This is a genomic window from Frankia sp. CcI156 (assembly GCF_001983015.1).
GTDB lineage: Bacteria > Actinomycetota > Actinomycetes > Frankiales > Frankiaceae > Frankia > Frankia casuarinae.
Genome location: NZ_MOMD01000012.1, coordinates 1 through 50,255, shown reverse-complemented (window position 1 = coordinate 50,255; position 50,255 = coordinate 1). Strand labels below are relative to the sequence as shown.

Sequence of the window (50,255 nt, the reverse complement as noted above, 5' to 3'; positions counted from 1 at the left end):
TCTGAGACGGCGCGCTCTGAGACGGCGCGCTCTGAGACGGCGCGCTCTGAGACGGCGCGCTCTGAGACGGCGCGGCATTCCGCGCCGCTGGGCTGGACAGAGCATTGAGCTTACGTGAAGCTTCGGATCGCGCTCATTCTGTCACGTCGCCTCAGAGGGACGATCGATATGATCCAAAAGCTGATGCCTCCCGTGTCCCGCCATCCGCTCACCCGCGCGCTCGTCACACGTACCCCCCTCGCCCGGGGGATCATCGATCGCTTCGTCGCCGGCCCGTCCGATACGGACGCGATCGCCGCGGTAGCCGGACTTGCCGACCTCGGCCTCCTGGCGACAGTGGATCTGCTCGGTGAGGACATCACCCGTGCGCAGGACGCGGCCGACACTCTGCTGGCCTACCTCGGGCTGCTCGACCTCGCCGACMGCGCGGGGATCGCCGCCGGTCTCGACGTCTCGGTGAAGCTGTCCGCGCTCGGTCAGGCCGTGCCCCGCGACGGCCGCAAGCTGTCATACGAGAACGCCGCCGAGCTCTGCGCGCGGGCAGCGGCGGCGAACGCGACGGTCACCCTGGACATGGAGGATCACACCACCACGGACTCGACGTTGGACACCCTGGTGGAGCTGCGTCGCGACTTCCCCTTCGTYGGCGCCGTCCTGCAGGCGCAGCTTCTGCGCACCGAGACGGACTGCCRTGACCTCGCCACCGCCGGGTCACGGGTGCGGCTGTGCAAGGGCGCCTACCGCGAACCGTCCGCCGTGGCCTACCAGGGACGTCCGGCCGTCGCCGCCGCGTACGCCCGCTGTCTGGGAATCCTGCTCACCGGATCGGGCTATCCCATGATTGCCACTCACGATCCCGCCCTCCTGAACCTCGCCGGCCGGTTCGCCGAGCACGTGGGACGCCTGCCCGCGACCTTCGAATACCAGTTGCTGTACGGGGTACGCCCGGGCGAGCAGCGGCGGTTGGCGTCGACCGGGGCCACGGTGCGGGTGTATGTGCCCTACGGGGCGGACTGCGTGCCGTACCTGACCCGGCGGCTGGTGGAGAGACCCACGAACCTGCTGCTTGCCGCCCGCGCGCTCCGGAGTCGGGCCTGAGACGCGGCGGGCCTGGGATTATGGGCGGGCCTGGGACGCGGCGGGCCTGGGACGCGGCGGGCCTGGGATTATGGGCGGGCCTGGGACGCGGGCTGGTTGGACGGGGGACGGAGCGTGCGACGGGACGAAGCAGAGCGCGTGGCGACCGGACCGGTGACGGTTCCGGTCGCGCGTAACGAACCGACCCGTTCCTACGCCCCGGGTAGCCCGGAACGTGCCAGTCTGYGGCGGGCCCTGCTCCGGCTGGGCGGTGAGCACATCGAGCTGACTAACACGATCGGGGGACACCAGCATCTCGGCGGCGGCCCGGCCCGCGACGTCGTGCAGCCTCATGCATACCGGCGGGTGCTCGGAACGCTGCGAGAGAGCACCCACGCGGACGCGGCCGCGGCGGTCGCCGCGGCGAAGAAGGCCGCCCCCGGCTGGCGGGATCTGGGTTTCGCGGGACGGGCCGCGGTGCTCCTGCGCGCCGCGGAGGCGCTCGCCGGCCCGTGGCGGGACACGCTGAACGCGGCCACCATGCTGGGCCAGTCGAAGACCTGCCAACAGGCGGAGATCGACGCCGCCTGCGAGCTGATCGACTTCTGGCGGTTCAACGTGATGTTCGYCGCCGAGTTGCTGGCCGACGTGCCGGCCAGCGGGATCGGGGAATGGAACCGGCTGGATCTGCGTCCACTGGAGGGATTCGTCTACGCGGTCAGTCCGTTCAACTTCACCGCCATCGCCGGGAACCTGGCGACCGCGCCGGCGTTGATGGGGAACACTGTCGTCTGGAAGCCGGCTCCCACGCAGGCGTTCGCCGCACATTTCCTGATGCGGCTGCTGGAATCGGCGGGGTTGCCGCCCGGCGTCATCAACCTCGTCGGCGGTTCGGGTGAACCGGTCAGCGACGTGGTGTTCTCCGACCCGGATCTGGCCGGCGTTCATTTCACCGGTTCTCCCGCCGTCTTCGCCCGGCTGTGGCGGGCGGTCGGCGAGAATCTGGACGGCTACCGTTCCTATCCGCGGATCGTCGGGGAGACCGGTGGCAAGGACTTCGTGGTGGCGCATCCCTCGGCCGACGTCGACGTGCTGCGTACCGCGCTGCTGCGGGGGTCCTTCGAGTACAGCGGCCAGAAATGCTCGGCGGCCTCCCGGGYGTACCTGCCCGCAAGCCTGTGGCGGCGCCTGGACGCCGAACTCGCCGCCGCGACCGAGGCACTGTCGGTGGGGGACGTCAGCGACTTCGACCATTTCACCGGTGCGGTCATCGACGCGCGCGCCTACGATCGCCTGGCCGCCGCGTGCACCCGCGCTGCCAGCGATTCGACCGTCACCGTTCTCGCCGGGGCACAGTGCGATGACGCTGTCGGCTGGTTCGTCCGGCCGACGGTGCTGCTCGGCACCGATCCCGGGCGGGAGTGGTTCACCCGCGAGCTGTTCGGCCCGATCCTGTCGGTTCACGTCTACGACGACAACCGGCCAGGTGCCTGGGACGACGTGCTGACACTGATCGATCGGACCTCGTCCTACGCGCTCACCGGTGCCGTCGTCGCGACCGACCGCTCGGCGATCRCTCGCGCCGAACACGTGCTGCGCTTCGCGGCCGGCAACTTCTACGTCAATGACAAGCCGACCGGGGCCGTGGTCGGCAGGCAGCCGTTCGGCGGCGCTCGCCGTTCCGGTACCAACGACAAGGCCGGTTCCGCGCAGAACCTGCTGCGCTGGGTCAGCCCACGGGTGATCAAGGAGAATCTCGCTCCGCCTGCCGACCACGTGTATCCCCACATGGGGCCCGGGGCCTTTGGCGCGTCCGGCGGTGGCGCGTCCGGCGGCGGTGGCGTGGGTGGGCTGCCGGACGACTCCGCCGGGGGTCCCCCGGCCCCTGACCGTGCCCCCTGACTGCGCCCCGTGTCCGTGCCCCCGGAATCCGGTAAACGCGCAGACGTTTCCCTGAGAGGATCTTAGACTGATATTCCTGATTGGTCCGCTACCCCGGGAGGCGACATGTCCGGATCTACTCATGGGCGTCACATTTTGACCTTCTGCGGAAAATGCAACTGTGGTTGCCCGGAGCTCTTCGTCGACCACGAAGCTCCGGCGGAGCGGCGCATCGTGCTGACCGACGACTTCGGCCAGCGGATCCAGATGAGCGTCGAACAGCTCCAGGCCATCATCGACGAGGCCCGTGCCGGCAGCATCACCGCACTGGTCGATGCCGAACTTGCCCTGGGCGTGAGCTGACGTGCGACGTGCCGTAACTGGACGGGAGCCCGCGGATCGGGGTGTCACCGGGTGGGGTCGGCGGGGGCCGTCGGATCGGTGACACACCACCACCCGGCAGCGGCGCACGCACTGGCCCCACCGCAGGCGGTGGCCGTCGTTGCCGCGGCCGTCTGCGCGTTGCTGGCGATGTTCCACGCCGGACGTCTTGCCGGCGCGCTTGCGCGAGCCCGGCGGAGGGCCGTGTACCCACCGGTCGAGATCGGGCACACGGTGGTGGCCGCGGGAATGGCCGTCATGTTCGTCGGCCCACGCTGGATGACGTCGTCGGTGGTGTTCGCCGTCGCCTATCTGGCGCTGGYCGGCGTCTTCTTCCTCCTTGTCCTGACGGACCCGACCTGCGAGCCGTCGCGGTGGTCCTGTTGCTCGATGCTCGTCATCGAGGGCTTGGCGATGGCGTGCATGGCCCGGGCGGGCAGGTGGCCGGTCGATGATTCGACCGGTCTGACGAATCTGACCGACTGGTTCGCGGTGATCTTCGCTGCGGCGGTGGTGGCTGCTGTCGGTGGCCCGCTGGTCCGCAGGGTCAGGCCGGGCTGGGTGACCCACCCGCCGCCGGCGACATCGGCCGCGTCCCGGCTGGTCATGGCCGGCGCGATGCTGCTGATGCTGCTCTGACGGACGGGTGCCGGTCCTGACGGGCGGCTGCCGGTCTACCCGCCTTATTCCCGTCGGTATTCCTACCGGTGTGGCCCGAACGGGTATGGATGGGCGTTGAATGGAGGCCATGAGCCAGCCACTCGCCACCTTCGCGGGGGGCCCCGCCGCGGGCCCCCCGTTCGCCCTGGAAGAGGGCGATCGCATGCTGCGGGTACGCCTCGACGGCGGCGAGATGTACGCCAAGCAGGGATCCATGGTGGCCTATCGCGGCCGCGTCGACTTCGCCTACAAGGGCCAGGGAGTCRGTGGATTCCTGCGGCGGGCGGTGACTGGTGAGGGCCAGGACCTGATGAGGGTGGCCGGCCACGGAACCGTCTGGTTCGCCGAGTCCGGAAGCCACATCTCGGTCTTCACGCTCGACAACGACAGCCTGACGGTCAACGGCCGCAGTCTGCTCGCGCTGGAGTCCGGCATCCGCTACAAGGTCACCACGACGTCCGGCGGCATCGGCGCCATGATCGCCGGTGGGATCTTCAACACCGAGGTTTCCGGCAGCGGCGGCGTCGCCGTGCTGTGCCTGGGCGCTCCCCTGGTGTTGTCGACGGACGAGCCGGTCTGCGTCGACCGGGATGCCGCGGTCGCCTGGACGGCGGGCGTGCGTACCCGGGTGGTCTCCTCGTTCAAGATAGGCAACCTCGTGGGGCGTAGTTCGGGGGAGCTCGCGCAGATCGAGTACTCCGGTCGGGGGGGATTCGTCGTCGTCCAATGTGGTGAGACGCCGGCCGCCGGGACCGGCACCGACCGGCACTGAACCGACTGCCGGCAGCGTGCCGGCAGGGGCTYGTCTGGTCGGGCGAAGTCGCTGCGGGGGAATAACGCCATGATTATGACGGTTCGTCGCACGCTGCCCGCACGCTTCCTCTGTGCGGGATTTCTATCCTACAGTAAAACTTACCTGCACTTACGTTCATGCGGATGTGAGGGGTCCGGGTTCAGGTTCGCTGCGAAATCCGTATCCGTGTGATGTGCTGTCCGCTGGAGGTTCCGCCCGTCGGCTCGCGCGGACCGTCGGAGGTCATCGCCGCTGGTTGAGGCGCCACGACGGGTCGATCAAGCGGCGTGGGACGGGGCACTCCCTCGGTGTGATGACGAACGACGTCCGGCCGGCGATGCCCGACGGGAGGTGGAGGTTATATGGTGACGCGTGGTGACGCGGAAATCATCGAACTTCTGAACAGCGTGCTGACGAACGAGCTCACGACCGTCAACCAGTATTTTCTGCACAGTCGTATGYAACGTAACTGGGGATATCGACGGATCGCCGAGCACTATTATCACGAGTCGATCGACGAGATGAAGCACGCGGATCAGCTCATCGAGCGGGTGCTGTATCTCGGCGGTCTGCCGAACTTGCAGCGTCTGCACACGCTGCGTATCGGGGAGACGGTGCCCGAGCAGCTCGAGGTGGACCGGTCCGGGGAGTTTGAGGCGGTTGACCTGCTGCGCCGGGGGGTCRCACTCTGCCGGGAGCGGGGCGAYGTCGGATCGGCCGTGCTCCTCGAGCGGATCCTCGTCTCCGAGGAGGAGCACATCGACTGGCTCGACGCCCAGCTGGAGCTGATCTCCCAGCTTGGTGCGGCCCATTACCTCGCCCAACAGATCCATGAGGAGTAGCGGAAGGTAGTGGATGGTGGCGATGAATGGCGGAGTAATCCCGTTTTCGTTTCCTCGTCGTTACGCACCGTTGTTGGCGATGTGAACGGGCCGATCCTTTGAGTGTCATGGTGTCGGGTCTCGCCATGCAGGACCCATCCGACTGGCGATAGTGTCCAGTCGGGGGGATCGCGCGGAGGATCGCAGCAGCGAAGCCGACCGTCCACAGGGTGCCGTTGAGGCGGTGCCGCGGGAGAGGGGAGGGGCGAGCCGATGAGCATCGCCAGGTTCTGTCCRCCTCCTCCGCCCCGGGTGGCCGCCGGCTCCACCGCACCGCCCATCTGACCTCCGAGAGCTCCACGCGGGGACTCCTCGGATGAATTCCTTATGAATGGAAAGGATCGTGCGCTAGTGGCGACGTACACGCTGCCGGACCTGAACTACGACTACGGTGCTCTGGAACCGTCCATTATCGGGCAGATAGTCGAACTGCACCACGACAAGCACCACGCGACCTACGTCAAGGGTGCCAATGACACCCTTGAGAAGATCGCCGAGGCGCGCGACAAGGGCGACTTCGGTGCCATCGTGGGCCTGGAGAAGACGCTCGCCTTCAACCTTTCCGGGCATATTCTCCACTCGATCTACTGGGAGAACCTCTCGCCGGACGGCGGGGACAAGCCGGACGGTGCGCTCGGTGAGGCCATCGCCGCCGACTTCGGTTCCTTCKACGCCTTCAAGGCGCAACTGAACGCGGTGACCACCACGGTGCAGGGTTCCGGGTGGGGCGTCCTGGCCTACGACGCCACCGCGCAACGTCTGCTCATCGAGCAGGTGTACGACCACCAGGGCAACGTCGGCGTGGGCAACACCCCGCTGCTCGTGTTCGACGCCTGGGAGCATGCCTGGTACCTGCAGTACAAGAACGTCAAGGTCGACTACGTGGCGGCCCTGTGGAACGTCGTCAACTGGGCCGACGTGGCCGCCCGTTTCGTGAAGGCCAAGGGCGCGGCGGCGGCCTGACCGTGCGGGCTGGTTCCCCGAGGCACAGGACCGTGCCCGGAGAGCCGAGATAGTTGATCATCAAACGTGCGCGAAAAATGTGTACGGATCATGACAAGGGCAGCGCCTCCGGCGGTGCCCTTGTCGTCGTTTTCCGGTGTTTCGGGGCGGGGGCCACGAGGTCCGGTCACCGGCTTCGCGGCCGGCTTCCCAGCTGACCTTGCCGCCGGTCCGGCCGACCGGACACCTTTCGGTCGACGTCACGTCAGCGTCTGGTCGGCGTGTCGTGGAGTGATGTACGACACACCGTGAACGGCTTGACGGCTTCCCTTCCCGCTACGCAGGGTAGTAGACATGTTCGTGGACGTGCTCCGGCCCGATCGACGCCAGTCCGAGATCCTTCCGTCGCCGTCGTCCTGGCGACGTTGTCGCTGATCTGCCGGCGGTCCCGAGCCTGCCGGCGGTCCCGAGCCGAGCGATCCGTCCCGGCCGCGGGCGGCCAGCGGTTCGGCATCCTCCGCAGCCCGATGAGCTCCTGACGTTCGCCGGCAGGCGACGTGCGGCAGCCGCGTGTCCCTCCGGTCRCCGGGCCGTCGGACCGATCATCGGCGGGCCGGACACCTTCCCTCTCCCACTCTTCAAGCCTTCTCCGCGTCCGCGAGCTTTCACCGCGTCCTCAAGCCTTCTCCGCGTCCTCAAGCCTTCTCCGCGTCCTCAAACCCTCACCGAGTCTCCGAGGCGAGATCAACGATTGATGTCACCTCGACGCCGCGCACGCGGCACGTCCGGCCCGTCTGCCGCGACGATCCGTTTCGTCCGAAGGAGATCTGGCGCCGATGCCGTCGCCGACCACTCAGTTGTCCGTCGATGATCCACGGATGGCCTCGCCCACCTCGCCCACCTCGTCCGCGGCGGGCAGGCAGTCCCGCGCCCGCACCATCGTCGGTCCGCAGCGGGGCAACTCCGTCGTGCCGACCGCAGGCAGGCCGGCCGCGACACCCATCGCACCCATCGTCTCTCCGGCGTCGATCGTCTCTCCGGCGTCCACCGCCGTCCCGGCCGCGACCCCGGTTCCGTCGACGCGTCGGCTCCCGGCGGCCTMTCCCGCCTCCGGAGGGGCACCCGGGGAATACGTGCGTGCCGTGGTCGCGGTGCTGCTCGGGCGCGGTGAGCAGGCCGGCCCGTTCCACCTTCTCGCCGATCGGCTCGCGCTGGACGGCTACCTGGTGACCGTCGTTCCCGACGGTGGCCGCCGGGTGCCCGCGGTGGCCGAGAACCGGGTGCCGGGTGTCCCGTTCGTCCTCCTCGGTTCCGACACGGGGGCCCTCGCGGCGCTGGCGATGGCCGCCTCCCCCGCGGTACGTCCCGACGGTGTGATCATGGTCGGCCTGCCGCTCCTGCAGGTTCCCGTCGCGGGGGTGGCCATCGAGGAACCGTTGCCGCGTGCCCTGCCCGACCTCCCGATCCTGCTCATCCACGGTGCGCAGGACGAGGTCAGCCCGCTACCCCTGATCCGGATGACGACGCGCACCGCGTCCCGGGCGGAGCTCGTGGTCGTCCCGGGCGGCCACGACGTGCTGACGGGTCCGGGGCGTCGCAGCGTCGCCGCGCGGACCCTGCTCTTCCTGGAGTCCCTCCGCGAGGCCTGACCCCGGCGGGTCTGCCGGCCCGGGGAGGGCAGCGGGTCGTGATCGTCGCCGCCCGCATACTCGGCATGGCCGTTCGGCCCACTCGGTAAGGGCCGAACGGCCAGCCGGGCGTGACATCCGGCGGATCGGCTGGTCCGTCCCGGCAGGGCACTGCTGACGACACCGCCGCCGGACCCCCGCGGGTCCTGAAGATGCCCAAACCCGTCGTGGTCGGATCCGTGGACCTGCGACGGCGACAGGCACGGGAAGACGCCTGCCAGACCGAGGTGGCCCTCAACCGGCGGCTGGCGCCGGACGTGTACCTCGCCGTCGCGGACGTCCGCGACGAGGCCGGCCTCCTGCGTGATCACATGGTCGTCATGCGTCGGCTGCCCGTCGCGCGCCGACTGACGACGCTGGTCGAGCGGGGCGGGTGGGTTGATCCACAGCTGCGAGACCCCGGTGYGGATCGGTGCGGATCGGTGCGGCGGGCAGCCTGGCGGCTATGCAGGCTCGCTGGCTGGACCTGCTGCGCGCCGAGGAACGTTCCCGCCGGTTCCGGCGATACGAGCCCCTCGTCGTTGCTTAGAGTAATCGGATCGGGGTGAAGCGCGTACGCTTAGTTGCTGTGACGGCTGTAACGTCGCTGCCGCCCACGCAGAGTGGGGGAGCCTCCCCGGCCGGTCGCCGAGCGACCGCGCGTCGTCGCCGTGGCGGTGGGGAGCCCGGTGGCCCGGGCGGCCCGCGAGCGCGGTGGGGCACGCGGCTCGCGCGGGCCGTGCTGGGCATCGCGGCGCGATGCGACGCGGGTGTCCGGCTCGTCGGGCTGCTGGCGTTTCTCGTGGTCGCGCTCGCGTTGTTCGGGTTGACGCTGCACGGAGTGGTCACTCATCGGCTGGACGCGACCGACGGCCTGGTGAGTCGGCACGGCCGAGCGCTCGCCACGGCTCAGGAGCTGCGGGCCGCCCTCTCCCAGGCGGATGCCGCCGCGGCGGCGGAGGTCTTCGCGCCCGTCGAGCTTCTCGTCGGCAGGGGAGAGTCCGCCGCCGAGCTGCGGCAGCGCTATGATCGGATCAAGAACGGTGGGCTGTTCGAGGCGAGTGTCGCCGATGCCGCCCGTGACGTCCTGGACCTGCGCCGACTAGACCCGGCCCTGTGCGCCGCGGACCCGCCCTGGTCCGACCCCGCGGCGCCGCCACCCGGACCCGACGGCGCAGGGACCCGGCCGTCGTCCGGGCGGATCGCCTCGTCGTGCCCCCTGGACGTGCTTGCCGGCGGCATTCCCGTCTACAACGGGATGGTCGAACGGGCCCGGGCGAACAACCGGGCGGGGCTGTCCGTCGGCGAGGCCAACCTGCGGGCCGCCTCGACGATGATGCGCACGGAGATCCTTCCGGCGACCGAGGTGCTCGTCGCCCGGTACGCCGACGCGGTGGACACCGCCTACCAGCAGGCCACCGGCTCACGGGGGGAATGGGCGATCGTGATCACGGCCGCCCTCGCGATCATCGCGCTCGTCGGCGTCCAGCTGCTTCTGGTCCGACGCACGAACCGACTGGTCAACCCGGGCCTGCTGCTCGGCACCGGGTGCATCCTGGCCACGGTCACCTGGACCGCGGTCGCCTTCGGGACCCAGCAGACCCGTCTTGACACCGCGCAGGACTCCGGGTATCGACCGATGAGCCTGCTCGCCCGATCGAAGACCCTGGCTCTGGAGGCACGGGTCGATGAGAACCTCTCGCTGACGGCGCTCGGCAACGGCACCCGTTTCGACGAGCACTTCGCCTGGGTGACCCGAGGCCTCGGCTTCGACGTGACCGGTGACCGCCTACCGCCCGAACCGGTCACCCGTCGTGGTTCACTCGTCGTCGCCCTCGACGCGCGCGGGGGGGCCGGGATACCGGCGGGACTCGAGAGCGATCTGCGCTCCTGGCTGCGTAGCCGGGCCTCGGTGGTGGCTCTGCTGGCCTCGTCACCGGACTCGGTCGTCGCGGCCGCGCGAGGACCGGGAGACGCCGGCTCCTCCGTCGGGGACCCGCGTTCCTCCGACACGTTCGGACAGGCGGTGACCCGGACCCTCGGGCCGGGCACGACGGCGTTCACCAGCTTCCTCGGCAAGCTCGACGTCGCGATCGACGCCGCCCGGGGCAGGTTCGAAGGAGATGTCCGCCGGGCCGCCGCGGCGTTGYGCGATCTCGAGCTGGCCGGCCCGGCGCTTGTCCTCACCGCGATCGTCGCGGCCGCGGCGGGGATGTGGCCCCGGCTCCGGGAGTACCTGTGAGCCCGCCCGGTCGGACCGGGCGCCGGACCGGGCGGACCACCCGCCGGCACCCTTCCATCCCGACGGGGGCAGTGGGCCCGCTGCTTGGGGGGATCCTCGTTGGCTGCATGGTCCTCGTGGGCGGTACGGGCTGCAGTACCGCCCGTAGCCCCCTTCCGCTGGAGGCCGCCCCGATGCCGCCATCACCGGTGCCGGACGCCGAGCCCACGCGGGCGTCGGCGGAATCGGCCAACCCGGATGGAACCTGTCGCCGGGATGGCAGACCGCTCCGGTCGAGCGAACCACCCCTCACCCCGATGCCTCCCCCCGGCCGGATGCCGGTGGGCAGCCGCATGCGCGCGATCGCGCGGGACCGCGGCTACCTGCGCGTGGGCATCGCTACCGACGCGCCCCCGGCCGGGTTGATGAACTGGCGCACCCTGCGACTGGAGGGTTTCGACGTCGGCATAGCCCGCGCGGTCGCAGCGGCCATCTTCGGCGCCGAGCGGGTCGACGATCATGTCCAGTTCCGTGCCGTCACCACCTCCGAGCGGGAGGACCTGCTCCGTTCCGGCATGGTCGACATGCTCGTGGCTACCATGACCATCACCTGCGAGCGCAAGCGGCAGGTCCGGTTCTCCGACGTGTACTACGAGTCGACCCTGCGGTTGCTGGTTCGGGAGAACGCCGGGTTCCGCGGTATCGCCGATCTCGTCGGACGGCCGGTCTGCTCGTCGGCGGGGAGCACGTCCAGCGAGAAGCTGGCGCGGCTGCCGGCGCCGGGACCCCGACCGGTGACCCGGGCCCGCCTCGCGGACTGCCTGGTCGCGCTCCAGCACGGTGACGTCGACGCGATCGCCGGCGACGATGTCCTCCTCGCCGGACTGGCCGCCCAGGACCCCTACACGACGGTGCTCGGGCCGAGCGCCTTCGGCGCGGACTTCGAAGCCGGCGGCCGGCTCGACGAGCCCTACGGTATCGCCATGCCGATCACCGGGGACACGGCGGGAGACGACGAGTTCGTCGCGTTCGTCAACGGCGTGCTTCGCGAGATCATGCTCGACGGAACCTGGTCCCGCCTGTATGACGAGTGGCTGCGACCGGGCCTACGCGTACCCGGCCGCCCCCCGCTGCTCGACGGTGGCCGTCCCTGACCGGGCCGTGAGCTGGCGGGCCGGGCGAGCCACGAGATCGAAACCGGTGATTCATGATGAATGACGCGCACCCGAGCCCTGGTGCCCGAGCCCCGATGGTTGTCACAGTTCGGACGGTAGACCGACAAGCCGTGCGCCGGCGTCCCAGAGCTGGTTGCAGCGCGCGACGTCGGTGGTGTGCGATGCGGTTATGACCGTCTCGTGCCGGACGAAGAAACGCCCGCTGACACCATTGATTTCGGGACTGGTCGCGAGCCATGCCGGCGTATCGGCACCGACGTCGGGGCCAGGCCTGAACGGATCGAGCATCGCGCTGAACACCCGCAGTGCGCCGCGGGAATCTCGGCCGAGTCCGTCTTGCTGATAATGCCCGGATGAGCGCCGTTCACCGTGATGYGGGAGCCGGTGAGCCGCCGACCACGACGAAGCGCGCTGGCCGGTCACTCATGGGGCCGATCAGCGAGCGCAGCAGCAGGTACGGCGCGAGATGGTTGGTGGCCAGGGTTCGCTGGATACCTTCGGAGGTGATATCGCCGAGCTCCACAGCTCAGTGCCTATGAGCAAGGAAGCCACCGTCAGAGCAGCGTGCGGGGCCGGATGCGGTTCGCCTGGTCGACGAGGCGGACCCGGCTCGCCCGGTCACCGGCCAACCGGGCCATCTCCCGGTAGGTCTCGGCCAGCCCGAAGCGGAGGTCCCGTTCCACCATGACCCGACTGAGCAGGGTCGGTGGCCGGGGCGCATCCGCGGCCGGGTAGGCGGCCGGGTAGGTCATGACGAGGGCCAAGGCGGCGGTGAACAGGTCACGGTGCAGTTCGGCCCGGCGTCGTTCGCCCAGGTCGAGCCTTGGATCGGCCAGTATCGTCGCCGCCCGATGCAGGGCCGCCGATCCCGAGGCCGCGCGGTCTGGTCGGGCGGCCAGGCCGACGAGCACCCCGATCATGCGGATCCGCGACGCGGTGTAGGCGGCGGACGACGGAGGGACCCGTAGATAAGCGTCGATCTTGTCAGTCGGATCGGTCCGGCATCGGGCCAGCCCGAACGCCGCGCTGGTCGTGCTCGGATCGATGGTGGAGACGACGTCGAACAGGGCCGCGGCCCGGTGCCGGGCCGCGTCACGTTCAGGCGCGGTGTCCGCGGTGTCCGCGGTGTCCGCGGTGTCCGCGGTGGTCGCCACGTCCGCGAGTGCGGTCGCGAGGGCGAGGCGCGGAGCGAGCTCCCCGGGGACCCGGGAGTAGACCCGGTCGAACGCCGCGGCGGYCACGGCCGGTCGTCCTCCGACGAGGGCATGTAGGCCCCGGTACCAGTCGACCCGCCATTCCCGCGGCTGCTCCACGGCCGCGTCGTCCAGGGTGCCCGCCGCCTCATGGAGCTGCCCGGCCCGGATCTGGGCGCGGGCCAGGGACAGCCGCACCTCGGTGGTCCTCGGGACGATCGCCGCCAGCCGGGTGGCCAGGGAGGCCGGTTCCTCGTCCGAACCGGCGGTCAGTCCGGGCGCCCATGGATCGTCCTGGTCGATCCGCAGATCGGGGAGGACCTCCCACCATGCGGGGGTCCCGGCGGGCCCCGCCTCCCCGGTGGGGTGCCCGACGGCGTCGAACCACCGGCTGGCCAACGGGGGGACCGGCCCCTCCGTTCTGGCCACGATCTCGTAGAGCACCCCCACCAGTTCGTCGGCGAGCTCCGTGGTGCTCTGGAAGCGCTGGTCGGGATCGGTCGCGGTGGCTCGGCGCAGGAGCCGGTCCAGGGATTCGAAGTCCCGCAACGGGGCATGGGCCCGGCGCGGCGGCAGGGCGTGCCGGTAGGCGCCGAGGAAGCCCGGGAACCGGCCGAGGACGAGACGGGCCAGGGTCCGGGCGAYGGCGAAGATGTCGGTGGTGACCGTGGGCGCGGTGCGCGCGATGYCCGCCGGGCGTTCCCCGTCGTCGTCGAGTTCGGGGGCCCGGTAGCCGGGCGTGGACAGGTATCCCGACACGCGGTCGTCGAGCCGGCGCGCCCCGCCGAGGTCGATCAGTTTGACGTCCTCGGCGGTGACCATCACGTTTTCCGGTTTCAGGTCGCAGTAGACCAGCCCGAGGCGATGCAGATGCCCGAGGGCCGGAAGCACCCGCAGCAGGTAGCGGATCACGTCGGCGRCCGACGGCGGAGCCGACCGCCCGTCCGGTCCCGCCACCMCGACCTCGGCCAGGCCGGCCAGGGACACCCCCGGCACGTACTCCATGACGATGTAGTCCTCGCCATGGTGGGTGACATAGTCGAGGATCTTGACGATGCCCGGATGGGACACCGTGGTCAGAATGCGCCGCTCTCCCTCGGCGATCCGACGCGCCTCCGGGTTCGCCGCGTCGAGCAGGCCCTTGAGCACCACCCAGGCCCGCACGCCGTCGCCGCCGAGGTTGTCGTCGGTCGCGGCATACACCCAGCCGAGCCCACCGTGCGCGATGACGCCGTGCACGGTGTAGCGGCCGACCCGTTCGCCCGGTCGCAGCTTGACGGTGAACGAGTAGCGGTGGCCGCATCCCGCGCAGCTGCCTTCCAGGGCGACGCTCTCGTCCTGCTCGTCCTGCTCGTCGTGGCCCGGCCGGGCCACGGGCGCGCCGCACCCGGCGCACTCCCGAAGGCCCGTGGGAACGCTGGGCGCGTCCAGGAGGGGCGGGGTCGAACCGGGGGGCGGGCCGACCAGGTGTGGGAGCCGGAGCGGATCACGGTGGGMGCCGGGCGCCGGGAACCGCCGGGGTAGCGCGGTCACCCGGGGAGCCGGCAGATTCACCGACCCGGATTCCCCGACGATGGGAGGCCCGGCAACGGGTCTCGCGCTGTCCTCCGTCATGGCCCCTCTTCGCCAACGGGCACCATTCGCGTACCGGGTCCACCCGCCACCGTGCCGTCATTCCCCGACGGGTCGTCCCCGAGCCGCCGTCGTCCGGTCCGTTCGTCGCCTTGTCCGTGCGACGGCTTGTCGGAATGCCGTGGCGCGGTGGATCCCCGTGGTCGGGCGGTGTGCGCTGGTACGCGACCAGCCTGCCATGCGGTCGGGTTGTCCGCCGTGACGGAGCCCGGTTGCATCGGCTACGGGTTGTTTGGAGAGCGAGTTTGGCGGGCGAGGGCCCTGGGACGCGTCCCACCGAAATGCCGCGCCCACGATCGGGTGGTCGAGGATCGGGTGGTCGAAGCCGGTGCCGACCCGGTCACCGCCGGCGCTCGACGGCGCGGGCCTTCACGGTCGCCCCGAGGCCGCGCGCGGTGGTTTCGGCACGCTGCTTCAGCGGCCCGAGGGTGCGGCGCAGCCGATCGATCCGTCCCTCGCCGCCACGGGTGACATCCGCCRCCTCGCCCTCCCCGTAGTCATGATCGGGATGGTCCGCCGCACCCAGCCGCCAGTAGCCGCGGGTCGACAGGTCGGCGCGGTCCAGCCCCGCGGCGAGCAGGTGACGGCGGATCCGGCGTACCGCCGTGGCCTCGCAGGCCACCCAGGCCGCGGTGCCGGCGGGCAGGGGTACGGCCTCGACGGCCTCGGCCAGCAGCGTGCCGGGAACCCCGCCGTCACGGTGCAGCCAGGTGACGGTCGTCGCGGGGGTGACCGGGAGAGCCCGTCGGCGGCCGGCGTCGCGAACCTCCGCCACCACGGTCACCGGTACCCGAGCGGGCAGCCGTTCCAGCACCGTCGCCAGCGCGGGCAGGYCGGTCTCGTCGGCGGCGAGCAGGTGATGCGCGGCCGACGTCCGCACCTCGTATCCACCCCCCGGTCCGGCGATGGCGAGATGGTCACCGGGCCGAGCGGTACCCGCCCACCGCCCGGCCGGACCCTCGCCGTGCAGGAGCATCTCGATGTCCAGTTCGAGGGCCTCAGCGTCGAACCGGCGCGGGGTGTAGGTCCGCACGATCGGGCGGGGCGTACCCGCCGGGAAGACGGGTCGTCCGTCCGGCCCCCAGCTCGGAACGGTCGGTTCGGTCTGCCCGTCGGCCGGCAGGAAGATCTTCACGTGCTGCGCGGCCCGGGGCAGCGCGAATCCGGCCAGCGCCGGCCCACCGAGCGTCACCGTCACCATGTCCCCGGTGAGCGGGGTGACGCGGACGACCCGCAGCCGGCGCGGGGCCGGCCGGGCGCGCCGCGGCGCGGGCCGGTTTTCCGCCGACGTCGACGGGCGGCCGTCGCGCCCGTCCGGTAGTCCGGTCGGGTGGGGCGTGGATGGTGGCGTGGATGGTACGGAGGAGTCCGGCCCGAAGGTCGACATCGGTTCTTGCGTCCTGTCTCTCGTGACCGCGGGCTGGACTGGTCCTGGCCCGCACGGACGGGCTTCAGGCCCGAGACGGGGCTGTCCCGACCTCCGCGAGCCCGGGTGGCATTTCAGGACGAACCTACGCCCCRCCATTCGGGCGATGACTCGCGGAGGGGCGCGACGGTCGTTCCGTACCTGCTTCGGGCCTGCTTCGGGCCTGCTCCGGATCTGCTTCGGGCCTGCTCCGGATCTGCTCCGGATCTGCTCCGGATCTGCTCCGACATGATTGTCCTCCTTGACAAGGAAAATTTTCGGCAGGACGATGAGGCGCATGTTGGAGGTCGCAGTGATCGATGACCCGGCCGCCGCGGGGGCCGCGCTCGACCCGGTCCGGGCGAGGTTGCTGGCCGCGCTCGCGGAGCCGGGTTCGGCCAGCACCCTGGCCACTCCCGTGGGGCTGTCACGTCAGCGGGTCAATTACCACCTGCGGGCCCTGGAGCGTCACGGGCTGGTCGAACTCGTCGAGGAACGCAGAAGGGGCAACTGCACCGAGCGCGTATTACGGGYGACGGCGGCCTCCTATGTGATCTCGCCGACCGCGTTGCCGGCGGTCGCCCCGGATCCCGGCCGGTCGCCGGATCAGCGCTCTGCCCGATGGCTGCTCGCGCTCGGTGCCCGGCTGGTGCGGGAGATCGGCGACCTCCTCACCGGTGCCACCGCCGCCCGGCAGCGGCTGGCGACGTTCGCKATCGACAGCGAGATCCGGTTCGCCTCCGCCGCGGACCGCGCCGCGTTCGCCGCGGAGCTCGGGGAGACGGTTGCCGCCCTCGTCGGCAGGTACCACGACACCACCGCTGCGGGCGGGCGCTCCCACCGTTTCGTCGTCGCCCTGCACCCGAGCGTCACGCGGCCCGAGCGGGTGGCTGTCGGGTCCAATGCGGGATCCGAGGCGGGAGAGGGCATCCTCGGCCTCGGCACCGCCGGTCCCACTGGCATCGACGGTCCCACCAGCGCAGCCGGCCTTACCAGCGCAGCCGGTCCCACCGGAACCGATGGCCCCACCGCAACCAAGGAGAACTAGAGATGTCCCGTGGGTTCGAGATCCGCCGCGAGGGCGTGCTGCCCACCTCCCCGGAGGAGTACTGGGACGCCGTGACCACCGGTAACGGCGGATGGCTGTGGCCGATGGAGTTCGAGCCCCGCCAGGGTGGCGCCGCGCCCTTCGGGGGCACGGTCACCGTCTGGGATCCGCCGCACCACCTCGTCACCCGGGTGGAGGGTGCGGATGGCTGGTTCAACCAGCTGGAACATGTGATCGAGGGCCGGGACGGCGGCACGACCTCCTTCCGCTACGTCCACAGCGGGATCTTCGTCGACGACTGGGAGAACCAGTACGACGGCGCCAGCCAGCACACCGACTTCTACCTGCACACGCTCGGCCAGTACCTGCGGTACTTCAGTCGCCGGCCGGTGACCTACGTCGCGGCCGACGCGCCGGCGTCCTCGACCGCGCCGGACGCGTTCGTCCGGCTGCGCCGCGAGCTCGGCGTCGCCGACGAGGTCGGCCAGGGCGACGCGGTGCGCGTCACCCTCCCGGGCATCGACCCGCTGGACGCCGTGGTCGACTACCTGCATCCCCACTTCCTCGGCCTGCGGACCGGCGACGGGCTGTACCGCTTCTTCGGCCGCAACGCCTTCGGCGCCCCGATCGGCATCGCCCTGCACCTGTTCGCCCCCGGCGCCGACCAGGCGAAGACCACCCAGGCCTGGACCGACTGGCTACAGGACGTGTTCGCCTAAGCGCCTTTGCGGCGGTCTCTATCGTTTCGTCGGTCCCCGCCGTTTCGTCGATCTCCGCCGGCTCGTGTCGGGCCGGCACCGGCACCCGGTCAGGGATGACGGTCATACTCCGAACGCCCGTGCCAGCCGCGTCAACCCCTTCGTGATCTCCACCGGCGGGTGCGTGGTGAAGGACAGGCGCAGCGTCGCGGGGTCCGGCGGCCCCGCGAAAAAAGGAGCACCGGGAACGTAGGCCACGTCGTGCTCCACCACGCCGGGCAGCAGGGCGGTGGCGTCGTGACCATCGGGGAGGCGGGCCCAGACGAACATGCCGCCCTCGGGCCGGTTCCAGCTGCTCCCGGGCGGCAGCGCCCAGGCGAGCCCGTCGAGGAGCGCGTCGCGGCGTTCGCGGTAGGCGGCGCACATCCGAGCAATGTGCAGGTCGGGGTCGGCGTCGGCCAGATACCGGGCGGCGGCGGCCTGATCGACCGTGGAGGTGTGCAGGTCCGCGGCCTGCTTGGCGATCACGCAGGCCCGCCGCAGCATGGCCGGGGCCCGCAGCCAGCCCAGTCGCATCCCTGGGGCTATGATCTTGGAGAAGCTGCCGAGCAGGACGGTGCGGTCGGCGGCGTCGGCGAACGACGCGATCCACGGCTCCCGCGTGCCCTGGAAGCGCAGCTCACCGTAGGGGTCGTCCTCGACGATCCACAGGCCCTGCTCCGCGGCCACCCGGGCGACGGCCGCGCGGCGCGCCGCGGACAGCGTCCGACCGGTGGGGTTCTGGAAGGTCGGCACCAGGTAGAGCAGTCTGGGACGCTCGCGGGCCACCGTCTCCGCCAACCGGTCGGGGAGGATCCCGTGCTCGTCGGTGGGGACGGGCACCACCCGGGCACCCGCGAGGCCGAGGCACTGCAGGGCAGCCAGATAGGTCGGATCCTCCACGAGGACCGCGTCACCCGGCTCCACGAGCGTCGCCGACAGCAGCGTCAGGGCCTGCTGCGAGCCCGTCGTGATCAGCAGGTCGTCCGCTCGGGTGGGCAGGCCGCGGCGCGCCAGGCGTTCCGCGACCGTCTGGCGCAGGTCCGGGTCGCCCTCCGTGGCGGAGTACTGCAGCACGCGCCGCGGYTCCTCGGTGAGCACCCGGTCGTAGGCGCGCCGGATTCCGTCGGCGTCGAAGAGCTCGGGAGCGGGTAGACCGCCGGCGAAGGAGATCACCTCCGGGTGGGCGGTCAGCGCGAGGATCTCCCGCACTGGCGAGGTGCGCACGGCGCCGGCTCGGGCGGCGAGACCGGGCACCGCAGCGGCGGGTGGAGCGGCGTTGGTCATGGCGGCTCCTCGAACTCCTTCTCCGGGTTCTCCCCGACGTACACGACCACTCGCCGCCAACCGCCGGGACGGCCGTACAGCGGCGTTCCAGCCTGTGGACTGTGCTTCCCGCATCCTGGACTTTCTGGCGATCATAGCCATCGGCGCCGGTTTACGTGGCCGCCCGCGACTCCGAGCAGGCCGAGCAGCACGTTCACCAGGAATATCGAGTCCCACCAGAAGTGGTCGAGCAGGACACCGGCGAGGACGGGCCGCCGGCCAGCCCGGCACCCGCGGACGACGAGAACAGCGCGAACGCCGACGCCCKGGCCGGACCGGGGATGGCAGAGGTCATCATGCCCCTTCGTATCGGGCGCAGACGATGTCTCCGATCGGGCTGGTTGAGGGGAGGCTGGTTGAGGGGGCTGCTCGTGAACAGGCACCGAACGCCGACGGTGTGGGTAAGACGTCCGCACGGAGAAAGCCAGACTGCGGACCTGGACGGAATGGCGACGGGGAATTCTCCTGTCGCAGTGGTTTATGCGGAACTCATGGAACAGAAATAGAGCGCCCGGATCGCAGAGAATGCCTGCCGACTGGACCATGACCTCGACGGTCGCGATCGGGCGGGAGATGATCAGGGGAGCGTGTCGGACATCAAACTGATACAGTCCGGCGGAGTCGGGCGTCGTCGACGCTGAGTGTCGCGCTGGTCGCCGGGAGCCGGTCACCCGGCACCGGCCAGGGTTCCTTCCCGGGAGATTTCACATGCGCAGCGCCAAGGATTTCTTCGCTCCCCTCGCCGTGGGGGCGCCACCCCCGCCTCGCGAGATCCCGTGGCGGCCGTCCCGGATGATTCACTTCTTCGACCCGAGCAACGAGAAGATGGCRGCGAAGCTGCCGCAGATCATCCCCCGGGTCGACGTGCTGCTCGGGAACCTCGAGGACGGGGTCCGAGCGGACAACAAGATCGTTGCCAGGGAGAACCTGATAAAGATCGTCGACGGCGCGGACTTCGGTGAGACGCAGTTCTGGATCCGCCTGAACAGCCTCGACTCACCCTGGGGGCTCGACGRCCTGCTCACGCTCGTGCCCGCCATCGGCGAGAATCTCGACGTGGTGATGGTGCCCAAGGTCCAGGGGGCGGAGGACATCCACTATGTGGACCGCCTCCTCGCCCAGTTGGAGGCGAAGGCCGGCCTGTCCCGGCCGGTGCTTGTCCACGCGATTCTGGAGACCGCGCGAGGGGTCGCGAACGTCGAGGAGATCTGCGCGGCAAGTCCCCGCATGCAGGGTCTGTCCCTCGGCCCGGCGGACCTGGCGGCGGACCGGCGGATGAAGACAACCCGTGTCGGCGGTGGGCACCCCGGCTACCTGGTACGCCAGGATCCGCGGCCGGACGACCCGGCGGCTGTCCGAGCCACGTTCCAGCAGGATCCCTGGCACTACACGCTCGCCCGGATGGTAGACGCCTGCGCGGCGAACGGGATCATGCCGTACTACGGGCCGTTCGGTGACATCGCCGACGTCCTCGCCTGCGAGGACCAGTTCCGCAACGCGTTCCTGCTCGGGTGTGTCGGGGCGTGGTCACTGCATCCCGTTCAGATCGACATCGCGAAGAAGGTCTTCAGCCCCGAGCCCGCGGATGTCGAGTGGGCAAAGCGCGTCGTCGCGGCCATGGGCGACGGAACGGGTGCCGTGATGGTGGACGGTACGATGCAGGACGACGCCTCGGTGAAGCAGTGCCGGGTCATCCTCACTCTCGCCACTCGCCTCGCCGCCCKGGACGCGCAGCTCGCGGCGGCCTACGGACTACCCGCGCCGGAGGCACGATGACCGGCACCGCGGCCGCGGGTTCCCCGGGTTCCCCGTCCGCGGGCCGCCCACCCGCCGCGTACCGTCCGCGGCGTTCCGTCCTCTACATGCCCGGGGCCAACGAGCGCGCCATGGAGAAGGCCAGGAATCTGCCGGCCGACGCGCTCATCCTGGACCTCGAGGACGCGGTGGCGCCCGTCGCCAAGGAGCGCGCCCGGGAGCAGGTCTGCGCGGCGGTGGCCGATGCCGCCTACGGCCACCGGGAGGTCACGGTTCGCGTCAACGCCCGCGGCAGCTCCTGGCATGCCGACGACCTGCGCGCCGCGGGACGGGTGGGCCCGGACGCCGTCGTKGTGCCGAAGGTCGAGTCGCCGTCGGACGTCCACGCGATCGAAAAAGGGCTCGAAGCGGCCGGCGCGCCGGACCGCACCATGATATGGGCGATGGTGGAGACACCTGGTGCCATCCTGCGCGCCCAGGAGATCGCCCAGGCGTCGCCGCGGCTCACCGTCCTCGTGATGGGCACCAACGACCTGGYCAACGAGCTGCGTGCCGAATTCGTGCCCGGCCGCGCCCCGCTGCTGACCGGCCTGGGGCTGTGTCTGCTGGCCGCGCGCGCGAGTGGAACCGTGATCCTCGACGGTGTCTACAACGACATCCGCGACGCCGACGGCTTCGCGGCGGAATGCCGCCAGGGCCGCGAGATGGGCTTCGACGGTAAGACGCTTATCCACCCCAACCAGATCGAGACGTGTAACCGCACGTTCTCACCCACTGAGGCCCAGGTCGCGCAGGCCGCGGAGATCGTGCGGGTCTGGGAGGAGGCGCTACGCGAGGGCCGCGGAGTGGCGACCGTCGACGGCCGGCTGATCGAGAACCTGCACGTCGACAACGCGCGCCGGATTCTCGCCGTCAGCGCGGCCATCGCGGGTCTGGCCGACGGCCAGGCGGCCTCCTGACGGTGACCGTTCTGGCGGTGACCGTTCTGGCCGCTTCGACGGCTGTAGGGATGCGACAGCCCCTCCACCGCGGTGGAAGCCACCGCGGTGGAAGCCACCACCGTTCCCTGCCAGCGTGATCCGGACGCTCGGACGCTCGGACGCTCGGACTCGCGGGCGATGTCTCCTGTCGGTCAGTGCAGGGGCCGGTGCGCGGTCTCGGGGAGCCGGCTGAAGACCACGGTGCTGACCAGGGCGACGGCGGTGACGTACCAGCCGAAGGAGGCGGCGTGGCCGATGTCCACGAGGTAGGTGGCGACGTAGGGGCCGGTGCCGCCGAAGAGGGCGACGGAGAGCGCATAGGGGAACCCGATACCGGAGCTGCGCAGGCGCGCCGGGAACAGCTCGGCGACCACCGCGCTCGAGATGCACGACCAGCAGGCGAGGAACACCAGCCCCATGATCTGAACCAGGAGCAGTCTGGTGGTCGAGCCGTCCAGTAGGGCCAGCATCGGAACCGTGCCGACCACGAAGAAGGTGCCGAAGATGAGCAGCATCGGCCGCCTGCCGACGCGGTCCGAGATCGCTCCGAAGACCGGCTGCAGGGCGAGGAAGATGGTCAGCGCGACGACACCGGAGAGCAGGCCGTGCTTGAGGTTGGAGCCCACCGTGATGTTCGCGTACGTCGGCAGATAGGCGGTCCATACATAGAACACCAGGGCCGGGGCCGCGGTCAGCCCGAACACCTGGAGGGATTCCCTGGGGTGCCGGCGGAGGAACTCGAACATGTCGGCACGACGGGCACCGGCCGGCTCGTCCGCCGTCTGGGTGAGGGTCTCCTTGGCGTGCGTCCGGATCCACATGCCGACCATGGCCGCGACCGAGCCGAGCAGGAAGGGGATCCTCCAGCCCCAGCTGGTCATGTTCTGCGAGTCCAGCGTGCTGGCGAGTAAGGCGCTGATCCCGATCGCCGCCAGGTTGGCCGAGGTCGCACTGATGTAGAAGAAGCTCGAGTACAGTCCCCGACGGCCAGCCGGCGCGGACTCGATGAGAAACGCGCTTCCCGCGGCATACTCGCCCCCCGCGGAGGCACCCTGGATCAGCCGGGCCAGCAGGAGCAGTGCCGGGGCGGCGACCCCGACCTGCTTGTAGGTGGGGGCAAGCCCGATGATGAGACTGCCCAGGCCCATGCCCATAATCGTGGTGCTGAGCGTCCTGCGGCGGCCGATCCGGTCGGCGAGAATCCCGAGGATCAGCGCTCCGACCGGGCGGGCGAAGAATCCGACGGCGAAGATCGCTAAGGTCGACATCAGCGGCACCAGGCTGCCTCCCGGGCTGGCCGGGAAGAACTGCGTGGAGAAGTACACCGCAAGCATCGAGTAGATGTACCAGTCGAACCATTCGACGGCGTTGCCGACGGAGGCGGCCAGGAGCTGCCGATAGTGGTTGGTCCGCTCCCGGAGGCCGGTTGTTGCTGTCATCGAAGCGGTCATGGGTTGCTCCCCTGTTGGGCGGGGCCGAGACCACCAGCTCGGAACGTCGAGCTCTGATGGGCCCGGTAACGGGTACGAATTTCCAACAGGATGTGGCGTGCGACACATCGAAGGCTACGGGCGGGATGCCAACGCGGCGCCCTTCGCTTCGTACGCGGCTACGAAACCGGCGGGGCTGCCGTCTCCGCATGGAAGGCCCAGGACAGTTCCACCAGGGTGTCGGTGTCGTCCAGGGACCGCCCGGTCAGCTCCTCGAACCGGGCTAGTCGGTAGCGCAGCGTGTTGACGTGTACATGCAGCGCCTCGGCGGTCCGCGGGATGTTACGGCCATTGGCCAGGTAGCAGCGGAGCGACTCGACGACTTCCTCCCCGAACGCACCGGTGTCCCGGAGCGGCTGGAGGTAGCGGGCCCGCATCAGTGCGGTCACGTCCGCCGCACGCGGCACGGCCACCCGCCAGCCGAGGCTCTCGAGGGTGTGCACGCCCTCGTCGTGGCGCAGTCGGGCCGCGGCCAATACGTCGTTGGCCACCGAGAAGGACGCCGCGACCCGGCCCAGCGGCCCCTCGGGCCCGGCGGCGACCAGCAGCCCCGGGACCGCGGGTGGCGGCCCCGACACGATCCCCACGAGCCGGCCTTGGGAGGGCACCAGGAGCAGGACCATGTTGCTGCGCCGGCACCCCTGGTTGATCAGGTTGAGGGCCTGGTCCAGCTCCGCTTCCGACAGGGTGGCAGTGCACACCGCCCGCAGGCGTGTGTCGCGCCGCACGTGGTAGCGGATGCACCCCTGCTCAATCTGCGTCGGAGACAGGGTGCCGGCGAGCAGCCCGGCGAGCCATTCGTCCCTGCGCCTTCGGTCCGCCACCGCATGCGACAGGCCRTACTCACGGTAGGCGCTCGCCGCACGAGCGGAGAACACKTCACTCAGCTTCCACAGCAGCGAGGTGAGAGTGAGCGACTCGGGGTGGTCGACCCCGAACTCCTGGGCGCGATCCACCAGCCGGTCCTGGATACTCGCTATGCAGATGCGGAAGCCGCCCATGATGTCCTCGATCGGCACGCCCTGCCGGAGCCGTTCCAGCGTTGTGCGCTCGGCCTGCCAGATCTCCGAGCTCGGCGGCACGACGCCCGCCCGCAGGGTGCGGCACGCCAGCACGACGTTGCGGTGGATGCTCGTCACCAGCGCCTCGGTCGGGACCACCTCATAGGCCGGGATCTCGCGCCGGACACGCTTGATCGTGGGATCCACCAGTCCCTCGTCGTGTTCCAGCGCAGCGGTGAGTTCTCGCACACGGTCGTCGGACATCCGCATCATCAGGGGATTATCCTGCCCGGYGGTGTCATCGGCACCCCGGTCCGCGCCCCAATGGCGCGCGTGGCACCCGCGCTTGTCGCGTATGTTCAGGGATCTGTCACCGCTGTTCTATCTCGGATCTTTTGGTGGGTCCAGAATCAAACCCTACCGCTCGCCTAGCCGGCTGTTCCCCGCCGGATCCAGACGATTCCGAAGGCAGGGATCGACGACAGCCACCCGAGGAGATGCAGATGACGACACTGGTCAATCCCCTCCAACATTTCGCTCCAWCGTACACGGGAGTCGATGATCTTCCCTGGGTTCCGTTCACGCCTTACACGAACGAGGTGGAATTAAAGATCCTTCATGTGGATYTGATCAAGAGCGAGACGCAAATGCTTCTGCGGGCGCCGGGGGGAGCTTCGCTGGGTGTGCACGACCATTATGGCCGCGTGCTTGTCTACACCGTTCGAGGGAAATGGCGGTACGCGGAGCACGCCTGGGTGTCGGGGCCGGGTGACTTCGTGTACGAGGTCGCCAACAGCAGGCACACGTTCATTGTGGAGCCTGACGAGGGCATCGAGGTGTTCATCTCGGTTGAAGGAGCTATTGCTTTCCTCGGCCCAAGCGACGAGATCATAGGCATCGAGCAGGCCCATACGTTCRCCGAACGATACAACGAGTACTGCAGGAAGCACGGGATCATACCGGTTGACCTGACCAGCTTCGCCCTCTCGTAGCCAGTCGGTTGGTGGGGCCGGTGATCACGCTGGTCCCACCAGTAAGCCTTGCGAGTCCCACCGGCCACCCTGGCCACCCTGGTGAGCCTTGTGCGACCCTCGCCTTCGACGAGTCGCCAGCCGGTCGCTATTCGTACACCACGAGCGTGGATTCCGCTATCGCGACTTACCTGGGCTTCCCCCACGTCTTCCMACTGCTTATGCTTGCGGGCGCGGCGGCCCAGGTTCCCGGTAGGAGGCCATCATGCGAATCTACGAGACGTACGACCTCGTCGATGTACCCCATCGCGACCGTCCTGGACGCTGGGAGGAGATCCTGGGCAGCGCGGTGACGCCATTCCACACTGATGTTCCTCCAGGGCGATTACCCTACCGTGCCTCGATTGAGCGTCGCTGGTTCGATGACATCGCGCTGCTGGATATCGCATGTGATCCGTGCAGGGGTGAACGTAGTCGAAATCTGATCAGCCGGACCAGCGAGGACAATATCGCGATATTCTTCGCTACCGCTGGGACTGAACGGCTTGCCATCGAGGACAAGAAGATTGTTGTCACTCCAGGAAGCTTCGTCATCTGGAACAGCATGCAAAAGGTGCGGTTCGAAGTTGTCGAGCACTTCCGCAAAATTACCCTGGTAATCCCGAGAGTGGCGCTGGAAGAGGTCTTGGAGAGCCCGTGGTTGGAAGCCGACCTCGTGGTGGATGTGAACGCTCCCGCGATTAGGTTGTTGCGCAGCTATGTCGCATCACTTGCCGGCCTCCCGCACGAGGTTCCCGCCCCCACCATAACGGCGGCCCGCAACGCGGCATTGGAGCTGGTGGCCGCGGCGGTGCGCCCCGAGGCCACGTTCACGAGTGCGATCACTGGGGAAGCGCTGCGGCTCGCAGTGGAACGCTGGATAGCTCGAAACCTTGGCCACCGCGACGTCAGCGCCGCCGCGGCGGCCGCTGCGCAGTGTGTGTCTGTCCGCACGCTGCAGCGCAGCTTCGCCGCGACAGGAAACAGCTACAGCGCCGTCGTCCGCTCYCAGCGACTCGCACGAGCCCGCCGGGACCTGATCGAGGGATCATGCTCCATTCAGGCGATCGCCAGCCGTTGGGGTTTTGCGGACACGAGTCACTTCTGTCGAGAATTCAAACGGCTGYATGGTGYGACGCCGACTTGTTACCGTGATTCGGTCGCCTTACCGTTCGCCCACGTGGGAGATCCCGATTTTCGGGACAATCCGGACGGTGGTACGCAGCCCTCCAGAACCGCGTCCCGGACCTCCAGGCCGCATGACTGATCGTGTCGTCCGTCCGGCCGGCACTGGTCCCGGATGTCCAGGACGGGCCGGACCGGCGGCGGGGCAGGTCGGGTCGGATCAGGTCGGGTTGGGTCGGTTTGGATCAGGTCGGGTTGGGTCGGATCAGGCGGGGCGAGCGGCCGGTTGGCCCAGCCAGCGTCGCACCAGACCGGTCAGAAGCAGGATCACGGCCGTTCCGACCACTTCAATGATCACATTCGCGAGCAGGTGACTCATCGTGTAACCTCCCAGGCGTACCGTGTCGCTCCCCGACCCTGGTCGGGGCGCGCCAGACCGCCACGAGGCGGGCGGTCTGTACTTCCGGGTGACACGGTGCGGGTCGCAGATGAACAGAAAGTGAGCGATTCCGTTCGGTTGTATGGCCAGAGCGTGAACCCGCTCGTTTGTCGCGGTCCGTGACTGTCCGACGAACCGCCAGGTCAGCCCATGTGGGGGCCTGCTGCGGGGTGGACTCGGCCCGATCCGGCCGAACCCCGATCGGACCAGGTCGATCGGACCAGGTCGATCGGACCAGGTCGGAGGATCGGAGAAGGCGGGGACGCCGTCACCCAGCATCCGCCCGCATTTCACCCTTCGCTACGGTGAAGCCGTGGTCGGGTATGCGTGGATGACGCGAACAGGCCGGGCGCGGAGCCGGCAGACCAATCGTCGTTCGGCGTGGCCTCCGGACCCGGCGGCCTCGCCGGACGGGCTGAACGGACCGGATGGACCGGATGAACCGGACTCGTCTGGCTCGTGGGCCAGGTCGGCGCGTCGATGAACTTCTTCGAGGGAACGGTCCTCGGTCTCGTTCAGGGGCTCACCGAGTTTCTCCCGGTCTCGTCCAGCGCCCACCTGCGCATCGCTGCCGCGCTCGCCGGCTGGGAGGACCCGGGCGCCGCGTTCACCGCCGTGACCCAGATCGGCACCGAGACCGCCGTGCTGATCTACTTCCGCAGGGACATCGCCCGCATCGTGGCGGCGTGGGCGCGCTCGCTCACCCGCCGGGAGATGCGTAAGGACCCCGACGCCCGGACGGGCTGGCTGGTCATCCTCGGYACCCTTCCGATCGGCCTGCTCGGGGTGACGCTGCAGGACGCCATCGAGGGTCCGTTCCGCGACCTGCGGCTGATTGCCACGACGCTGATCGTGCTCGGCCTGATCCTGGGCGGCGCGGACTGGTACGCCTCGAAGGGGCGGCCGCAGGGTCGTCATTCGCCGCTCCGCCCGCGCAAGGTGCTTGAGGACTTGTCGGTGCGTGACGGGCTCCTCTATGGTCTCGCTCAGTCTGCCGCGCTGATCCCCGGCGTCTCCCGGTCCGGTGCGACGATCAGCGGGGGCCTGCTTCTCGGCTATACTCGCGAGGCTGCGGCCCGGTACTCCTTCCTGCTGGCGATGCCGGCGGTGCTGGCGTCCGGGGTCTTCGAGCTGCGTTCCATCGGTGGGAAGGATGCCGACGTCGCCTGGGGCCCGACGATCCTCGCCACATTCGTGGCGTTCGTCACCGGCTACGCCGCGATCGCATGGTTCMTGCGGTACATCTCGACGCGCAGTTTCGCGCCCTTCGTGCTGTATCGCGTGGGGCTGGGGCTGCTGCTGTTCTCCCTGCTGGTCGGGGGTGCCCTCAGCCCCGACGCCGGTGCCCCCCCGGGCTGAACGGGCGGGGAGCCCCCAGGCGCGACCCACGCGCCTACGGCCGTCAACTACGGTGAGGGTCGGCGGTCCGCGTGTGCAGACGGTGGAGGCATCTACGGGACATATCCAAACGAGTCCGAGACCCGCCCGAGGTCGGTCGGGAAACCGATAACGATTCCGCTGCCAAGCCTCCGGCAGCGGCCGCGACGGAGCGTGGAGGGACACCATGGTTCGGCGAGGGGCCGCGGGAGCGCGGCTGTCTCCGGGACGGCTCGACGACCGGAACCCGGCGCCTCCCAGCGATTCCGCGTCCGCCGCCGGGRCCGGGTCCGGACCCATCGCGATCGGTCGATCCGCCGCTGGGTTGACCGCCGCCGAGGTCGCCGAACGCCTCGCGGACGGCCGCGTCAACGACGTGCCGGTCCGCTCCAGTCGCTCGCTGCGCGACATCATCCGTGCGAACGTCCTCACCCGGATCAACGCGATCATCGGTGTTCTACTGGTCTTCGTCGCCATCGTCGGTCCATTCCAGGACGCCCTGTTCGGCGGCGTGATCATCGTGAACACCCTGGTCGGCCTGTTCCAGGAGCTGCGGGCGAAGCGCACCCTGGACCGGCTCGCCGTGGTGGGGGAGTCCCGGCCCGTCGTGCGGCGTGACGGTGTCACCCGCGAGCTCCCCGCCGCCGAGATCGTGCTGGACGACGTGATTGAGCTCGGCGCCGGCGACAAGATTCCCGTCGATGGTCTGGTCCTGACGGCCGATCACCTGGAGGTCGACGAGTCGCTGCTCACCGGCGAGGCGGATCCGGTGCACAAGCAGCCCGGTGACATCGTCATGTCGGGCAGCTTCGTCGTCGCGGGGTCGGGGGCGTTCCGGGCGACCCGGGTTGGCCGCGAAGCCTACGCGGCCCGGCTCGCCGAGGAGGCGAGCCGGTTCACCCTGGTGCGCTCCGAGCTGCGGGGCGGCATCAGCACCATTCTGAGGGTCGTCACCTGGATGATTATTCCGGCCGGCATCGCGCTGATCGTCAGCCAGGTGGTCGTTAACGACGACGACCTGCCCGAGGCCATCCGCCGGATGGTCGCCGGACTCGTGCCGATGGTGCCGGAGGGCTTGGTGTTGCTTACGTCGGTCGCCTTCGCGGTCGGCGTGGTACGGCTGGGCCGGCGGCAGTGCCTGGTGCAGGAACTGCCCGCGATCGAGGGGCTGGCCCGCGTCGACGTCGTCTGTCTGGACAAGACCGGCACCCTCACCGAGGCTGCGATGGACGTCGTGGAGCTGCGGATCGTCGAGCCGGGCACCGGCGCCGCCGTTGGGGCAGGCGTGGCCGCAGCGCCGGGCACCCTCGTGCCGAGCGTGCTCGGCGCCCTCGGCGCGGCCGACAGCCGGCCGAATCCGAGCATGCAGGCGATCATCGATGCCTATCCCGCCCCGCCGGGCTGGCAGGTGCGGGCGGACGCGCCGTTCTCCTCGGCGCGCAAGTGGAGCGGCGCGACCCTCGCCGCCGTGGGCGGGACCGAGGGCACCTGGCTGCTCGGCGCGCCCGACGTGCTGCTGGCGGCCGGTGACCGGGTGCTCGCCACCGTGGACGAGTACGGGGCGCAGGGCCTGCGGGTGCTGCTGCTCGCCCGGTTCGGCGCGTCGCTGGCGGACGCGCTGGCGGACCCGGCGACGGTGCCGGCCGGCGTCGTCCCGGTGGCGCTCGTGGTCATCGCCCAGCGGCTGCGGGCGGATGCCCCGGATACCCTGCGGTACTTCGCCGAGCAGAACGTCGCCGCCAAGATTCTCTCGGGGGACAACGCGCTGTCGGTCGGCGCGGTCGCCCGCACGCTGGGGCTGCCCGGCGCCGACGATCCCGTTGACGCCCGCACGCTGCCGACCGACCGGGCCGCGCTCGCCGACGCCCTGGAGAGCCACTCGATCTTCGGGCGGGTCAGCCCGCAGCAGAAGCGGGAGATGGTCGCGGCGTTGCAGTCGCGGGGGCACATCGTCGCGATGACCGGCGACGGCGTCAACGACGTCCTGGCGCTCAAGGACGCCGACATCGGCGTGTCGATGGGATCCGGCAGTCAGGCGACCCGCGCGGTCGCCCAGATCGTGCTGCTGAATAACAGCTTCGCGACGTTGCCGTCTGTGGTCTCCGAGGGACGGAGGGTCATCGGCAACATCGAACGGGTCGCGAACCTGTTTCTGACCAAGACCGTCTACTCGGTCCTGCTCGCGATCGTGGTTGTGATCACGCAGGTGCCGTACCCGTTCCTCCCTCGGCATCTCACGCTTGTCGGGTCGCTGACGATCGGCATCCCGTCGTTCTTCCTGGCGCTGGCACCGAACACCGAGCGGGCGCAGCCGGACTTCGTCGGTCGGGTGCTGCGCTTCGCCCTTCCCACCGGGTTGCTCGCCGCCGCGGCGACGATGACGTCCTACCTGCTGGCCCGGTCGCATTTCTATGGTCATGACCTGGAGGCCGAAACCTCGATGGCGACGCTGACGCTGTTCGGAGTCGCGCTGTGGGCACTGGCGATCGTCGCCCGTCCGTACACCTGGTGGCGCATCGCGCTCGTGCTGACCATGGCGGTCGCGTTCGCGCTGGTCCTGGCTATCCCCTCCGGCCAGGAGTTCTTCCAGCTCTCCCTGGTGGGGACGACCGGGCCGTGGACGGCGGTCGGCATCGCCGTGGCGGCGGCGGTCCTGCTCGAACTCGTGTGGGTGATCACCCGCCGTCAACTGACGGCGGTGGCCGCGCGGGTGGACCTGGAAACGGCGCGCCGCCCGTCGGTTCCGCAGAGCAACGTGCGGACCCTGCCCGCGGTGCGTGCCGAGGGTGCGCCTGCCGACGGCCCGCGGTCCGCGGCGGTCGTCCGTCCGGGGGCGGTCGTCCGTCCGGGCGGGAGGGCCGCGGCATCCGGTCCCGACGGCCCGCGGCCGACGCCGTAGCCGGGGTTTCTCCCCGGCCTGCTTATCCGGAGGTTTCGGCCTCAGCGTTGGTCTCGTCTCCGGGGGTGGGCGAGGTCGTGCGTGAGGTGGTGGCTGTCGAGGTGGTGGTGGCTGTCGAGGTGGTGGTGGCCGCGGACGGCGTGCGCCGGGCTGGGCCGGCGGCGAGCTGGGCGAGGTAGGCGTTGTACGCGTCGAGTTCGGCGTCGACGTCACCAGCGGCGGCGATGCGCCGCTCCCGGGTCCGCGCCTGCCGCTCGTCCAGCCGGGACCACTGGATGGCCAGCACGATCAGCACGACGAAGGTGGGAATCTCGCCGAACGACCAGGCGATGCCCCCGGCGGTCCGCTGGTCGCTGAGCGGTGAGACGCCCCAGGGCCGGACCAGGCGGTCGTACCAGCCCGAGCCGAGCAGGGCCGAYGTGCTCATGATGGTCAGGCCGAGGAAGGCGTGGAACGGGACGACCGCCAGCAGCATCAGGACGCGRCCGGGATGCGGCAGCCGGCGGGGGAGCGGGTCGGTCCCGATCAGCAGCTCGAAGAACAGCACGCCGACCGCCAGGAAGTGCACGTTCATGTACAGGTGGCCGAGATGGTTGTGCATGAGAGTCGACAGCAGCGAGCTGAGGTAGAGCACGTAGAGGCTGCCGGCAAAGTTCGCCGTCACGAGCAGCGGATGGGTCAGGATGCGTACCGGCCAGGACCGCAGCGTCCTCAGCAGCCATTCGCGTGGTCCGGTGCGGTGCGGAGCCGTCGCGGGCCGCATCGCCCGCAGCGCCAGAGTCACCGGCGCGCCGAGCACCAGCGGGAGCGGGGCCAGCATGCTGAGCAGCATGTGCTGGCTCATGTGCACGCTGAGCAGGACCGGCCCGTACAGCCCGAGTCCGCTTGATGTGGCGACCACGACGACGAGCAAGCCGGCGAGCCAGGCAATGGTGCGCCCAAGCGGCCAGTGGGCGCCGCGTGCCCGTAGCCGGCGTAGGCCGGCGAGGTAGAGCAGGGCGGCGGTGACCGCGCCGGCGAGGAAGACCCAGTCGATGTGCCAGTCGGTGGCGAGCCGCGCGGCGGTGACCGGTGGGGGCATCGGGTATCCGAGCAGCGTCTGGGTCGGATCGTCGGGAACGAGTGCGTCGTTCACCGGCGGYGCCGTGCGTGACAGTCCGACGGCCAACCCGACCGTGGCCGTGAGAACGGTGAGCTCCACGCCGGCGATGCGCAGGAAACGAGCGACCGCGGTAGTCCTGTCGGTGCCGGTCTGGTCGGTGGTGCCGGTCTGGTCGGTGGTGCCGGTCTGGTCGGTGGGCGTCGTCACCGTGAGCCCGGCGACGACCCGGCGGCGCACCAGACCACCGAGCGTGACGGCGGCCAGCAGGCCCGCGGCCTTGAGCAGGACCAGCAGGCCGTAGCGGGTGTCCCACAACGGGGTGAAGCCGCCGAGCCGCAGGGCCGCACCGGCGATCCCGCTGATTGCCGTGACGGCCGCCGCCCCGGCCGCGAACCGGCTGTACCGGCGCAGCGCCGGGCCGAACAAGCTCGCCRGCAGCCGCACCGCGGTGAGCAGGCCGAGTAGACCACCCACCCATGCCGTGGCCGCCAATACGTGCACGCCGAGGGCCACCACGGCGATCGCATGATCGCCGGACGTAGCGGCGTGGCCAACCAGGATCGGCGGCACGATGCCGGCGACCGCGACAGCGAGCAGGGCCCCGGTCGCGGTCGTCGTCGTGACTGTACGGCCGATCACCGCGATGACGGCAGCCAGGGCCGCCACGACGAGTAGCGCCCGGCCCTGGGAGGTGGTGGAGACGAAGGAGCGCAGCGAGGAGACATCCAGGACGTCGCCGGCCGGGCGCGCGGAGATCTCGGACAGGGTGAACAGCAGCTCCACGAGGGTGGCCAGCATCCACAGAGCCGCGGCGTTCGCCGCGTACCGGCCGCACCGCCGGGCCGTGGGCGACAGGATGCCCACCCGGGACCCGTTGCCGGCCGCACCGTGTTTCGCCGGAAGAAGGACGGCGGCCGTGAGAAGCCACCCGATCGTCCCCACGGCGGCGATCCTGCCGACCAGATGGGCGAACGGCAGTGCCCAGTAGGTGAGCGTGCCGGACGAAGGCAGACCGGGCAGCCGCAGGGGGCCTGGCCCGAAACCGACGACCAGGGCCAGTGCCACGCATCCGGCCGCGACGGCGACGGGCGCCATCCGTCCGACCGCCGCCGTCCGTCCGCCAGCCGAGGGGGAGCGGCTGGCGGGGATGGTCCTGGTGAGAGCGGCGGCATGCGGAGGAGCGGCCGGAGCCGTGGGCGTGGTGGGGTCTGCGGGCGTGGTGGGGTTGTTCGTTATGGCGGGGTTTTTCCTGGCGGCGGGGGTGTCCATGGGGTCAGCGCGCTCCGGAGTGACGTCGCCGCAGGGCGAACAAGGTACCGCCACCGAGCGTGAGGATACCGGCGATCACGACAGGGAGTATCCAGCCACCGCCACCGCCACCGCCACTGCTCCCGCCCCCGCCGTCCGCGGGTCCCGTATCGGCCGTGACGGCCGTGACGGCCGTGACGGCCGCGGACGGGGCCGGCGCGGCACCCGTGGTCGGACTCGCGGTGGCTGCCGGGGTCGGCGTCGTGGTGACCGGAGACGGGGGCGGGGATCCCTCCTGGCCCGCGGACGCCGTGCTGCCGGCAACGGTGAAGGCGAACTCGCCGCCGACCGGATGACCGTCCTCGGACACGACCCGATAGGCCACCGTGTAGCGACCGTCGCGGAGAGCGGTGAGGCCCTGGTGGACGGTGCCGCCCTCGACGCGGGTGGCACCGGCGGTCACGCCGGCGCCGTCGGCCGCCGTGACGGCGACGTTCGTGTAGCGCGGGGACACCGGCTCGTTGAATGTCAGGATGATCTCATGTGGCGGGGCGGTGAGAGTGCTGTCCGCCACCGGGGTGGTGGTGACCAGACGTGAATGCGCCGATGCGGGGGTGGCCAGTCCGAGCAGGAGCGCCGGGACGAGCGCCGCTGCGAGGCCAAGCGTCACAACCAGGCTGATCGCAGCGGCAAGGCTGGTGGGCCCCGTGCCGCCCGTACCACCGGTGGCGTGGGCGGCACCGGTGAGGTCGGCGAACCGGGTGCCGCCCCTCCCCGGGACTGCCGTGCGCCGTCTCTCAGTCGGCCTCGCCTCTGGTCGCACCCAGCAGATTCTACGCGCCGTAGAAACGTGGCCACCGCGTCCGATCCAAGATAATCAACAATGTTGACGTCCTCCCGCGACGCGTATGTTCCGCTCACTGTTTTCGCTGCCGTTGCTGCTGACGACCGGCCTCGGCTCATCGRCCGAGGCCGGTGGCGGGCCGGCGGTCAGCTGCCGCTGTCGTGGTCCACCGGAGCCGGCCGTGGATGATCGGGAAGGACGATCGGCGCGACGAGCACGGTGTCATGGCCGTCCGCGGTGGTCACGAGCGCGGGCCAGAGGCCGTCGTTGACGCAGTTCTTCGCGAATTCGCTGGCCCGGGCCGGGGGAGAGGCCAGGGACACGAATCGGCCCTCGGTCGTCGCGAGGAGCAGGTGCGCGCCGATCAGGGAGTGCCGCATTGCCTGTTCCCGGTGCCGCCGGCGGCGCGCCTCAAGGGAGACGTGATCCATCGCTTCCTCGGCCGGAAGATGCCAGCCCGAGGTGTTCACCAGTTCCGCCCGGAGCCGGACCAGGCGATGTGCTCCGGTCTCCCCGGTCTGATGTGCCCAGGTCTGCAGTCCGGCGTTCAACCGCAGCTCTCCCTGCACGGCCCAGCTGTCCCAGGTGATGCGGGTCGGTTCCGCCTCGCCGTGGCCGCTCACGGTCTCCACCCGCCGACCGGAGGGGGCGCTGAACCGGACGGTGTGGGGTGGTCCGAGTCCCGCCGAGACGCCACCGCTCGCCGGACCGGCCAGCTCCCATGGATTTGGCCGTGGCGCGCTCAGGCGGGGCAGCCAGTTCCGCCGCGGCCCCGCGGCGGTCGGTACCGCGCTGCCGGGAGGCGCCGCCAACAGGTCCGTGACCGTCACCACATCGTCGACCTGGCGCGGGACGAACTCGTCCCAGCCGCGGGGCTCGGCATCTCCCGCAGGCCGGCCGCCTGGTGGAAAGCGGCCCCCGTCCCCGGGGCCACGATCCACGAAACGGACCGTCATCTGCAGGTAGCGCACCCGGACTCGCAGCGTGACGTCGGGGATGGCGGCGGGGCCGCACTCCAGGAGACACTCCGCGTGGGCGTGCGAACGCTCCTCCGGGTGGGCGAGGGCATAGCACGGTGGGGTCAGCACCCCGATCCGCCGGTCCGAGCCGCGTGTGATGGCGCGGTCGGGACGGATGGGCTCCTCGCGGTAGATCTCGGCGTCCGCGATCRCCGCGGTCTGGTTGAACGGCGAACGAACCGTCATTGCATCCCCCTGCCCTGGATGGGTCTGGCCCGGACGGACGAACGGATGAGCTAGAGAACGGCGATCGCCTCCCCGGCGTGAACCAGCACGGCATCACCGGGATGGGCGTCAACCAGGGCGATGCCCACCTCCTCCGTTCCGGCGGGAGTGCGGACGACGGCGAGGGCTCCGGGCAAGAGGCGGATGACCTCCGCCTCGATGGTCTCCTCCGACCGGGCGATGCGCCCGGCCGCCTCACATACCGGYGCGGCCGGACCGGGATGGACCGAGGCCAGCTCAGCCTCCATCGCGGCCGGTCGGCCCGCGCTCGTGCCGGCGGCCATGCCGACGGTTTTGACGGTGGTCCTGGTCGTGGTCGACGCGGTTGACCTGCCATGAGCGACTGAGCCGGAGGGGTGGCGCCGGGCGTCCCCCGACTCGGCGTGCCTGGTGCCGACCTGTGCGTTCTCGCCGTCCATCGTCGTAACCATCCTCGGGAAGGCTGGCTTCGCCGCAACCGTACGACTCAGAGCCTGATCACACCACCCGGCTACGACGACTACACGACGTATCGATGCCGGTGTCCGAAACATCAACCTGCCGGGACGTCTTCCCCCGGCTTCATCCCCGGACGGGCAGGCTTCATCCCCGGACGGGCAGGCTTCATCCCCGGACGGGCAGGCTTCATCCACGGACGGGCAGGGAGTGGTGGCGCCGAACGGGCATCCGGGGCACGGGTAGATCGGGCAGCATGGACGGTGTGAGGGACGGTGCGCGACAGCAGGCGGCGGGTGGCGGGGGCGAGGCGTTCGACCGGCTCTGCTCGCTGGTCGCGGCCGGCGGGGTCGCGGTGGTGACCGGTGCGGGGATCTCCACCGACTCCGGTATTCCGGACTATCGGGGTCCGAACGGGGCACYGCGCCGTCACACCCCGATGACGTACCAGGAGTTCACCGATGATCCCGCGGCCCGGCACCGCTACTGGGCCCGCAGCCATGCAGGGTGGCGGCGGGTGGCCCGGGCGGAGCCGAACCCGGGCCACCGGGCACTGGCCCGGTTGGAGCAGGACGGCCTGGTGACCGGCGTCGTGACGCAGAACGTTGACGGCCTGCACCAGCGCGCCGGCTCACGGCGCGTCATCGATTTGCACGGTAGGCTGTCGCGCGTGCTGTGTCGCGGCTGCGGCGACGTGAGCCCTCGCCTCGAGCTCGACCAGCGTCTGCGGGCGGTCAATCCCGGATTCCATGTCGGCRCCGCGCAGACCAACCCGGACGGCGATGTCACGCTCCCCGACGACATGGTCGCCGCCTTCGTCATGGTGGGCTGCCGCCGGTGTGGCGGTGACGAGCTGGAACCGGACGTGGTGTTCTTCGGTGCGACCGTGCCGCGGCCGCGTGTCGCGGAGGCGCTCCGGCTGGTCGAGGGGGCCAGGGCGCTGCTGATCCTCGGGTCGTCGCTGACGGTGATGTCCGGCTACCGGTTCGTGCTCCGTGCGGCGGAGCTCGACATCCCGGTCGCGATCGTCAACCAGGGTCCGACTCGGGGGGACAGCCGCGCGGCCGTCCGAGTCGACGCGCCTCTGGGCCTGCTGCTTCCCCGTCTCGCCGCCGCCGTGACGCCCCCGTCCGCCCGTTCTCCCGTCCCGTTACCCGCTATGCGCTCGCTCGCATTCCCGGGGGACTACCCCCGGGAGCTGTGAGGATGGGGAGGATGCGATYGGTTTCCCATGCCTACCCGGGCGACCTCACGTTCCGCCGTGCGACCGAGGCCGACGTCGCGGCGATCGTTGAGCTCGTCGAGTCCGCGTACCGGGGGGAGTCCAGTCGCGCGGGGTGGACCACCGAGGCCGACCTGCTCGCCGGGCGGCGCACCGACGCCGCCGCGGTCGGCGCGGCACTGGCGGCGCTGGACAGCGTGGTGCTGCTCGCGCAGGACCCGGACGGAGCCCTCCTCGGCTGCTGCCACGTGGAACGACGGGTCGAGCCACCGGCCCGGTCGGAGCACGCGGCGACCGAGGTGACCGATGCGACCGAGGTGACCCGGTCGGGGTATGCCACCCACGGGCAGGCTGACGCGGAGCGGTGTGGCCCGGATGTATCACCGTTGATCGGGTCCTACTTCGGCATGTTCGCGGTAAGCCCGACCCGCCAGGGCAACGGGCTCGGCGACACTCTGCTGCGGCTCGCCGAACGGCACGCCGTGACGGCCTGCTCCGCGGCCTGGACGGACCTGCTGGTCATCGCCCAACGGGCCGAGCTGATCGCCTGGTATCAGCGGCGCGGATACGTCCTGACCACCAGAACGAGCCCGTTCCCCTACGACGACGAACGGTTCGGCCGGCCGCTGCGACCAGATCTCTACTTCGTCGTCCTCCGCAAGAGGTTCGGCGACCGCCCGGGGTTCAGCGACCGCTGAGCGTGCCGGACCGTCCGTGCCGGACCGTCAGCGTGTCTCCGGCGAGGTCGACGACCACCGCGGAACCGTCGTCGACCTCACCGGCGATCATTTCCCGCCCGATCCGGGTCTCCACCTCGCGTTGCAGGTAGCGGCGCAGCGGGCGGGCGCCATGGACCGGGTCGTAGCCCTGACGGGCGATGAACATCCGGGCCGGCTCGGTGATGTCCAGGGTGATGCGCCGATCCGCCAATCGGGCCCGCAGGTCGTCCACCAGCAGGTCGACGATCCGCTCGATCTCGGGCAGGGTCAGCGGGGAGAACAGCACGACCTCGTCGAGCTGGTGGAGGAACTCGGGCCGGAACGCCCGGCGCAGGTCGGCCGTGATCCGAACGCGGACCTCGGGCCCGGCTGTCCCCTCGGCGTCCGGACCGCCGGTGAGCCGTTCGGACCCCACACCGGAGGTCAGGATGACGACGGTGCCACGGAAGTCGACGGTGCGTCCCCGGGCGTCGGTGAGCCGACCGTCGCTCAGGACCTGCAGCAGGATGTTGAGGACGTCGGCGTGTGCCTTCTCGATCTCGTCGAACAGCACCACCGCGTAGGGCTTGCGTCGTACCGCCTCGGTGAGCTGCCCGCCCTCGACGAGCCCGGTCTGGCCGGGTGGGGCGCCCAGCAGCCGGCCGACGCTGTGCCGCTCCTGGTACTCGCCCAGGTCGATGCGGATCAGACTGTCCTCGGAGTCGAACAGGGCCGTCGCCAGGGCCCGGGCCAACTCGGTCTTCCCGATCCCCATCGGCCCGAGGAAGAGGAATGACCCGATCGGGCGGCGCGGGTTCCCGATGCCCGCGCGGGCCCGGAGCACCGTGTCGGCGACGAGCCGCACCGCCTCGTCCTGTCCGACGACCCGGGCGCGCAGGACCTGGTCGAGGCGTCGCAGCTTCTCCCGTTCCCTCTCGAGGAGCCGGGCCACCGGGATCCCCGTCCAGCGGGAGACCAGATCGGCGATCTCATCGGCGGTCACCATCTCGCGCAGCAACCGGTGGCCGCCCCGCTGGGGGGTGAGCCGTTCGGACTCGTCGGCGAGCCGCCGGTCCAGTTCGGGCAGGCGGGTGTGGCGCAGCTCCGCCGCGGTCCCCAGGTCGTGTGCCCGTTCGGCATCCTCGGCCCGCCGCCGGGCCTGTTCGATCTCCTCCCGCAGCCCCCGGACCCGCCGAATGGCCTGGCGTTCGGCCTCCCACCGCGCGCGCATCGTGTTCGCCGCGGCCCGCACGTCGGCGAGTTCCCCACGGAGCTGGTCCAGTCGGGCGATGCTCGCCGGATCGGATTCCTGCGCGAGTGCGGCCTCCTCGATCTCCAGCCGGACCACCCTACGGGTGATCTCGTCGAGGYCGGTCGGCATCGAGTCGATGTCGGTGCGCAGCATGGCGCCCGCCTCGTCGACGAGGTCGATCGCCTTGTCCGGCAGGAAACGGTCGCTGATGTACCGATGGGACAGCACCGCCGCCGAGACCAGGGCCGCGTCGGCGATCCGAACCCCGTGGAAGATCTCCAACCGTCCTCGCAGCCCGCGCAGGATGGAGATGGTGTCCGCCACCGATGGCTCGTTGATTATGACGGTCTGGAACCGGCGTGCGAACGCGGGGTCGGACTCGATCTGCCGGCGGTACTCCTCGAGTGTCGTCGTCCCGATCAGGTGCAGGTCGCCGCGGATCAGCAGCGGCTTGAGCACGTTGCCGGCATCCGTCTTCCCTTCGGCGGCACCCGCCCCCAGGACGGCGTGCAGTTCGTCGACGAACAGCAGGATCCGCCCTTCGGATGCCGTGACCTGGGCCATGACCGCCTTGAGTCGTTCCTCGAACGCACCGCGGTGCGCCGTCCCGGCCGCCAGCGCGCCCAGGTCGAGCTGGAACACCCTCCTGTTCCGCAGGCTGTCCGGAACGTCCCCGCGGAAGATCCGGTCGGCGAGGCCCTCGACGATCGCGGTCTTGCCGACTCCGGGGTCGCCGAGCAGCACGGGATTGTTCTTCGTCCGGCGGGACAGGATCTGGATCACTCGGCGGATCTCGGCGTCCCGCCCGATCAGGGGGTCGAGGCGGCCGTTGCGGGCGTCGACGACGAGGTCGCGTCCGTACTTCTCCAGCGCGTCGTCCGTGGCCGTCGGCGAGGCGGAGATGATGCGCCGGTCTCCGCGCACCCGGGTCAGCGCGATGAGCAGCCGTTCCCGGGTCAGACCCTGCTCGTGCAGGATCCGGCCGGCCGGTGTCGTGGGTCCCTCCTCGAGCAGGGCCAGCAGCAGGTGTTCGACCGAGATGTACTCGTCGCCGAGGCGGTGTGTCTCCCGTTCGGCGGCGTCGAGGGCCCTGGACAGCCGCTGCGTCATGTACACCTCGCCCGGTCGGACCCCCGGTCGGACCCCCGGTYCGGACACCCGCGGTCTGCGCTCCAGCTCCGTCTCCACCGCACCGGTGAGGGCGGGTGGGGTACCACCCGATGCGACCATGAGGCGCGGGACCAGCCCGTCCGGCTGCTCGACAAGCGCGGCGAGCAGATGTTCCCCGTCGACCTCGGTGTGGCCGAATCGCATCGCCCTGGTCTGGGCCGCCTTCAGCGCGTCCTGGGCGCCCTCGGTCAGCTTGGTCAACTTCATCGGTACTCCTCGCCGGGGCCGTCACGGCCGGGGCCATCGCGGCCGGGGCCGTCGCGATGGCCCCGGCCGCGCTGTTCGAGCTCGTCGATGCGGTCGCGCAGGTCCAGCACGACGCCGGTGGCCGCATAGGTAATGCCGAGGTCGCGGCGCAGCCGTTCGATACGCACCGCCCGCCCGACCGCGCGGATCGGCAGCCACCACTGCCCTGCCCGGTCGACGCGCACGTCGAGCAGGCCGAGGGCGACCAACCGGCGGACGATGTCCGGACCCAGCCGGGTGAGCAGGCAGAAGGAGTCCAGTCCGAGAAGATCCAGACCGGGTTCGACGCCGCCCGGGTGGGTGATCCGGGTGACCGGGACGGTCGGGCCGGGATCGCTTCCGACTGCCCATCCCACGATTACCTCCTGCTGATGGATACCTCTTGCTGATGGGCCGATCCGGTGGTCCCCGTCCGCATGGGAGATGTGGAGGGCCGGTCCGGAGGAGCGCACCGCCCGTGCGGCGGAGACCTGGCCTGGGCGCGGGTACGGTCGAGCCAGATCATCTCCGGGTAGTGGTCCGATTACCCATGTGACCGTAGGTCGGATCCGAGGGCGTTCGCAACCAGAGGTGACGACTCAACGACGGATAGGTGTGGTCTCCGGGGATGGCCGCGCTTGCCAGGCGCCTGCGGGCACGACGTCCGATTTCCGCCAGCATGCGAGGCGGGACTCGTCGAGAGTGGGTGGAGTGATGACGGACCAGAGCCGCTACGAGGCGCTGCGTAGCCGGGACGCGCGCTTCGATGGCGCGTTCTTCTCCGCCGTCACCACCACCGGCATCTACTGCCGCCCGAGTTGTCCAGCCATCACGCCGAAGCGGGAGAACGTCCGGTTCTTTCCGACGGTACCGGGTCGAGAACGGGCAGGCGTGGTCGATCCTGGCATTGCGCGGCCAGGGTGTGCAGTTCGGTGGCGTTCTCGAACGTCAGCATCCAGGGGTAGCAGCGGCGTCCGAGCGTCCAGCTGGGACGGTCCCAGTGGTTGCCGGGTCGGTCCAGGCCGGCGAAGCGGTGCCAGTCGTCGACGACTGGGTCCGCGGTGCGCGAGGTGGTCAACCTCGCTGTCAGCGACACCGCTAGGGACGGCTCGCGGGCAGCAGCGGCGCGGTGCGCAGCAGCGCCAGCAGCGGGCGGACCTCGTCGGGCACCGGCTCGGAGAACGTCCGCACCGCGTGCTCCCCGGCCCGGTCGATCTCCAGGGTGTAGACGAACCGGTCCGCGCCGACGTCGCGCTGCTCCCGGGCCTCGGTGGAACCCCGAGCCTCGATGGAATCTACCTGACCGGCATCCGCGGCGTCCGTTGTGGCCACGAGACCGCCGCGGTGCACCGCCTCGCGGGCCAGGCGGCGCAGGTTCTCGGCCTCCTGCTCACTGAGATCGACCGTGTCCAGACCGCGGCGCACGCTGCGCCCGAGAAGCCCACCGGAACGCTCCAGCACGACCCGTACACGTTCCGCGGTGCGCGCCATGAGCCATATTGTGCGCCGTCAGCCGTCAGCCGTCAGCCGTCAGCCGTCAGCCGTCAGCCGTCAGYCGTCAGCCGTCACACGCGCCGGGCGTACATGATGACGGCGACGCCGAGCAGGCAGATCGCGGCTCCGGCGAGGTCGTAGCGGTCGGGTCGGAAGCCGTCGACGGCCACGCCCCAGAGCAGGGAACCGGCGACGAAGACCCCGCCGTAGGCGGCGAGGATCCGGCCGAAGTGCGCGTCCGGTTGGAGGGTCGCGACGAAGCCGTAGGCGGCCAGGAACCCGATCCCGAGCCCCACCCAGACCGGMCCGCGGTGCTCGCGCACGCCCTGCCACACGAGCCAGGCACCACCGATCTCCGTGACCGCGGCCACCACGAACAGCAGCAGGGACCGGACGACGCCCACGTGCGTCACGATAGTCAGTATCCTCCCGGCATCGTCATCCTTCCGGCATCGCTCTGCGGCCTCGGAATCCTGTGGCCGGAATCTCGTCGTTACCGCGTCCGTGTTTTCACCCCGTCCGCACCGCGTAGTGTCGCATGGGTACACCGCTCTTTTTCGATGGTTTCCGATGGTAGGACGTCCTGCGATCTTCGGGTGGGGAGKGGTGCTCGGTATGAATGTCGTACGGGATCCGGAACTGATTACCGGCGGGCCGATGCGGCGGCTCGAACCGGATTCGGTGGACGGTCYCGCTCCGCATCGTTTTCCTGGCGCGTTCGGGGAGAACACCTCACCCGCGGCGGGTGAACTCAACGACGGCGGCATCCGACTGCTCGCCCCCGATGGTTCGCTGGTCGCCGATTCTCGGTTCTCGGTGCTCGCCGACCACGAGCTGCGCATGGAATTCTACACCTCCATGGTCCTGGCCCGCCGGCTGGACGAGGAGGCCACGGCCCTGCAACGTCAGGGTGAGCTGGTCCTGTGGATCCCGCTGCGGGGGCAGGAGGCTGCGCAGGTCGGATCCGCCGCGGCCGCGCGTCCCCGGGATTACCTGTTCCCCAGTTACCGGGAACACGCGGTCGCCTGGCACCGCGGTGTCCCGGCGGTCGAGGTGATTCGGCTGCTGCGGGGAGTGAGTCACGATGGCTGGGACACGCACCGTCACAATATGGCTAATTACACGATTGTTCTGGCGGCCCAGACGCTGCACGCCGTCGGTTTCGGGATGGGGGTGCTCCTTGACGGCGCAGCCGGCACCGGCACCGGCACCGGCACCGGCACCGGCACCGGCACCGGCGGTACCGGCGGCACCGGCACCGGCGGCACCGATACCGATACCGACATGGCGGTGATGGTGTATCTCGGTGACGGTGCGATGAGTCAGGGTGATGCCAACGAGGCATTCGTGTGGGCGGCGAGTTTCGGTGCGCCCGTCGTCTTCTTCTGCCAGAATAATCAGTGGGCGATTTCCACGCCGAGCCGACGGCAGTCCCCGGTGCGGTTGGCCCGCCGGGCCGACGGGTTCGGCTTCCCCGGCCTGCGCGTCGATGGTAACGACGTGCTCGCGGTGCACGCGGTGACCACTTGGGCGCTCGACCGTGCGCGCAGCGGTCGCGGCCCGGTGCTCATCGAGGCCAACACCTACCGGATGGCCCCGCACACCACCTCCGACGACGCGACTCGGTACCAGCCGCCGGACGAGATCACCGCCTGGCAGGCCCGGGATCCCATCGAGCGCCTCCGTCGGCTGCTCGCCGCCGAGGTCGAGGCCGGCTGGTTCGACGAGGTCCGCCGGCGGGCCGACGTCGCCGCGGCCGATCTGCGTCGGGACACCCTCGCCCTCGACCCGCCGGACCCCTCCTCGATGCTCGACCATGTCGCCGCGGAGGAGACGGCCGATCAGCGCCGGCAACGGGAGTGGTTCGCCGCGTACCGCGACTCGTTCCTCTGAGGATGATCTGAGGATGACGGGACTCGTTTCTCTGTGGGTGGCGGTCATATCCTCGCCGGGTAAGGGAAGGACGTTCCGCCACCCGCGGCGAGGAGCTCCCCATGCGGCCGACCCCGCAGAACCCGCAGAACCCGCAGAACCCGCAGACCGTAGCGAACCGGGAGACCGGGGTGACTGAGGGGGTCGGTCCGGCGGTCTACCCGGCGGCCGGCATCGGGACGCTCCTGTCGACGGATCCGGCCACCGGCGCGGTGGTCGCGAGCTTCCCGGTGATGGAGCCGACCCAGGTGCGGGCGGCCGTGGCGTCCGCCCGGTCGGCGGCGGGCTGGTGGGCGGGGCTCGCGGCGGCACGGCGGCGCGACCATCTGCTGCGCTGGGCGGCGCACCTCGTCCGTCACGAGACCGAGCTGATCGACCTCCTGCACGCCGAGAACGGCAAGACCGCCGCCGATGCCCGCATCGAGCTGCTGCTGACGTTGGAACACATCCGCTGGGCGGCCCGCAACGCCGCCCGCGTGCTGCGGACCCGCCGGGTGTCGCCCGGCCCGTTCCTGGCGAACCACACCGGACGGATCGAGTACCGCCCGTTCGGGGTCGTCGGGGTGATCGGGCCGTGGAACTATCCGCTGTTCACCCCGAGCGGTTCGATCGCGTATGCCCTGGCAGCCGGTAACACGGTGGTCTTCAAGCCCAGCGAGTACACCCCGGCGGTGGGCGCGTACCTGGTCGCGGCGTTCGCCGCGGCGAATCCGGACGCGCCGGCCGGGGTCCTGACCATGGTCACCGGCTTCGGTCCGACCGGTGCCGCCCTGTGTACAGCCGGGGTCGACAAGATTGCCTTTACCGGTTCGCCCGCGACCGGCCGCCTGGTCATGGCGGCCTGCGCGTCGTCCCTCGTCCCGGTGGTGATCGAATGCGGCGGCAAGGACCCGCTGATCGTCGCCGACGACGCTGACGTGGCCGCCGCCGCGCGGGCAGCGGCCTGGGGAGCGATGTCCAATGGCGGCCAGACCTGTGCCGGGGTTGAGCGGATCTACGTGACCGAGGCGGTCGCCGCGCCCTTCCTCGCCGCACTGCGCCGCGAGCTCGACGGGGTTCGTCCCGGTGCCGACCGGGACGCATCCTACGGTCCGATGACGATGCCCGGCCAGGCGGCGATCGTGCGCCGCCACGTGGCTGACGCGCTGGCCCGCGGCGCGACCGCCCTGATCGGCGGGACGGAGTCGGTGGGGGACACCTTCATCGAACCGGTCGTGCTGGTCGACGTGCCGGAKGGCAGCCCCGCCGTGCAGGAGGAGACGTTCGGGCCGGTCGCCACCGTCCGGACCGTCGCCGACGTTGACGAGGCCGTCACGCTGGCCAACGGCACCCCGTACGCGCTCGGTGCGACGGTTTTCTCCCGGTCCCGGGGAGACGAGATCGCCAGCCGGCTCGACGCTGGGATGGTGTCCGTCAACGCGGTGCTGGCGTTTGCCGGGATGCCCGCCCTGCCCTTCGGGGGCAGCGGCGAAAGCGGGTTCGGCCGGGTGCACGGCGCGGAGGGGCTGCGCGAGTTCGTCCGCCCCCGCTCGGTCGCCACCCTGCGGATGCACGTGCCGGGAGCGACCCTGACCACCTTCCGCCGGACGCCGGGTGCGCTCGCCGTCACCGCGGTGACGGCGCGGCTCCGGCACGGCGGCGGCTGGGCCGGCTGGGCCAGCCGGGTGGCCGGGCGGGTCAGGCCGGTCGGCGGGGCGGCCGGGCCTCTCGACAGGCCCCTCGGCGGGCACGTCGGGTCGGACGAGGGATTCCGTCCCGGCCGGCTCCGGCTCCGAAAATCATCCGGAAGTCGTCCAGACGGACGGTGAGCCGAGGCCGGTGCCCGGTGAGGAAACCCAGCGGACCCTCCGCCGCCGGGTCCCATCGTGACCGGTGCAGGGCGAGCCGCCCGGCCAGCCGCACCGGGCTCACCCGGGGCTGACCGTCGAGATCCTGCACCACGCGGAAGCGGACCGGCCACCTGCCCGGCAGCCGCCGTCCCCGGCTTACCGCCGCGGCGACGATCGTCCCGGTGGCGTCCCGGGCGTGCAGGTGGGTGCCGTCGGCGTCCCCGGCCGTTTCCGGTCGTGTGGACGTGCCCGGTCGTTCGGTGAAGACGGCCAGTTCCTTGGGAATCCCCCACAGGGCGCGACCGCCGACCTGGGATGCCGGGCTGTCCACCCAGATATGCGGGACCGTCACGCGCAGGTGCCGCCTGTGCCATACCAGCAAGGCGGCCATGACCTCACGGTAGGCGAGGACGCCACGCGGATCGTAGCGAACCCAGACGGTGGCCACCGGGACCCGGCCGAGAACGGTCACCGCCCGGGGGAAGGCGCCGGCCAGCGCCGCGCGGGGCACGAACCAGACGGAGACGACCATCCTACCGCGCAGCTCCCAGGGTTCCGGCGGGTACGCCACCCACCGACACTAGTGCCCCCGACAGTGCCCCCGACAGCACGGCTTCCCGCCCGTTCCGGTGTGGAGCCCGCCAGATCCGCCGGCCGGGGGACTGACCGGTTCGAATCGGGCGACATACCGGCCATACCCCCTAGCTGGTCGGCGCCCACCGAAGAGGGCATCTAGGTTGGGCCGGGTCGGCACGGAAGTCGGGTCAGCACGGAACCTGGGAGGTCTCATGGCGCTACGTCGCGGACTTGCCGTTTCAGTGATGATCGGTACGTTCACCCTGATGGGCGGGATCGCCGGAACAGCCTCCGCTGCCTCGTCCACCTCCGGYGCGCCGGCGCTGGGCATCGCCAACGCCGCGGCGGTGGTCCGATCGGCGGGGTACACGCCGATCGTCCTCGGCGGTTATGACCGGAGCAACGATCTCAGCGTGATCGTCGGACTGCTGTCGACATCCGGGGACGGGCATCCGCAGCGGGCGTTCTTCTTCCATCGTGGCCGGTTCATCGGCTACGACTCGCCGCAGCCGAGCGCCACGATCCGCTGGATCTGGTCCACCGACCGGGTCGTCGCCCTCCAGTACGATCTCTACCGGCCAAGCGACCMGATGTGCTGCCCGACAGCGGGTGGTGCGACCGTGCGTTACCAGTGGAACGGTTCATCGGTGGTCCCGCTCGATCCGGTCCCGACCGCGAACGTGTCCGCCGCGAGAAGCCGCCGGTGATCCGCGACCGGTGATCCCCGGTCCATGATCCGCCATGGGCCGGGGCCGTCGCCGGGTGCCGCCGGGCGCGCCGCCGGGGATTCATCGCCCCGCGCCTTCGCTGCCCCGCCCGGACAGGGGCCGGTCAGGGGATGGCTGCGACGCGGGGTCGTCCGGCCCGGCTCAGTGCCCCTCGGCGGCCTCGACGAGTTCGGTGAGCACGCCTCCGAGGCCCTTGGGATGGATGAACGCGATCCGGCTGCCGGCGGTGCCRTGCACCGGAGTCTTGTTGACCAGATCGAATCCGGTCATGGTCAGGGTCGCCAGGGCGCTGTCGATGTCGGCGACGCCGTAGGCGATGTGGTGGATGCCCGGCCCCCGCTTGGCCAGGAACTTCCCGATCGGGCTGTCCTCGCGCAGCGGTTCCAGCAGCTGGACGTAGGAGTTCCCGGTCTTGCCGCTGTGGACCAGCAGCATCGCTTCGCGCACCCCTTGGCGCTCGTTCTCCTCCTGGTGCACGACCTCCAGACCGAATGCCTCCTCATAGCGGGGGATGGCCTCGGTGAGGGAAGCCACCGCGATCCCGACGTGGTCGATCCTGGTCAGCACAGCCGTCTCCTCGTTCTGCCGGCCCGCGATCGKGGCCTGTCCGCCGATGTCCCACCGCCCCTGGCGCGAAGCGATGGGGTCCGCACTGAGCCTGCCGGTTCACGATCCCGGCGTCGACCGATCGGCCCCCGTGACGTGAGTGGAGTCCGCGGACGTGGGGTGACGTGGGCGACCCGGGCTGGGCCCCACCCTGCCCGCTGCCTCGCCAGGGGTCCACGCCGCCGGCGTGGTTGTGGATGTTGCCATGGGTGGGCGTTGTTCTTCCAGTGTGCTCACGGTGTGGCGGTGTGGGGTTCGGGGCCTAGTTGCGGACTCTGTTCGAGTCTCCGCAGGACAGGCCGTAGAGTCGAGTGTCAACCATTTTAGCCCGAGTCTTCGAGGCACGAACGTAAGGGTTACGGTGTCCACGACGCGTCGCGATCGTTCCGCGTTCCGCGCGGCCCGCGGAAACACCCGTCAGATAGGTGAGGTTGCCGAGCGGGTCGGGCTTTCGCTGCGCGCGGTCCGGTACTACGAGGAAGCCGGACTGCTTACTCCCGCCGGACGTACGCCGGGTGGCTTCCGTCTGTACGACGACGAGGCCGTCGATCGGCTGCTGGTCATCAAGAAGATGAAGTCGCTGGGGTTCACGTTGGAGGAGATGCGGTCGCTGTTGTCGGTGCGCGACGAGCTGTCGGATTCGACGATCTCCGAGAGTCGGCGGACCGAACTGCGCGAGCGGCTGCATACCTGGGTCGTGCTGGCTGAGGAGAAGCTGGCCACCCTGCGGCAGCAGGYGGGAGTCGCGGAGGACTTCGTCATCGGCCTGCACGGTGATGCGGATCGGACGGTATGACGGACTCGTGAATCCATGGTCACCGATCCGGGGTGGCGGCCGGCGCTCGGGCTCCTGTGGAGCAACCGGAGTCCGTTGGTGACCGACGTCACGGTCGGCGTCGGCCGTGGATTACTAGATCTTTACCGGTCCTGTGTAGCTGCGAGTGGCCGATACTAGAGACGCTTGACACTCGAATACCAGTCGCCATGCTCACGTGATAAGGGTTGAATTGTCCATAACCAGCAGCGCCGGGTCTTCYGCCGATGCCCGTGACGGCCGCTACCGGATCGGTGACGTTGCCACCCTGGTGACCTTGTCCCTGCGTACCGCCCGCTTCTACGAGGATGCCGGYCTGCTCGCGCCGGTAGGCCACACCTCGGGTGGTTTCCCGCTGTACGACGACGACGCACTCGACCGGTTTTTCCTCATCAAGAAGATGAAACCGCTGGGGTTCACGCTCGAGGAGATGYGCTCTCTCATCACATTGCGTGAGCGGATCAGCCAGCCCGATCTTGCCCCGGATCATCGCAGGGAACTGCGGGAACGGTTGAGAACCTGGGTTACCCTGGCCGAGGAGAAGCTCGCATCCCTGCAGGAACAGGTGCGTCTCGCCGAGGACTTCATGATTGGACTGCGGGACGATACCGCCCGGTCGCTGCGGGAAAGTCCGGATCACCGGGACGTTGCCGATAAAGACGATCTTGGTCCCGGTCGCCTGGACAGCTCGTTCCTCGATTTTCTCGATGATCCCTTCGGGCCCGAGGAGAACTGACCCGGCCCGGCATCACGAGGCACAGCGCCCCCACCGGCCTGGCCGCGGTGGCGTGACCTCATGTCCCGTGGCGGTGGTCGAGCCGCGCTGCTGGAGATCGGTGACGGTCCGGGACTGGGGTTCGTCACCGAACTGCGGCCTTCCCGGGCAGGGACACCCTCCGGCGGTCGGCTCGACACGGGTCGAGGGTCGGCGGGTGCCGCCTGGGTGGACCGGACGATCCGGCGGGGGCGCCACGGGATCCGGGACCGGTCGGGCAGGCGTCGTCGTCCGTATCCCCTTGGGGTTGTTAGCTGTTGTCGAATCGGCGTCTGATGGCGTCTGATGGCGCCTGATGGCGCCGTATAGTGGCCGTGTGAACCTTAAGGAGCGGGCCGCTGCGAACGGCGTCGGGTACACCACGGCACGCCGCTGGTACCGCGACGGCTTCCTCCCGGTCCCTGCCCGTAAGGTCGGCGGGCTGGTGATCGTCGACGAGCCTGCCGCCCCTGTCCGGCAGGTTGCCGCGGTGGTGTACGCGCGGGTGTCGTCAGCGGACCAGCGCTTCGACCTGTCCGGTAGGTTGCCCGCGTCGCGATGTGGTGTGGCGAAAACGGTGTCACGGTCGGTCGGGTCGTTACCGAGGTCGGTTCCGTACTCAACGGTCACCGGCGGAAGTTCCTCGGCCTGCTGCGGGACCCGGACGTGTCGACGATCGTCGTGGAGCACCGGGACCGGTTTGCCCGGGTCGGCGCCGAGTATGTCGAGGCGGCACTGTCCGCGCAGGGCCGACGCCTGCTCGTTGTYGACTCCGCGGAGGTGGACGACGACCTTGTCCGGGACGTCACCGAGATCCTGACGTCGCTGTGCGCCCGACTGTATGGTCGTCGCGCCGCAGCCAGCCGGGCCGCCCGCGCGGTCGCCGCCGCCATGGAGACGGACGGATGAAGACTTTCCAGGCGTACCGGTTCGCTCTCGATCCAAACACCGTCCGGCTTGCCGCTCTGCGCCGGCATGCCGGGGCAG

The 50,255-nt window shown here is 70.3% G+C and carries 44 protein-coding genes and 3 pseudogenes; 28 read left to right on the top strand and 19 right to left on the bottom strand.

Annotation, left to right across the window (positions count from 1 at the left end; translation table 11 throughout):
- Nucleotides 1-168: 168 nt before the first annotated feature.
- The 7 genes from CcI156_RS05620 to CcI156_RS05590 all read left to right on the top strand — a co-directional run bounded on the left by CcI156_RS05620 (nucleotide 169) and on the right by CcI156_RS05590 (nucleotide 6,636).
- A complete protein-coding gene (locus CcI156_RS05620) occupies nucleotides 169-1,098 on the top strand; it encodes a proline dehydrogenase family protein (protein WP_076804605.1) in 930 nt (309 codons plus the stop codon).
- A 138-nt stretch (nucleotides 1,099-1,236) separates the two neighbouring features.
- Nucleotides 1,237-2,979 (top strand): L-glutamate gamma-semialdehyde dehydrogenase, encoded by a 1,743-nt coding sequence (pruA, locus tag CcI156_RS05615; RefSeq protein ID WP_254847287.1) that lies wholly within the window; start codon nucleotides 1,237-1,239, stop codon nucleotides 2,977-2,979.
- A gap of 105 nt (nucleotides 2,980-3,084) precedes the next feature.
- The gene (locus CcI156_RS27590; protein ID WP_011437208.1) at nucleotides 3,085-3,321 is read left to right on the top strand and encodes a hypothetical protein; all 237 of its coding nucleotides are present in this window, start codon (nucleotides 3,085-3,087) and stop codon (nucleotides 3,319-3,321) included.
- Between the two features lie 78 nt (nucleotides 3,322-3,399).
- Nucleotides 3,400-3,978: a DUF5134 domain-containing protein gene (locus tag CcI156_RS05605; protein ID WP_254847286.1), complete on the top strand. Its 579-nt coding sequence runs from the start codon at nucleotides 3,400-3,402 to the stop codon at nucleotides 3,976-3,978.
- Nucleotides 3,979-4,078: 100 nt separating this feature from the next.
- Entirely contained in the window at nucleotides 4,079-4,771 is a 693-nt protein-coding gene (locus CcI156_RS05600; RefSeq protein ID WP_076804601.1) for an AIM24 family protein, read from the top strand.
- A gap of 383 nt (nucleotides 4,772-5,154) precedes the next feature.
- On the top strand, nucleotides 5,155-5,634 hold the full coding sequence (bfr, locus tag CcI156_RS05595; RefSeq protein WP_076804599.1) for a bacterioferritin: 480 nt from the start codon (nucleotides 5,155-5,157) through the stop codon (nucleotides 5,632-5,634).
- Nucleotides 5,635-6,024: 390 nt separating this feature from the next.
- On the top strand, nucleotides 6,025-6,636 hold the full coding sequence (locus CcI156_RS05590) for a superoxide dismutase (RefSeq protein ID WP_076804597.1): 612 nt from the start codon (nucleotides 6,025-6,027) through the stop codon (nucleotides 6,634-6,636).
- Nucleotides 6,637-7,468: 832 nt separating this feature from the next.
- On the opposite strand, the gene CcI156_RS25480 is transcribed toward CcI156_RS05590, so the two are convergent.
- Complete coding sequence (locus CcI156_RS25480; protein ID WP_217697673.1) at nucleotides 7,469-7,618, bottom strand: hypothetical protein; 150 nt, start codon at nucleotides 7,616-7,618, stop codon at nucleotides 7,469-7,471.
- A gap of 139 nt (nucleotides 7,619-7,757) precedes the next feature.
- On the opposite strand from CcI156_RS25480, the gene CcI156_RS05585 reads away from it, so the two are divergent.
- The 4 genes from CcI156_RS05585 (at nucleotide 7,758) to CcI156_RS05570 (ending at nucleotide 11,657) form a co-directional block, all read left to right on the top strand.
- The gene (locus CcI156_RS05585; protein ID WP_232235043.1) at nucleotides 7,758-8,264 is read left to right on the top strand and encodes an alpha/beta hydrolase; all 507 of its coding nucleotides are present in this window, start codon (nucleotides 7,758-7,760) and stop codon (nucleotides 8,262-8,264) included.
- Between the two features lie 191 nt (nucleotides 8,265-8,455).
- Nucleotides 8,456-8,851, top strand: coding sequence for a hypothetical protein (locus CcI156_RS27585; protein ID WP_175637542.1), 396 nt, complete (start codon nucleotides 8,456-8,458; stop codon nucleotides 8,849-8,851).
- A 20-nt stretch (nucleotides 8,852-8,871) separates the two neighbouring features.
- Nucleotides 8,872-10,524, top strand: a complete 1,653-nt coding sequence (locus CcI156_RS05575; protein ID WP_235187054.1) for a hypothetical protein — start codon at nucleotides 8,872-8,874, stop codon at nucleotides 10,522-10,524.
- A 332-nt stretch (nucleotides 10,525-10,856) separates the two neighbouring features.
- Nucleotides 10,857-11,657: a glutamate ABC transporter substrate-binding protein gene (locus CcI156_RS05570; protein WP_232235038.1), complete on the top strand. Its 801-nt coding sequence runs from the start codon at nucleotides 10,857-10,859 to the stop codon at nucleotides 11,655-11,657.
- Nucleotides 11,658-11,759: 102 nt separating this feature from the next.
- Here CcI156_RS05570 and CcI156_RS05565 read toward each other — a convergent pair whose 3' ends face one another.
- The 4 genes from CcI156_RS05565 to CcI156_RS05555 all read right to left on the bottom strand — a co-directional run bounded on the left by CcI156_RS05565 (nucleotide 11,760) and on the right by CcI156_RS05555 (nucleotide 15,890).
- Entirely contained in the window at nucleotides 11,760-11,978 is a 219-nt protein-coding gene (locus CcI156_RS05565) for a hypothetical protein (RefSeq protein ID WP_035731883.1), read from the bottom strand.
- Nucleotides 11,979-12,042: 64 nt separating this feature from the next.
- Nucleotides 12,043-12,201, bottom strand: a complete 159-nt coding sequence (locus tag CcI156_RS25470) for a hypothetical protein (RefSeq protein ID WP_175637541.1) — start codon at nucleotides 12,199-12,201, stop codon at nucleotides 12,043-12,045.
- Between the two features lie 31 nt (nucleotides 12,202-12,232).
- On the bottom strand, nucleotides 12,233-14,485 hold the full coding sequence (locus CcI156_RS05560; protein ID WP_254847285.1) for a serine/threonine-protein kinase: 2,253 nt from the start codon (nucleotides 14,483-14,485) through the stop codon (nucleotides 12,233-12,235).
- 358 nt (nucleotides 14,486-14,843) lie between these two features.
- Entirely contained in the window at nucleotides 14,844-15,890 is a 1,047-nt protein-coding gene (locus CcI156_RS05555) for a siderophore-interacting protein (protein WP_076804593.1), read from the bottom strand.
- A gap of 316 nt (nucleotides 15,891-16,206) precedes the next feature.
- Between CcI156_RS05555 and CcI156_RS05550 the strand changes: the two genes are divergently transcribed.
- The gene (locus CcI156_RS05550) at nucleotides 16,207-16,956 is read left to right on the top strand and encodes a helix-turn-helix domain-containing protein (RefSeq protein WP_076804591.1); all 750 of its coding nucleotides are present in this window, start codon (nucleotides 16,207-16,209) and stop codon (nucleotides 16,954-16,956) included.
- A gap of 2 nt (nucleotides 16,957-16,958) precedes the next feature.
- Nucleotides 16,959-17,675, top strand: a complete 717-nt coding sequence (locus tag CcI156_RS05545) for an SRPBCC domain-containing protein (protein WP_011437195.1) — start codon at nucleotides 16,959-16,961, stop codon at nucleotides 17,673-17,675.
- Nucleotides 17,676-17,777: 102 nt separating this feature from the next.
- On the opposite strand, the gene CcI156_RS05540 is transcribed toward CcI156_RS05545, so the two are convergent.
- Complete coding sequence (locus tag CcI156_RS05540; RefSeq protein WP_011437194.1) at nucleotides 17,778-18,980, bottom strand: PLP-dependent aminotransferase family protein; 1,203 nt, start codon at nucleotides 18,978-18,980, stop codon at nucleotides 17,778-17,780.
- 747 nt (nucleotides 18,981-19,727) lie between these two features.
- Between CcI156_RS05540 and CcI156_RS05535 the strand changes: the two genes are divergently transcribed.
- A complete protein-coding gene (locus tag CcI156_RS05535; protein WP_076804588.1) occupies nucleotides 19,728-20,795 on the top strand; it encodes a CoA ester lyase in 1,068 nt (355 codons plus the stop codon).
- On the top strand, nucleotides 20,792-21,733 hold the full coding sequence (locus tag CcI156_RS05530; protein ID WP_083718318.1) for a CoA ester lyase: 942 nt from the start codon (nucleotides 20,792-20,794) through the stop codon (nucleotides 21,731-21,733). Before CcI156_RS05535 ends, CcI156_RS05530 begins: the two co-directional genes overlap by 4 nt.
- Before the next feature lie 173 nt (nucleotides 21,734-21,906).
- Here CcI156_RS05530 and CcI156_RS05525 read toward each other — a convergent pair whose 3' ends face one another.
- Nucleotides 21,907-23,193, bottom strand: coding sequence for an MFS transporter (locus CcI156_RS05525; RefSeq protein ID WP_035941473.1), 1,287 nt, complete (start codon nucleotides 23,191-23,193; stop codon nucleotides 21,907-21,909).
- Nucleotides 23,194-23,363: 170 nt separating this feature from the next.
- On the bottom strand, nucleotides 23,364-24,509 hold the full coding sequence (locus CcI156_RS05520; protein ID WP_076804587.1) for a CdaR family transcriptional regulator: 1,146 nt from the start codon (nucleotides 24,507-24,509) through the stop codon (nucleotides 23,364-23,366).
- Between the two features lie 239 nt (nucleotides 24,510-24,748).
- Here CcI156_RS05520 and CcI156_RS24530 point away from each other — a divergent pair, with 239 nt between their 5' ends.
- The 4 genes from CcI156_RS24530 (at nucleotide 24,749) to CcI156_RS05495 (ending at nucleotide 31,095) form a co-directional block, all read left to right on the top strand.
- Nucleotides 24,749-25,237 (top strand): 2,4'-dihydroxyacetophenone dioxygenase family protein, encoded by a 489-nt coding sequence (locus tag CcI156_RS24530; protein ID WP_076804611.1) that lies wholly within the window; start codon nucleotides 24,749-24,751, stop codon nucleotides 25,235-25,237.
- A gap of 244 nt (nucleotides 25,238-25,481) precedes the next feature.
- Nucleotides 25,482-26,522: an AraC family transcriptional regulator gene (locus CcI156_RS05510; RefSeq protein ID WP_076804585.1), complete on the top strand. Its 1,041-nt coding sequence runs from the start codon at nucleotides 25,482-25,484 to the stop codon at nucleotides 26,520-26,522.
- Nucleotides 26,523-27,299: 777 nt separating this feature from the next.
- Entirely contained in the window at nucleotides 27,300-28,178 is an 879-nt protein-coding gene (locus CcI156_RS05500) for an undecaprenyl-diphosphate phosphatase (RefSeq protein ID WP_076804609.1), read from the top strand.
- Between the two features lie 205 nt (nucleotides 28,179-28,383).
- Nucleotides 28,384-31,095, top strand: a complete 2,712-nt coding sequence (locus CcI156_RS05495) for an HAD-IC family P-type ATPase (protein WP_076804583.1) — start codon at nucleotides 28,384-28,386, stop codon at nucleotides 31,093-31,095.
- A 22-nt stretch (nucleotides 31,096-31,117) separates the two neighbouring features.
- On the opposite strand, the gene CcI156_RS05490 is transcribed toward CcI156_RS05495, so the two are convergent.
- The 4 genes from CcI156_RS05490 to CcI156_RS26140 form a co-directional block, all read right to left on the bottom strand.
- On the bottom strand, nucleotides 31,118-33,466 hold the full coding sequence (locus CcI156_RS05490) for a cytochrome c oxidase assembly protein (RefSeq protein WP_371681764.1): 2,349 nt from the start codon (nucleotides 33,464-33,466) through the stop codon (nucleotides 31,118-31,120).
- Between the two features lie 4 nt (nucleotides 33,467-33,470).
- Complete coding sequence (locus CcI156_RS05485; protein WP_011437182.1) at nucleotides 33,471-34,268, bottom strand: copper resistance CopC family protein; 798 nt, start codon at nucleotides 34,266-34,268, stop codon at nucleotides 33,471-33,473.
- A gap of 167 nt (nucleotides 34,269-34,435) precedes the next feature.
- A complete protein-coding gene (locus CcI156_RS05480; protein ID WP_076804579.1) occupies nucleotides 34,436-35,494 on the bottom strand; it encodes a hypothetical protein in 1,059 nt (352 codons plus the stop codon).
- Between the two features lie 50 nt (nucleotides 35,495-35,544).
- Nucleotides 35,545-35,952 carry a transcriptional regulator gene (locus tag CcI156_RS26140; protein ID WP_011437180.1) on the bottom strand — a complete coding sequence of 136 codons (408 nt, stop codon included), beginning with the start codon at nucleotides 35,950-35,952 and terminating at the stop codon, nucleotides 35,545-35,547.
- 272 nt (nucleotides 35,953-36,224) lie between these two features.
- Here CcI156_RS26140 and CcI156_RS05470 point away from each other — a divergent pair, with 272 nt between their 5' ends.
- Both CcI156_RS05470 and CcI156_RS05465 read left to right on the top strand, forming a co-directional pair.
- Nucleotides 36,225-37,172, top strand: a complete 948-nt coding sequence (locus CcI156_RS05470; protein ID WP_076804577.1) for an NAD-dependent protein deacetylase — start codon at nucleotides 36,225-36,227, stop codon at nucleotides 37,170-37,172.
- Between the two features lie 2 nt (nucleotides 37,173-37,174).
- Nucleotides 37,175-37,888 (top strand): GNAT family N-acetyltransferase, encoded by a 714-nt coding sequence (locus CcI156_RS05465; protein WP_076804575.1) that lies wholly within the window; start codon nucleotides 37,175-37,177, stop codon nucleotides 37,886-37,888.
- Here the strand turns inward: CcI156_RS05465 and CcI156_RS05460 are convergent.
- Nucleotides 37,875-40,517 carry an ATP-dependent Clp protease ATP-binding subunit gene (locus tag CcI156_RS05460; protein WP_076804573.1) on the bottom strand — a complete coding sequence of 881 codons (2,643 nt, stop codon included), beginning with the start codon at nucleotides 40,515-40,517 and terminating at the stop codon, nucleotides 37,875-37,877. The two genes, CcI156_RS05465 and CcI156_RS05460, sit on opposite strands and share 14 nt — an antisense overlap.
- Entirely contained in the window at nucleotides 40,514-40,912 is a 399-nt protein-coding gene (locus CcI156_RS05455) for a chaperone modulator CbpM (protein WP_011437176.1), read from the bottom strand. Before CcI156_RS05455 ends, CcI156_RS05460 begins: the two co-directional genes overlap by 4 nt.
- Nucleotides 40,913-40,979: 67 nt before the next feature.
- On the opposite strand from CcI156_RS05455, the pseudogene CcI156_RS27580 reads away from it, so the two are divergent.
- A pseudogene (locus CcI156_RS27580) lies at nucleotides 40,980-41,351 on the top strand (Ada metal-binding domain-containing protein); the annotation flags it as partial.
- Between the two features lie 13 nt (nucleotides 41,352-41,364).
- Here the strand turns inward: CcI156_RS27580 and CcI156_RS05445 are convergent.
- The 3 genes from CcI156_RS05445 to CcI156_RS05435 all read right to left on the bottom strand — a co-directional run bounded on the left by CcI156_RS05445 (nucleotide 41,365) and on the right by CcI156_RS05435 (nucleotide 42,433).
- The gene (locus CcI156_RS05445; protein ID WP_023840749.1) at nucleotides 41,365-41,631 is read right to left on the bottom strand and encodes a hypothetical protein; all 267 of its coding nucleotides are present in this window, start codon (nucleotides 41,629-41,631) and stop codon (nucleotides 41,365-41,367) included.
- 2 nt (nucleotides 41,632-41,633) lie between these two features.
- Nucleotides 41,634-42,026 carry a protealysin inhibitor emfourin gene (locus CcI156_RS05440; protein WP_023840748.1) on the bottom strand — a complete coding sequence of 131 codons (393 nt, stop codon included), beginning with the start codon at nucleotides 42,024-42,026 and terminating at the stop codon, nucleotides 41,634-41,636.
- A gap of 74 nt (nucleotides 42,027-42,100) precedes the next feature.
- Complete coding sequence (locus CcI156_RS05435; protein WP_035910726.1) at nucleotides 42,101-42,433, bottom strand: YnfA family protein; 333 nt, start codon at nucleotides 42,431-42,433, stop codon at nucleotides 42,101-42,103.
- 211 nt (nucleotides 42,434-42,644) lie between these two features.
- Between CcI156_RS05435 and CcI156_RS05430 the strand changes: the two genes are divergently transcribed.
- Together CcI156_RS05430 and CcI156_RS05425 are read left to right on the top strand one after the other, a co-directional pair.
- A complete protein-coding gene (locus tag CcI156_RS05430) occupies nucleotides 42,645-43,922 on the top strand; it encodes a thiamine pyrophosphate-dependent enzyme (protein ID WP_076804571.1) in 1,278 nt (425 codons plus the stop codon).
- A gap of 101 nt (nucleotides 43,923-44,023) precedes the next feature.
- Nucleotides 44,024-45,769, top strand: coding sequence for an aldehyde dehydrogenase family protein (locus CcI156_RS05425; RefSeq protein WP_076804569.1), 1,746 nt, complete (start codon nucleotides 44,024-44,026; stop codon nucleotides 45,767-45,769).
- Between the two features lie 115 nt (nucleotides 45,770-45,884).
- On the opposite strand, the pseudogene CcI156_RS26595 reads toward CcI156_RS05425, so the two are convergent.
- A pseudogene (locus CcI156_RS26595) lies at nucleotides 45,885-46,361 on the bottom strand (acetoacetate decarboxylase family protein); the annotation flags it as partial.
- A 250-nt stretch (nucleotides 46,362-46,611) separates the two neighbouring features.
- Between CcI156_RS26595 and CcI156_RS05415 the strand changes: the two are divergent.
- Nucleotides 46,612-47,073, top strand: a complete 462-nt coding sequence (locus CcI156_RS05415) for an LppP/LprE family lipoprotein (protein ID WP_371681762.1) — start codon at nucleotides 46,612-46,614, stop codon at nucleotides 47,071-47,073.
- A gap of 162 nt (nucleotides 47,074-47,235) precedes the next feature.
- On the opposite strand, the gene mce is transcribed toward CcI156_RS05415, so the two are convergent.
- Entirely contained in the window at nucleotides 47,236-47,661 is a 426-nt protein-coding gene (gene mce / locus CcI156_RS05410) for a methylmalonyl-CoA epimerase (protein WP_011437170.1), read from the bottom strand.
- Between the two features lie 400 nt (nucleotides 47,662-48,061).
- On the opposite strand from mce, the gene CcI156_RS05405 reads away from it, so the two are divergent.
- The 3 genes and pseudogenes from CcI156_RS05405 to CcI156_RS05395 all read left to right on the top strand — a co-directional run bounded on the left by CcI156_RS05405 (nucleotide 48,062) and on the right by CcI156_RS05395 (nucleotide 50,177).
- On the top strand, nucleotides 48,062-48,496 hold the full coding sequence (locus CcI156_RS05405; protein WP_076804565.1) for a MerR family transcriptional regulator: 435 nt from the start codon (nucleotides 48,062-48,064) through the stop codon (nucleotides 48,494-48,496).
- 196 nt (nucleotides 48,497-48,692) lie between these two features.
- Nucleotides 48,693-49,250, top strand: coding sequence for a MerR family transcriptional regulator (locus tag CcI156_RS05400; RefSeq protein WP_256382296.1), 558 nt, complete (start codon nucleotides 48,693-48,695; stop codon nucleotides 49,248-49,250).
- 355 nt (nucleotides 49,251-49,605) lie between these two features.
- Nucleotides 49,606-50,177 (top strand): annotated as a pseudogene (locus tag CcI156_RS05395) (IS607 family transposase).
- The last annotated feature ends 78 nt before the right edge of the window (nucleotides 50,178-50,255 follow it).

What these genes read in the sequence shown, in the direction of transcription:
- CcI156_RS05440 (WP_023840748.1), bottom strand. Translation starts at nt 42,026, where the DNA reads ATGGCGCGCACCGCGGAACGTGTACGGGTCGTGCTGGAGCGTTCCGGT.
- CcI156_RS05525 (WP_035941473.1), bottom strand. Translation starts at nt 23,193, where the DNA reads ATGACAGCAACAACCGGCCTCCGGGAGCGGACCAACCACTATCGGCAG.
- CcI156_RS05570 (WP_232235038.1), top strand. Translation starts at nt 10,857, where the DNA reads ATGCGCGCGATCGCGCGGGACCGCGGCTACCTGCGCGTGGGCATCGCT.
- CcI156_RS27590 (WP_011437208.1), top strand. Translation starts at nt 3,085, where the DNA reads ATGTCCGGATCTACTCATGGGCGTCACATTTTGACCTTCTGCGGAAAA.
- CcI156_RS25480 (WP_217697673.1), bottom strand. Translation starts at nt 7,618, where the DNA reads ATGGGTGTCGCGGCCGGCCTGCCTGCGGTCGGCACGACGGAGTTGCCC.
- CcI156_RS05545 (WP_011437195.1), top strand. Translation starts at nt 16,959, where the DNA reads ATGTCCCGTGGGTTCGAGATCCGCCGCGAGGGCGTGCTGCCCACCTCC.